Source organism: Dokdonella sp. GW821-FHT11D02 (genome assembly GCF_058808595.1).
Map to the genome: position 1 here is coordinate 2,913,999 of NZ_CM179520.1, position 57,671 is coordinate 2,971,669.

Annotated in this window: 47 protein-coding genes and 1 tRNA gene (2 of these 48 cut by a window edge); 21 read left to right on the forward strand and 27 right to left on the reverse strand. The window is 65.4% G+C overall.

Annotation, left to right across the window (positions count from 1 at the left end; all coding sequences use genetic code 11):
• Together AC3QL3_RS12260 and AC3QL3_RS12265 are read right to left on the reverse strand one after the other, a co-directional pair.
• Positions 1 to 248, reverse strand: the start of a protein-coding gene (locus AC3QL3_RS12260) for a hypothetical protein (protein WP_492893953.1). 292 nt of this gene lie to the left of the window's left edge; only the first 248 of its 540 coding nucleotides appear in the window; it begins with the start codon at positions 246 to 248; its stop codon lies off the left edge, out of view.
• Between the two features lie 88 nt (positions 249 to 336).
• The gene (locus AC3QL3_RS12265) at positions 337 to 1,059 is read right to left on the reverse strand and encodes a TetR/AcrR family transcriptional regulator (RefSeq protein WP_492893955.1); all 723 of its coding nucleotides are present in this window, start codon (positions 1,057 to 1,059) and stop codon (positions 337 to 339) included.
• Positions 1,060 to 1,204: 145 nt separating this feature from the next.
• Here AC3QL3_RS12265 and AC3QL3_RS12270 point away from each other — a divergent pair, with 145 nt between their 5' ends.
• Both AC3QL3_RS12270 and AC3QL3_RS12275 read left to right on the forward strand, forming a co-directional pair.
• Positions 1,205 to 3,592, forward strand: coding sequence for a winged helix-turn-helix domain-containing protein (locus AC3QL3_RS12270; RefSeq protein ID WP_492893957.1), 2,388 nt, complete (start codon positions 1,205 to 1,207; stop codon positions 3,590 to 3,592).
• A gap of 149 nt (positions 3,593 to 3,741) precedes the next feature.
• A complete protein-coding gene (locus tag AC3QL3_RS12275) occupies positions 3,742 to 5,772 on the forward strand; it encodes a choice-of-anchor Q domain-containing protein (RefSeq protein ID WP_492893959.1) in 2,031 nt (676 codons plus the stop codon).
• 567 nt (positions 5,773 to 6,339) lie between these two features.
• On the opposite strand, the gene AC3QL3_RS12280 is transcribed toward AC3QL3_RS12275, so the two are convergent.
• A complete protein-coding gene (locus AC3QL3_RS12280; RefSeq protein WP_492893961.1) occupies positions 6,340 to 6,537 on the reverse strand; it encodes a hypothetical protein in 198 nt (65 codons plus the stop codon).
• A 455-nt stretch (positions 6,538 to 6,992) separates the two neighbouring features.
• Between AC3QL3_RS12280 and AC3QL3_RS12285 the strand changes: the two genes are divergently transcribed.
• Complete coding sequence (locus tag AC3QL3_RS12285) at positions 6,993 to 7,190, forward strand: CsbD family protein (protein WP_492893963.1); 198 nt, start codon at positions 6,993 to 6,995, stop codon at positions 7,188 to 7,190.
• 102 nt (positions 7,191 to 7,292) lie between these two features.
• Positions 7,293 to 7,565, forward strand: coding sequence for a hypothetical protein (locus AC3QL3_RS12290; RefSeq protein WP_492893965.1), 273 nt, complete (start codon positions 7,293 to 7,295; stop codon positions 7,563 to 7,565).
• A 757-nt stretch (positions 7,566 to 8,322) separates the two neighbouring features.
• On the opposite strand, the gene AC3QL3_RS12295 is transcribed toward AC3QL3_RS12290, so the two are convergent.
• Both AC3QL3_RS12295 and AC3QL3_RS12300 read right to left on the reverse strand, forming a co-directional pair.
• Positions 8,323 to 8,679 (reverse strand): hypothetical protein, encoded by a 357-nt coding sequence (locus AC3QL3_RS12295; RefSeq protein WP_492893967.1) that lies wholly within the window; start codon positions 8,677 to 8,679, stop codon positions 8,323 to 8,325.
• A 246-nt stretch (positions 8,680 to 8,925) separates the two neighbouring features.
• The gene (locus AC3QL3_RS12300; RefSeq protein WP_492893969.1) at positions 8,926 to 11,652 is read right to left on the reverse strand and encodes a protein kinase domain-containing protein; all 2,727 of its coding nucleotides are present in this window, start codon (positions 11,650 to 11,652) and stop codon (positions 8,926 to 8,928) included.
• A gap of 655 nt (positions 11,653 to 12,307) precedes the next feature.
• Here AC3QL3_RS12300 and AC3QL3_RS12305 point away from each other — a divergent pair.
• Positions 12,308 to 12,880: an RICIN domain-containing protein gene (locus AC3QL3_RS12305; RefSeq protein WP_492893971.1), complete on the forward strand. Its 573-nt coding sequence runs from the start codon at positions 12,308 to 12,310 to the stop codon at positions 12,878 to 12,880.
• Positions 12,881 to 14,440: 1,560 nt separating this feature from the next.
• Here AC3QL3_RS12305 and AC3QL3_RS12310 read toward each other — a convergent pair.
• The 7 genes from AC3QL3_RS12310 to serC all read right to left on the reverse strand — a co-directional run bounded on the left by AC3QL3_RS12310 (position 14,441) and on the right by serC (position 22,110).
• The gene (locus AC3QL3_RS12310; protein ID WP_492893973.1) at positions 14,441 to 14,722 is read right to left on the reverse strand and encodes a 2-hydroxyacyl-CoA dehydratase; all 282 of its coding nucleotides are present in this window, start codon (positions 14,720 to 14,722) and stop codon (positions 14,441 to 14,443) included.
• A 1,131-nt stretch (positions 14,723 to 15,853) separates the two neighbouring features.
• Positions 15,854 to 15,940, reverse strand: a tRNA-Leu gene (locus AC3QL3_RS12315).
• 77 nt (positions 15,941 to 16,017) lie between these two features.
• Complete coding sequence (aroA, locus tag AC3QL3_RS12320) at positions 16,018 to 17,343, reverse strand: 3-phosphoshikimate 1-carboxyvinyltransferase (protein ID WP_492893975.1); 1,326 nt, start codon at positions 17,341 to 17,343, stop codon at positions 16,018 to 16,020.
• Entirely contained in the window at positions 17,340 to 18,473 is a 1,134-nt protein-coding gene (hisC, locus tag AC3QL3_RS12325) for a histidinol-phosphate transaminase (RefSeq protein ID WP_492893977.1), read from the reverse strand. Before hisC ends, aroA begins: the two co-directional genes overlap by 4 nt.
• Positions 18,470 to 19,597 carry a prephenate dehydratase gene (gene pheA, locus AC3QL3_RS12330; protein WP_492893979.1) on the reverse strand — a complete coding sequence of 376 codons (1,128 nt, stop codon included), beginning with the start codon at positions 19,595 to 19,597 and terminating at the stop codon, positions 18,470 to 18,472. The genes hisC and pheA overlap by 4 nt, the downstream gene beginning before the upstream one ends.
• Positions 19,598 to 19,601: 4 nt before the next feature.
• Positions 19,602 to 20,768, reverse strand: coding sequence for a phosphoglycerate dehydrogenase (locus AC3QL3_RS12335; RefSeq protein WP_492893981.1), 1,167 nt, complete (start codon positions 20,766 to 20,768; stop codon positions 19,602 to 19,604).
• 259 nt (positions 20,769 to 21,027) lie between these two features.
• Positions 21,028 to 22,110 carry a 3-phosphoserine/phosphohydroxythreonine transaminase gene (gene serC / locus AC3QL3_RS12340; protein WP_492893983.1) on the reverse strand — a complete coding sequence of 361 codons (1,083 nt, stop codon included), beginning with the start codon at positions 22,108 to 22,110 and terminating at the stop codon, positions 21,028 to 21,030.
• A gap of 209 nt (positions 22,111 to 22,319) precedes the next feature.
• On the opposite strand from serC, the gene msrP reads away from it, so the two are divergent.
• Together msrP and msrQ are read left to right on the forward strand one after the other, a co-directional pair.
• Positions 22,320 to 23,306, forward strand: a complete 987-nt coding sequence (msrP, locus tag AC3QL3_RS12345) for a protein-methionine-sulfoxide reductase catalytic subunit MsrP (RefSeq protein ID WP_492893985.1) — start codon at positions 22,320 to 22,322, stop codon at positions 23,304 to 23,306.
• Complete coding sequence (gene msrQ / locus AC3QL3_RS12350) at positions 23,306 to 23,977, forward strand: protein-methionine-sulfoxide reductase heme-binding subunit MsrQ (RefSeq protein ID WP_492893987.1); 672 nt, start codon at positions 23,306 to 23,308, stop codon at positions 23,975 to 23,977. The genes msrP and msrQ overlap by 1 nt, the downstream gene beginning before the upstream one ends.
• A 6-nt stretch (positions 23,978 to 23,983) precedes the next feature.
• Here msrQ and AC3QL3_RS12355 read toward each other — a convergent pair whose 3' ends face one another.
• The 3 genes from AC3QL3_RS12355 to AC3QL3_RS12365 form a co-directional block, all read right to left on the reverse strand.
• Positions 23,984 to 24,997, reverse strand: coding sequence for a 2-dehydropantoate 2-reductase (locus tag AC3QL3_RS12355; RefSeq protein ID WP_492893989.1), 1,014 nt, complete (start codon positions 24,995 to 24,997; stop codon positions 23,984 to 23,986).
• Positions 24,994 to 26,649 carry an FAD-binding dehydrogenase gene (locus AC3QL3_RS12360; protein ID WP_492893991.1) on the reverse strand — a complete coding sequence of 552 codons (1,656 nt, stop codon included), beginning with the start codon at positions 26,647 to 26,649 and terminating at the stop codon, positions 24,994 to 24,996. Before AC3QL3_RS12360 ends, AC3QL3_RS12355 begins: the two co-directional genes overlap by 4 nt.
• Positions 26,650 to 26,794: 145 nt before the next feature.
• Positions 26,795 to 27,607: an FHA domain-containing protein gene (locus tag AC3QL3_RS12365; RefSeq protein WP_492893993.1), complete on the reverse strand. Its 813-nt coding sequence runs from the start codon at positions 27,605 to 27,607 to the stop codon at positions 26,795 to 26,797.
• Positions 27,608 to 27,736: 129 nt separating this feature from the next.
• Between AC3QL3_RS12365 and AC3QL3_RS12370 the strand changes: the two genes are divergently transcribed.
• From AC3QL3_RS12370 to AC3QL3_RS12380, 3 genes are all read left to right on the forward strand, one after another.
• Positions 27,737 to 28,012 (forward strand): polyhydroxyalkanoic acid system family protein, encoded by a 276-nt coding sequence (locus AC3QL3_RS12370; RefSeq protein ID WP_492893995.1) that lies wholly within the window; start codon positions 27,737 to 27,739, stop codon positions 28,010 to 28,012.
• A 16-nt stretch (positions 28,013 to 28,028) separates the two neighbouring features.
• Complete coding sequence (locus AC3QL3_RS12375) at positions 28,029 to 29,288, forward strand: patatin-like phospholipase family protein (protein WP_492893997.1); 1,260 nt, start codon at positions 28,029 to 28,031, stop codon at positions 29,286 to 29,288.
• 77 nt (positions 29,289 to 29,365) lie between these two features.
• Positions 29,366 to 29,842, forward strand: coding sequence for a phasin family protein (locus AC3QL3_RS12380; RefSeq protein WP_492893999.1), 477 nt, complete (start codon positions 29,366 to 29,368; stop codon positions 29,840 to 29,842).
• A gap of 59 nt (positions 29,843 to 29,901) precedes the next feature.
• On the opposite strand, the gene phoU is transcribed toward AC3QL3_RS12380, so the two are convergent.
• The 4 genes from phoU to AC3QL3_RS12400 form a co-directional block, all read right to left on the reverse strand.
• On the reverse strand, positions 29,902 to 30,612 hold the full coding sequence (gene phoU, locus AC3QL3_RS12385; RefSeq protein ID WP_492894001.1) for a phosphate signaling complex protein PhoU: 711 nt from the start codon (positions 30,610 to 30,612) through the stop codon (positions 29,902 to 29,904).
• 144 nt (positions 30,613 to 30,756) lie between these two features.
• Entirely contained in the window at positions 30,757 to 31,572 is an 816-nt protein-coding gene (pstB, locus tag AC3QL3_RS12390; RefSeq protein WP_492894003.1) for a phosphate ABC transporter ATP-binding protein PstB, read from the reverse strand.
• Between the two features lies 1 nt (position 31,573).
• On the reverse strand, positions 31,574 to 32,818 hold the full coding sequence (locus AC3QL3_RS12395) for a PstA family ABC transporter permease (protein ID WP_492894005.1): 1,245 nt from the start codon (positions 32,816 to 32,818) through the stop codon (positions 31,574 to 31,576).
• The gene (locus tag AC3QL3_RS12400) at positions 32,815 to 33,900 is read right to left on the reverse strand and encodes an ABC transporter permease subunit (RefSeq protein WP_492894007.1); all 1,086 of its coding nucleotides are present in this window, start codon (positions 33,898 to 33,900) and stop codon (positions 32,815 to 32,817) included. The genes AC3QL3_RS12395 and AC3QL3_RS12400 overlap by 4 nt, the downstream gene beginning before the upstream one ends.
• A gap of 133 nt (positions 33,901 to 34,033) precedes the next feature.
• On the opposite strand from AC3QL3_RS12400, the gene AC3QL3_RS12405 reads away from it, so the two are divergent.
• Entirely contained in the window at positions 34,034 to 35,182 is a 1,149-nt protein-coding gene (locus AC3QL3_RS12405; RefSeq protein WP_492894009.1) for a glycosyltransferase family 4 protein, read from the forward strand.
• The gene (locus tag AC3QL3_RS12410) at positions 35,179 to 35,724 is read left to right on the forward strand and encodes a phosphatase PAP2 family protein (protein WP_492894011.1); all 546 of its coding nucleotides are present in this window, start codon (positions 35,179 to 35,181) and stop codon (positions 35,722 to 35,724) included. The genes AC3QL3_RS12405 and AC3QL3_RS12410 overlap by 4 nt, the downstream gene beginning before the upstream one ends.
• A gap of 161 nt (positions 35,725 to 35,885) precedes the next feature.
• On the opposite strand, the gene AC3QL3_RS12415 is transcribed toward AC3QL3_RS12410, so the two are convergent.
• Complete coding sequence (locus tag AC3QL3_RS12415) at positions 35,886 to 36,767, reverse strand: carbon-nitrogen hydrolase family protein (RefSeq protein WP_492898924.1); 882 nt, start codon at positions 36,765 to 36,767, stop codon at positions 35,886 to 35,888.
• 2 nt (positions 36,768 to 36,769) lie between these two features.
• Positions 36,770 to 37,366 carry a GNAT family N-acetyltransferase gene (locus AC3QL3_RS12420; RefSeq protein ID WP_492894013.1) on the reverse strand — a complete coding sequence of 199 codons (597 nt, stop codon included), beginning with the start codon at positions 37,364 to 37,366 and terminating at the stop codon, positions 36,770 to 36,772.
• Between the two features lie 118 nt (positions 37,367 to 37,484).
• Between AC3QL3_RS12420 and AC3QL3_RS12425 the strand changes: the two genes are divergently transcribed.
• Entirely contained in the window at positions 37,485 to 37,958 is a 474-nt protein-coding gene (locus tag AC3QL3_RS12425) for a GNAT family N-acetyltransferase (RefSeq protein WP_492894015.1), read from the forward strand.
• 13 nt (positions 37,959 to 37,971) lie between these two features.
• Here the strand turns inward: AC3QL3_RS12425 and AC3QL3_RS12430 are convergent, their stop codons facing one another.
• The 4 genes from AC3QL3_RS12430 to AC3QL3_RS12445 form a co-directional block, all read right to left on the reverse strand.
• Complete coding sequence (locus AC3QL3_RS12430; RefSeq protein ID WP_492894017.1) at positions 37,972 to 39,159, reverse strand: TIGR03862 family flavoprotein; 1,188 nt, start codon at positions 39,157 to 39,159, stop codon at positions 37,972 to 37,974.
• 233 nt (positions 39,160 to 39,392) lie between these two features.
• Positions 39,393 to 39,803, reverse strand: coding sequence for a ketosteroid isomerase-related protein (locus tag AC3QL3_RS12435; protein WP_492894019.1), 411 nt, complete (start codon positions 39,801 to 39,803; stop codon positions 39,393 to 39,395).
• A gap of 81 nt (positions 39,804 to 39,884) precedes the next feature.
• Positions 39,885 to 40,652: an endonuclease/exonuclease/phosphatase family protein gene (locus AC3QL3_RS12440; RefSeq protein WP_492894021.1), complete on the reverse strand. Its 768-nt coding sequence runs from the start codon at positions 40,650 to 40,652 to the stop codon at positions 39,885 to 39,887.
• Positions 40,653 to 40,832: 180 nt separating this feature from the next.
• Positions 40,833 to 42,653 carry a DUF885 domain-containing protein gene (locus AC3QL3_RS12445; protein ID WP_492894023.1) on the reverse strand — a complete coding sequence of 607 codons (1,821 nt, stop codon included), beginning with the start codon at positions 42,651 to 42,653 and terminating at the stop codon, positions 40,833 to 40,835.
• A 139-nt stretch (positions 42,654 to 42,792) separates the two neighbouring features.
• Between AC3QL3_RS12445 and AC3QL3_RS12450 the strand changes: the two genes are divergently transcribed.
• The 8 genes from AC3QL3_RS12450 (at position 42,793) to AC3QL3_RS12485 (ending at position 56,255) form a co-directional block, all read left to right on the forward strand.
• Complete coding sequence (locus AC3QL3_RS12450) at positions 42,793 to 43,638, forward strand: 23S rRNA (adenine(2030)-N(6))-methyltransferase RlmJ (protein WP_492894025.1); 846 nt, start codon at positions 42,793 to 42,795, stop codon at positions 43,636 to 43,638.
• Between the two features lie 86 nt (positions 43,639 to 43,724).
• Positions 43,725 to 44,546, forward strand: a complete 822-nt coding sequence (locus tag AC3QL3_RS12455; RefSeq protein WP_492894027.1) for a ferritin-like domain-containing protein — start codon at positions 43,725 to 43,727, stop codon at positions 44,544 to 44,546.
• Positions 44,547 to 44,724: 178 nt separating this feature from the next.
• Complete coding sequence (locus AC3QL3_RS12460) at positions 44,725 to 49,692, forward strand: alpha-2-macroglobulin family protein (RefSeq protein WP_492894029.1); 4,968 nt, start codon at positions 44,725 to 44,727, stop codon at positions 49,690 to 49,692.
• A 275-nt stretch (positions 49,693 to 49,967) separates the two neighbouring features.
• Positions 49,968 to 50,384, forward strand: coding sequence for a post-PEP-CTERM-1 domain-containing protein (locus tag AC3QL3_RS12465; protein ID WP_492894031.1), 417 nt, complete (start codon positions 49,968 to 49,970; stop codon positions 50,382 to 50,384).
• Positions 50,374 to 51,885: a PA domain-containing protein gene (locus tag AC3QL3_RS12470; protein ID WP_492894033.1), complete on the forward strand. Its 1,512-nt coding sequence runs from the start codon at positions 50,374 to 50,376 to the stop codon at positions 51,883 to 51,885. The genes AC3QL3_RS12465 and AC3QL3_RS12470 overlap by 11 nt, the downstream gene beginning before the upstream one ends.
• Before the next feature lie 251 nt (positions 51,886 to 52,136).
• Positions 52,137 to 54,482, forward strand: a complete 2,346-nt coding sequence (gene pbpC, locus AC3QL3_RS12475) for a penicillin-binding protein 1C (RefSeq protein ID WP_492894035.1) — start codon at positions 52,137 to 52,139, stop codon at positions 54,480 to 54,482.
• A 97-nt stretch (positions 54,483 to 54,579) separates the two neighbouring features.
• Positions 54,580 to 55,518: an aminotransferase class IV gene (locus tag AC3QL3_RS12480; protein ID WP_492894037.1), complete on the forward strand. Its 939-nt coding sequence runs from the start codon at positions 54,580 to 54,582 to the stop codon at positions 55,516 to 55,518.
• A complete protein-coding gene (locus tag AC3QL3_RS12485; protein WP_492894039.1) occupies positions 55,515 to 56,255 on the forward strand; it encodes a sulfotransferase-like domain-containing protein in 741 nt (246 codons plus the stop codon). Before AC3QL3_RS12480 ends, AC3QL3_RS12485 begins: the two co-directional genes overlap by 4 nt.
• Before the next feature lie 37 nt (positions 56,256 to 56,292).
• On the opposite strand, the gene folP is transcribed toward AC3QL3_RS12485, so the two are convergent.
• Both folP and AC3QL3_RS12495 read right to left on the reverse strand, forming a co-directional pair.
• Positions 56,293 to 57,186 (reverse strand): dihydropteroate synthase, encoded by an 894-nt coding sequence (folP, locus tag AC3QL3_RS12490; protein ID WP_492894041.1) that lies wholly within the window; start codon positions 57,184 to 57,186, stop codon positions 56,293 to 56,295.
• A 167-nt stretch (positions 57,187 to 57,353) separates the two neighbouring features.
• Positions 57,354 to 57,671: the final stretch of a DUF7933 domain-containing protein gene (locus AC3QL3_RS12495; protein ID WP_492894043.1), read on the reverse strand. 2,115 nt of this gene lie beyond the right edge of the window; 318 of the gene's 2,433 nt are visible here — the last part of the coding sequence; its start codon lies beyond the right edge, outside the window; the stop codon is at positions 57,354 to 57,356.

Below are 57,671 nucleotides of genomic sequence, written 5' to 3' on the forward strand. Positions count from 1 at the left end.
GAAAACCTACCGACGCCGTGACCGGCGAGCAGCAACAAGAGCGTTACCGCGCCGATGACGCCGCTAATCGGTTGCTTTGCAACCAAGAACACCGTCGATGCGCCGATCAGCATCGCGACGAAATAGACGACGCCAGGGACGGAACGCGGCACGATCCGTCCGTGACGCGCAAACATATAGATTGCGACGGGGATGGCAGGAAGACTGCCTAGAGTATGCACCCAGCCGAGTGGCGAGATTCCGAACATGTCATTCTCCAAATGCTCAAGGTTTTGCCTCTGACTACCTTCTAGTTGGTAGACAACGGAGGCGCAGAAAGAAACGGGTGTGACGGGATTACGCCCGGACAATCAGCCGGTCCAACAGCTGGCTCGTGATGACGCCGAACATGCGGGTCTCTCCGTAGGCGCGCGCAGAGAGCATCGCGCCATGGATGCTCGCCATGAACGCCTCCGCCTCCACTTCCGCGCTGCCCAGCAAACGAATCCGGTCTTGCGCGGCTGCAGCGCTCAGTACGGACGCCAACCAGCTTGCGAGTGAGCGGAAGTAGCTCCGCACCTCTTTTGCCACCGAGTCGGGCAGCGCAGGAAGCTGGCTGGCCAGAAGCGCGCACACGCAAAACGGAACCGACGTGTCGGCGATACACGTCTCCCAGTAGCCGACATAGGCGCGCAGCCTTTCCACCGGATCGGCGACATTGCGATCCAATTGGGCGATGCCGGCTTCCGCATCCTCGCGATGCCTGACCACCAAGGCCTGTACCAAGTCGGCCTTGCTGGGAAAGTAGTGATGAATGCTTGCGTTGCGGATGCCGACCACTTTGGAGATATCGGCATAGCTGAAGCCGTCGTAGCCCCCGGCGAGGATCAGCGATCGGGCGCAGGTGAGGATGTCTTCGGCTTTGGGTGGAAGTGTGGTCATGACGAGTAGTCTACATACTAGTAGGTAGATAAACAAGCCGTATGAGCATCGCACTCGTCTTTGTTTCAGCGCGCTGCCCGACGAGCTGGGCCGCTTACCCTTCAGCCAGACCAGCGGCACACTGTTGGTCGATTTCATCGGAACAGCGATTCATGGCCAGGCGCGCCATTCGCCACGAGCTGCCACCGTGTCTCTTGGCATACCATGCGTCTTGCGATACGCACTGGCGTAGCGCTGGCGCGCCCGGGATGCGACGCCGTTGCCATGGCTGTCTCCATCGAGAATGAACAAGACCGAGTATCGGTTCGGTCGCTTCCGGCTGATCCCGGCGGCGCACGAATTGTGGCGAGACGGCCGCCTGCAGCGCGTACCTCCGTTGGTGTTCGATTGCCTCGCCTATCTCGCGCGCCATCGCGACCGCCTGGTCGGGCGCGACGAACTGGTTTCCGCGATCTGGGGCAAGCTCGACGTCGCCGATGCGCAGGTGCGGCAGCTGATTGCGCGTGCGCGCCGCGCGGTCGACGACGACGCCAAGGCGCAGCAGGCGATCCGTACGGTTCCGGGCGTCGGTTATCGGTGGGTACTGCCGCTCGACGAGGTAGACGCTGCCGCCGCAGAAATCACCACGTCAGGTGCGCTCGAATCGGATGACGCGTTGCCATCATCCGCGCCGACGCACGCGCCGGTTGCCGAGATGGAGGAAGACAAGCCGGCAGCGGTGACGGCGAAACGCTCGAATCGCTTATGGCTGCTCATCGCGATTTTGCTCATAGCCGCGATTGCGGTGCCGCTGTCGCATGTACTCACGCGCAAGGGCGCCGCGCCTGCATCCACGCCGACACCTGCGCAAGGCAACGCCGTTGTCGTGGTTCCGCTCGAAGTCTCGGCGCCGATCGAAGCGAGCTGGGTCCGCCTCGGCGGCATGGATCTGGTCGCGACGCGTCTGCGCAACGCGCGCCTGCCGGTGCCGCCGGCGGACAGCATCGTCGCCGCACTGCATTCGGTCGACGATCCGCAGAGTGCGAACGGGCGGGATCGACTGCGCCAGATTCTCGGCGCCGCGATGATCGTGCAGGGCAGCGTGACGAAATCGCCGTCCGGCTGGCACGTCAGCCTGAGTACCGCCACCGCCGATGGTTTCCAGCATCGCATCGAGACCGACGATGCGGAGGTGATCACCGCCTTGCAACGCGCATCGGATCGGCTGCTGGCCGCGCTCGGCCACGCGCCGCCGCTCGATGCCGAAGGCGGTGGCGTGCCGCGTGAGCGTTTGCAGCAGGCACAGGCCGCGATGCTTGCCGGCAAGCTGGATGCAGCAAGCGCGATCCTGACCGACGAATCGGTCGTACCGCAGAACGATTCGGAAGTGCGTTTCCGTCTCGCCCAGCTGGACTTCCTCGGTGGGCGGCTCGATGCGGCCGAAGCATCGCTGAAAACCTTGCTAGACGACGCCGGCCTCCGCGCGCAACCGGTGCTGCAGTCGCGCGCGCTGAATCTGCTCGCACTGGTCGACTTCCGTCATGAAGACTGCGTCGCGATGCAGCGTGATGCGACGCGCGCAGTTTCCGTATTGCCCGAAGGTCAGTCGCCGGCGGATTCGGGCCAAGCGCTCGCCACGCGCTCGCTCGCCGGCATCTGCACGGAGCGTTGGGAAGATGCGCTGGCCGATCTCGGCCAGGCTCGCCTGCAGATGGAAGCCGCCGGCGACCGCCTCGGCGTCGCGCGCGTCGACCAGTATCGGGGCCGGCTGGAACTGCGACGCAGCCGGCCCGCAGAATCGCTGCCGTACTTCAAGGCCGCGAACGACGTGCTCGCCTCCTTCGGCGCGGTCGAACCGCTGATCAACAACCTGCTCAATCTGGTCGATGCGCAGAGCCGCCTGCTGCAATGGAGCGATGCGCTCGCGACGAGCGAGCGCCTGTGGTCGCTGCGCGATAGAATGGCCGATCCCGATCGGCGCACGTACATCGGCACGCAGCGTGCCACTGTGCTGATCGCTGTCGGGCGCTACAAGGACACCGAGGCGGTCCTGACGGAGATGCGCGATCTCGCAGCCAACTCGGGCAAGCTCGCTGCGAGTTCGTGGAACGCGTTGCTGGCGGAACTGGCTTTCCGGCGGGGCCGCTATCGGGATGCAGTCGACGCTTCGAGTCGGGCGCTTGCGAAATTTTCCGATACATCCGGTCCCGACGACGCCAGTCGCGCTTATCTCGAATTGCTGCGGCAGCGCGCGTCGATCGCTGCCGGAACGCCGGTCCGCGACGATCGCGCATGGGAGATGAGCGTGCCAAGGCCGCCTGCCCTGCTGGTCGCGCGCGCCGAATGGGCCACGCACGAACGCGACGCCGCCGAAGCGGATCGATGGTTTCGCGAGGCCTCCGCCGTGGCCGAGAAGGACGGTACGCCAGAAGTCGTCGTCATCGCGGCGGAGGCCTACGCGAAATGGCTGCTCGGCCAGGGACGAACGAAGGACGGGGGCGTCCAAGCCAGCCGGGTCGCGGTCTGGGCCGATCGCGATTTCGACTGCGCGCTGCTGCAGGTCGCCGCGTTCCACGCGCTCGGCCAACGTGACGCATGGACGCGCGCGCTGAAGCAGGCGCAGGCGCTTGCCGGCGAACGCCAGATTCCGGCTGAACTGCTGGTCGCTCCTGTTGCGATCGGCTCAGGCTGACGGCGTTCTTCGGCGGGTTTTCTACGATCACGGCGCGCTTTTTCACGCGGCGGCTACGCATTGACTACGCGTTTGGCGCCACGGTGCCGCGAGGTCGATGCATCGTCGCGGGGTTGTGCATGCAGCTTCGTGACCGAGAGGATCCTTCCGTGAAATCAGCGAATCATCCAGTGAACGTTCCGCGGCGCCAGCGGACCTTGCGTTTCCATCCGTTGGCAGCCTGCCTCGCCGTCGCACTCGTGGGTGGCGCCAGCGAACCCGCGTGGAGTTCGGCGGCACCGGACTCCTCGCCGCGCCGGACCGTGGCGCGCGACTTCCCCGAGTTCGCCGCCGCCCAGACCGAGAGCGAACGCTGGCTGCGGCAGCGTGCCGCCCACTACGCTGGCGCGCGCGAACAGGCTCGCTCTCGCGAGGCGAAAGCGCCGTCGCGGCAGGCCGCCACGATCTCGGTGACGAGCTGCGCCGACGACGCCGGCGCCAGCGGCACCTTGCGCGCGGCCGTGACCGGCGCCGTCAGCGGCGATGTCATCGACCTCAGCCAACTCCAATGCAGCACGATCAGCCTGCAGCATGGCCAGGTCGTCGCGCCGGTCGCGGATCTGACGATCAAGGGGCCGGGCGAACAGGCGCTGACGATCGACGGCGGCGACACCGACCGTGTGTTCAAGCACAGCGGAACGGGAACGATCGCGATCAGCGATCTGACCGTCGCGCACGGTCGCCATGTCGACATGACCCACGCGGGCTACTACGACGGCGGCTGCGTGTATTCGCTTGGCACCGTGACGCTGGATCGGGTCACGGTCGATTCCTGTGTCACCGGCGCAGCGCAAGGCGCCATCGGCGGCGGCATCTTCGCCTACGGCTTGCAGATGACGTCGTCGACTGTCAGCAACAGCAAGGCGGAAGGGCCGGTCGCACTCGGCGGCGGCATCGGCATTGTCCTGCCCGAGGGTGCGACAACCGCGGTCACGCTGACATCGAGCCAAGTCATCGGCAACACGGCCACCGGATCGGGCCGCTCGAGCGGTGGCGGACTGGGAGTGAACGCGGCCGACTCGAATGTCACCGTCAGCGTCGATTCGTCCCATTTCACCAACAACATCGCCTACACGAACTATGCCGACGGCGGCAATTCTTCCAACGGTGGCGCGATCTTCACGAACCTCGTCGGAATTCGCGTGAAGTCCAGCGTCATTTCCGGGAATTCGGTCAAGGCAGTCTCAACGGCAACAAGGCTGACGGCGGCAGTGGGGGCCGGAGTCAATTCATCCTTCACTTTTTTCTACGGAGAAGCGGCCCGGTTCGAAGACACCGTCGTGACTGGCAACGAAGCGACTGGGACAGGCCCCGCCGGTTGGGGTGACAGTGGTGGCCTGTATCTCTTTCAGTTGCACGGCGATACCAGCTTGGCGACGGTCGTGCTGGCGCGCACGACGGTATCCGACAATCGGGCCGAAGGCGTCTATATGGGGATTCGTGGCGGAGTTGGGCCAATCCGCGCAATGACAGCCGACATTTCCGACAGCACCTTCAGTGGAAACGTCGTGTCGGCGAGCGGCATGGCCATTTGCGGAGGAGTGGAGGTCAATGACGGTGGGCACCTGACTTCGAGCACGATCTCCGGCAACACCGTCTCCAACGCCGAGCAGGCTTCCTATGGCGGCGGACTCTGTGCGTATGGGGATATCGATGTCACCAACAGCACGATTGCGTTCAATTCGGCCGGCGGCAACGGCGGCGGCGTTTATTTCAGAGGTCGAAGCCCCAGAACCGGTGACCAATTCGTCAGCACACTCATCGCCAGCAATCAGGCTGGTGCCGGTGCAGACATGTTCGCGGGCAACTGGGGAAGCCCCGGCGGCACGGCGACCTTGCTTGGTTCCAACAACCTGATCGGTGGTGCCGATCCGGGAGTGACGGTGCCCGCCGATACCCTCACCGCCGATCCCCAGCTGCTGCCGCTGGCCGACAACGGCGGCCCGACCTGGACGCACGCACTCGCCGCGACGAGTCCCGCACTCGACATCGGCAGCAATCCGACCGGTGCGGAACACGACCAACGCGGCGGTGATTACGTGCGCACGTTCGGCGCGGGAACGGACATCGGCGCGTTCGAACTGCAGCCCGATCCGATTCCGGATGCTGTATTCGCGGATGGCTTCGACGGCGCGGAGTGAATCGACGCGCGATGGTTTCGAGGCGAGGAATGACCACCTGCCCTGGCTGCTTCGCCCGGGCAGCGACGATTCCTGCGCTCAATTGCAGGTCTGCGTCAACTCGTATCGAGTCAGGTGCGGTCTCCGAATCCAGCTCGGTTCCGCCACATCGCCACATCGAACGGTGACGCTGCTGTCAGTGCGCACACTGCGCAAACGCCGCTACGGCGGCAAGTCCGCTGCCGTTGCAACGAACCGCATCGGAACCTCGCGAGTCTCTATCAGACGATCGCCAAGTCGTTCGATCAGGTCCAGGCGCAGAGAATCGATCGTCTCGCCGGGTCGGCCGATGCACGTCGCATGTCGTGAGTAGCTCGATTGTGAGTACCGGCCGGATCGGCGGAAACCCTACTCACCATCCTACTCACATAACGCCTGGAAGACTTTCGTGGATGCGTGAAGAACTGAACGCACACGTGTATTTGTACAGCATTAAGTGAGACCACAGGCTTTCGGCAGTCGCAGCGGGAACGCGAAGCAAGCGACCGGCTCCCCGAGGAGCGAGAAGAAGTCTTCCTGGCCCTTCAACTAGCTTGTAGCTGTGCCATCGCGCGAGCGCATCCTCTCTGCAGCTCTGTTGCGAATCTTCTTCGCCAGCTGCAACTCGACTTCGTTCTGCTCAGTTTCGAGCTGCTGCTCCACTGCAGACCAATGCAGCGCGATGCTCGCGGCTTCGGGATGGGTTGACCACATCTGAGCGACAGACTCTACGACCTTGTCGAACATAGCAGGCACCGAGCTAGGGAAAGGGCATAGCTCGAAACCCTACTCCCCCAAGATGAACTACCTGCAACAGCACGGCCAGCGCTGGCCGGTCTTGGGATCGGTCTTGCGAGGACTGCCCATGCCAACAGGATCGCGTTCCGCAGTCTCAAGAAGTGCGATCTACATGGGATCACCCTCACGTAACATCCGTTGGAGTAGTGTTGGTAGGCGCTAAGACGCACGCCGTCACCCCTAGCGCCTCAGCCTTGCGGACTTCTCCGCCCCATCTCTGAGCATGCCCCTTTCACCCGAAGGGACGCGGCTTAACCCACCTCTGTTCCGCGCGACGGAACTCACTAAGGCCGATCTCGATGAGCCAGAGAAAGCCCTACCTCACATCCGTAACTACGAATCGCTTCGTCGCAAGAGCCGCCAATGATGGCGTTTCGGGCGACGACCAAACGAGGAATTCCCAAGTGAACGAAGACAAGATCAAAGGTCAGTGGAATCAACTTACCGGCAGGCTCAAGACCCAATGGGGCAAGCTGACGAACGATGACCTCAAGGTGGCCGAGGGCAGCAGTGAATACCTAGCCGGCAAGGTTCAGCAGCGCTACGGCATCGCTACAGAAGATGCGAAGAAGCAGGTCGAAGAGTTCGGTAGGAAGCTCTAGAGCTGCGGGGCGGTGTTCCTTGGGCACCGCCCCATCTACGATTCGATGCAGTCAGACAGCGACATGGCGCGCCGATCTCAGTACGCAAATGGAGAGTCTAAAATGCACGCAGCGAACAAGGAAAAATTCATTGGATCACTGTTCGGCGATATCGAGTACATGGCCGAGTACATCAACATAGCGCGGACCCATCGCGACGTGACGGTCTGGCTCAACACCCAAGCAGAATTGGTGTGCGATGACGTCAACGTAGCTCCTGACCTGCCGCCGGAGCGCTTGTTGGGGACATACGGGCTAGGAGGCGAAGCGGCCGACATTCAGCAGGATCTGATTGTGTTTCGAGGTGAGCATACGTCGAACGCGATCATTTTCTGAGTTCCTGGTTTTGGACGTGGCAGAGGCAGCAATACGTGCTCCCCCAGCCGAGAGCCCAAACAACGTAATCGGTTGGGCTGTCTACCTTGCCTCAGTGAACTTCACGGGCCACGTGAAGTACGGTGAGTCCGTCTCCGCGATGTCCCCTAGCTGCGTCGGCCGCGCGAGCATCATCGATTGCTGGATGAAGTCTTGTTGGAACGGATAGCCGCCTACGCTCGCAACCGTTGTCCCGACACGTCGTGCGTGTAGCCGCAGACTGCGCAGAGTCGTGACGTCGCCAGGAGTCCACGCAGTCGACGAACGGCAATGGGCGTGTCTGGATTGCTTCCAGACTTGATGGCGCCTCCAACGTATACGTCCTTCCGATTGAAGATCCCGAGCGTCTCGGCCATCGTCTCGCTCGCCTTCCTCATCAGTGGATAGGCTTGCCTCCGCGAGTCGTGTCCCAACCCGTAGGATCGATCAGCCCCGTTGCCGGCGATGACTTGCGAAGCGTAGGAAGAAACGTCAGGCGTCCCACGAAGATTTCACCGACTGCAAATGCCGTCTCGGCCGGCGCCGACGATGCAGCACCACTGTACGGAACCCGGCGCATCGATCGACTCATGGTTGGTGGAGCCGACCTGCAACTTGACGGAATGACAACGTGCTGCTGAAAGGGCCCAGCGATGAGGGCCCGAATACCGAACATTTGAGCGCTTGATCTCAAAGCATCTGAAAACCTTCGAAGTGCGGCAGCCGATCGTCTGAAAAACTAGTTAGACATCCCAATCGACTGGAGCCTCACGTCGGAAACTTTATCGCCAAGCTGAATGATCTCCTCCGCTGTCAGGCCGCTGACTTTGTCTTTGATGCGCGCAATTCCCATTGACTTAAGATCGGGATTGCGTACGACTTCGTAAACGTTCTTGGAGCCAGTGAGGTTGAGCTTCGTTACTGCAACAGCCAGTGACTTCTGGCGCCCTTTTCCGAGCTGTTCCATCATCTGTCGGAAACTTCCTTGAGCCGCCTCATCCGACGAAGCATCTATGCGCACCGCCTCCTTGGCCTGCGCAAAACCAATTCCCAGAAGACCAACTAAGACAACTCCGGCATAGCGCAACTTCCACATTTTTATTCCCCTTCTCTACCCGCTTCCGAGAGAATGCGCTCTCGGGATTGTTTGGATTGGCCCATGGCATCTTAGGATCGTCTTAAGCGCCGCCTCGTAGGTACCAAGCACTGGAAAGCCTGTCAAGCAGTTACTTCGATTGCCTATCTCGGGCTTGAGCTCTGAATCTATGCGGGATGGCATTCGCTACGCCTCAGTCTCCGCATAATTCCCAGGCTCTTCCCTGGCCTAGCTTTCGATCAACGTCTACTTCCCTTTCTGTCTAGCAATCAACGCTTCCTTGACCTTGATGCAGAGCGGTTCTGTACACGGCGATTTTTTTTTCATCGCCTCGATTGCTCCGCTCAGCAACGGCGTAGCAGCAAGTAAGTCGCCACGTTTGAAGAACAACAGACCGCGTAGCGCCATCAAACGTGGCGCCCACGCCCCATTGGAATGCTCCGCGATCTCTAGGTTTTTCTCGTCGATCTTCTCGAGCAATGCACTGGCTTCGTCCAATTTTTCGCGATCGATCTCAACCTCTGCCAGATAGAATCCGGATAGCTGTCCCCTAGGATTCAGCTGCGCTTGCCCGGCTGACAACTTCTCGTGGGCAACACGCAGCTGCACCTCCGCTTCAGGGGCGTTTCCTGTCATATAGAGAGCCCTCCCTAGCCGCATTCTCGATATGTTGGTCATCGCGTGGTTTTCCCCGAATTTTCCCAGTAGACCGCTATGAGCGGATCTGGCGTACGTCAACGCCTCTTGCCACTTGCCGTCCTGCGCTTCCACAGCAAATAGATCGCCATCTATATAGAGGCATATCCAATGGTCAGATCCGAGCTTCTGCGTTGCGGTCTGCCGTGCCTCGATCAGTAGAGATCTGGCGCGAGCCAAGTCACCACCGGCTACAAAAGCCTGCGCTGTTACGTATCTGGCGTAAGCAACTGCGACCTCGTTGTCACCCCCGCGCGCGGCAATCTCACTAATTAGGCGCTCCCCCTCTTGCGTCGCAATTACCGGCTTACCAATCGCTGCCAAACTGCTGATCAAATCCGCTCGCATCGAATCGCGCACAAAGTAGTTCGCTGGATCCGCCTCAGCGATTGCGGCGATCGCGATTTCGTACTCAGGGATGGCCTTGGCGGGATCGTCTTGGTTCGAATAGAAGGTGGCTTTCGGCGAGGAGACGAAGAATCTGGACCACGCGTCGGTTGCACCCGCTGTCAGCTCTTCCAGCTTGTTCAGCTCAGTCTGGGCCTCATCGTATCGAGACATTCGCGACAGCATGCGTACGAGAAGGGCACGCGCGCGCAACCCATCTCGACTTGCCTCAAGATTCTCGTGCTCATACAGCCTTAAGGCCAGCCTGGCCTCGGATGTTGCCTGCGGCAGCATATCGAGCATGTTGAGCGGCGCGACAAGACTTCCTCGGATGGCCGCTTCAGCCAACGGTTGCAAAGCGACTCGCTTGCCAATGCGGTCACGCGCCGCGAGAAGAGCCTCTTTCAAGGTTGCTTCCTTTCCTTTCGACGAGACGAACGGGTTGATGTAGCCGATAACTTCCTCACCAAAGAATTGGTTCAGCGAGTTCGCCCTCTCCAATTCACGTTGCGCCACATCACGCGCCTTCGTTGCGGCGCGATACAGCCCGAGCGTGGCAATCACGCCGACCAAAAGTACGACGACCAGGGCGTACATATACGGCCGGCGAGCTCGGCTGCGAGCAAGTGCTTCCTGCGACCTTTGCACTTGCGTCTGTGTCTCACGCAAGCGTGCAGCCTGTTCGCGGCGGGATTCCAGCTGACGCAGACGCTGGGCGAACTCAGCGACGCTGGCGAGCCTGCGCGCGGGGCTGCCGTCGGTTGCCGCACGAATGTCTTCGCAAAGCAATTCGTCCTCAACGTCGTGCTCCCAGCCGGGTGCAAGCGGACGTTTTAGGTCACCGCTAAGGAGCTGATACAAAACTATTCCCAGTGCGTACAGATCGCTTTGCACGGTAGGTGCTTGCCCCGCAACCACCTCAGGAGCGATATAGAGCGGGGTCCCGGCAGCTGAATCACCGAGCAAGCTTTGTGTAGAAGTCAGTCCGATGCCTGTGATCCCGAGCTCTTCCAATCGATCGAGTTCGAGCAGGCGGCCGCTTCCGAAATCAGTCACGCGCAGGAGCCAACCTGTCTCGTCCGGCGCGACAAGCAGGTTGGAGGGCTTCAAATCCTTGTGTAGGACACCAACACTGTGCGCGGCCGCGATTGCATCGGCAGCCTGAAGGAACAAACGTAGTCTTGACGTAAGGTTGAGAGCAGCTAGGTGAGTCTTACTCCACTCCTCCAGCGACTCTCCGGCGTATTCGCACTCAATAAAGTACGGCTCCTCCTCGAAATTCCAGTCGATGACAGGCACGAAGTTCGTGGCCGTGCCAAGACTGTCGGCGAGAACACGCGAGAGCGTTACCTCGCGCTTGAGAGAGCGCAGATGAGCTTCGTCGACTCCAAACTTGTACACGCGCTTCTCGCGTGTCTTCTTGTGCTCCGCCAACCACACTTCGCTCGAACGGCTCGCGTCGAGCTGATGCTTCAGAGCGAAGCTCGGGCGTAGTGGAACGATCTGATTTGGCGTGAAGTTGAGCCGGCTTGATAGGACGCGGCCTACTACGGTGCGTTCAACGGGACCATCGAGGCGATAGCCGAGCCTTCCTTGCGTGACTATGAATTGCGCATTGCCATCTCCGAGCGCTCGCCGCAGCTTGCCTATGGTGTTCGGCAAGACCTTGTCGACCGTGATGCGCCCGAACCACACCTCTCGCAGCAGCTCTTCTTTGGTTGCTACCTCGCCCGCATGGCGCAGCAGGTAGGCAAGAAGCTCCAATGCGCGCCACTCAGCCTCGACCAAGAGACCTGCGATGCGCAGTTCATAACGTGACTCATCAAACTCAGCGGTGCCGAAGCGATAGAGGTACGAGGTACGGGAGCCGATATCGTGCGTTGAGGGCATGTAGCTGAGGGGTTCGGCCTGAGCGAAGGGGCTCGGACCTTCATGATCCCATACGTCAGCGAGACGCCGAGATCAGAACTCTCGAGCCTGAGGCAAAGAATTGCTTCCTTTGCCACGCGCGGAGTAGCAAGGGGCCGAAAGGTTCCGAGTTCGCAGCGGAAACCGCAATGCAAGGCAACCCCATGACTTTACGAGCATTTTCGTAATTTCTTCTGGCTATCCGCACCTCTGTGCCAAATCCGATGACGAACCGTTGACGAACCGATGACCAACTCAGTGCCTTACGCCTGGACATGGATCGAAGCGAGTCCAAGCATAGGCATCAATGGACGCAGGGAGCCGACGAGTCAGCCAGCCGTCGAAACTCGGTGACCAGAGCAACCCGCTCAGACGGCGTTGAAGGCAGGAAGTCAGTGGGGCGGTCACGGGATCCCTTGTGGCAAATCTAGCTGTCGCCAGCGCAATTGGGGCGAGCCGTCAGTTGCTTGCTGTCGTAGGCATCCCATCGGTGGGGCAAGCATGAACTGACCGTCAGAATCACTCGGGCAACAACGAGATCTACGGCAGAGCCATTGTTTCACTTGGATTTTTCCTCTATCGAACTCTTCCCGACAACCAGACGTGAACCCCTGTTTATAAATTCATTGGAGAACTCATGAACATTAGAATTCGTCCGGCACTAATAATTGCTCCGCTTCTGCTCGCCTCCTCCTCAGTTTTTGCGCAATCCAGCGTATTTCATGCTTACGCCATAATTAACAATTGGGCGGGAAAGTGTGTTGATGTTCCACAAACAATCCCGACGCCCACTTATTTCTACGCCCAGCTATGGACATGCGCTTATAATCCACAGAGCGGCTATCCACCGAACCAAGCTTGGCGTCCAGTCGGAATCGGAAAAGATGGAGAAGGAGACTGGGATACGTTCATCTTCAAAGATCCGTTTTATTACCGATGCTTGTCAGTCGAAAACAACTCGACCGCGAATGCGGCAAAAGTCATTGTCACGGAATGCGAAGACTCAAATCCAAGCCAAGCATGGATTCGCACAAAGAAGATGGACTACCATCTATATTTTGAAACCACAACAAAATGGGTGAATGTTAGAAGCGGCAAGTGCTTAGACGCATATGCGACTTTCAACGGCGTCCAATTGCAGCAATACGATTGCGCAGGCGGGCGTTGGGGACCCCAAGATTTCTCCGCGGCCAACGCCGGCAACTATTAACTTCCAGGGCTTTCCGCCCCTCTAGAATGGCCGATCGCCTGGGCACTCCGCGCGTTGCGAAGACCCAGGCGATCGGCGACGAAGGCCAGATGCGTCCCGGCCCCGGAATGCGGTCCCGCGCGGCCCTCCAGGGTTAGCTATGCCGCGCGCCTTATGCCTAGCTCGCGGTGCCACAGCGCCGACTGGAACTCATGGCTTTCGGCAGGGCTGACGAAGCCAAGAATGGCGTTACCATTCTGAGCACATCTGCGCATGTGTACGCTTCCCTCAAGAGTGAGCAGTGGCTGACCCTCAGCGACCCACCAAGTTCATATCAGCGTCCGAGTCGCGCAACTTTCGGCTGGCTCGCTGGGCTTTGGTCATAGCCTTGGTCGCGCTCTTCGTTCTTTCCATAGAGCCGACCAAAGGCAACGCGATCGCCCTAGGGACGAGCCTCGCATTCATCCTCTCGCTGATTACATACGTCACGTTCTGGCGCTGCCCCAGGTGTGGGAAAAAGTTCTCAATACTTTCCGAGGAGTTCAGAACCTACTGGCCCTTCCCGGGTCTAAGCAGGTGCATGCATTGCAACAGCGTTCTCTTGCCGTCCAAAAGAAAGGCTCCGCCTTGAGCGGAGCCCAACAAGTCACGAGTGCTAAGTTTTCGGCTTTGCTCGATCTCAGTTATTGAGGACTTGTGCACCTAATGTGAGAGCCGATGGTATTGCACTGACCGGCATAAACTCGGGTCCTAGGTCCGTTGAAATACTGTGGGCGCTCAACTGTCCCTTGAACTTCACACGAGAATGGCGTTTCGCCGGTTGCAATCGCATCACCGTTCATATCGTACGCCGTGACGTAGATAGTCCAGTAGCCGCGACCACAGTTGATGCTGCACGGAGAGGAGTCGTCACAGCCAATGATTTCGCCCCATGTGCTGGGTTGCGCGACCTTCTGGATGGCCCATGTAATCGATGTAGTGCCGGTAGGCACGTAAGAGACCTGACAGCGATTCATCGGGGTGTGCGGTGTTACGGCGCAGTCAACATAGACTTCGTTTGCAAGCACTTCGTCGCCTACAGCAGTCTGTTCAGTTTCCGCCGCCTGCGAAACAGGAACGATGGCAAACATAGAACAAGCAAATGCTGCGATTGACAGCGAAAGTGCATTCGTCACAGATTTCATAGTTACTCCCTAAAACCCATCAGCAGAGAATGACACGCGCACAGCGTTCCTTGGATCGCATCGCGCGATACCGCTCTCGCAGCTGATTTCGTATGTCTTACGGAATTGTTACTGCGAATGCGGAAACTGGGGCCGGAGTGATTTCTCGCCGACTCCTTTCGGAGCATGCGCCGCTTAGACCGACTGCTTGTGTGGAAGCGGTCTCAGTATCGGCCATTCAGGCGCCGAGGATTGTTCCGCTGATGAGCGCGGCGCATCGTCGGCTGTCGGTCATCCCGACGGAATCATTGATCTCGCGTGACGGTGCGATGTTTTCGACGCATGGGTTCGAACGCTGCCGCAAGTTTCGCTGGGGCGCCCCTAACGCTCGCTGGCGCGACATCCCATGAGAACGCGTTTATGCTCGTTTCGCCCGCCGCTTCGGCTTCCCTTCCAGCTCGTTCAAGAGCTTCTGCAGGTAGGCAACGCCCTCCTCTTCCGGGGAGAACGCGATCACGTGCGCGACGGTCAGTCTGTAGCGCTTCCGCAGCTCGAGGAACTCGGCGCGCGCCTGCCGCATGCGGCTTTCCGAGGAACCATGGTTGGGAGCTAGAACTTCAACCGAAACTTCGTCCTTCTTGCGGTCTAAGGCAGCTAGCTCCTGCTGAAATTGGCGGAAGTCGTAGATGTTCTGAGTCATGCGACGGGCTCGGGAGGTCGAGCGGCAGGCGGCGCCAATCGGACTACTGACAATATCAACGAGGCCGCAAGGAAAAAGAAAGCCCCGTTTGTCGCGGAGCTTTCTCCAGGAATATCCTCAACATCGTGCCTGCCACTACTCAATAGAGAAACTCTGCAGCTCAACAGGAAATTGGGTAACTGTCAGAGTGTACTGACCACAGGCGGTATTCGGCTGCCCCGCACCAGGATCTGTCGTTACCACAATGTAGTAGGTCGTATTCGCGGCAAGATTGTCGACGCTTCCAGTCGCAGTCCCTCCATTGTTGGAACCCGACCCAACAATATTTGCATGCACTGGATCGCAGGCATCGAGTACGACCCATCCTGGGGCAGCAAGTGATGCTGATCCTTCCAGGGTGATCATTATGTATGGGACCCCACCTGTCCAAAAACTATAGACAACATCATTCTGCGGGCTTGGAATTCCGCCGGGATATGCAGGAAATGGGTTTCCGCCCGAGCAAGTGTCAAATTTTATAGGGTAGTTAGCGCGCGCTGGAAATGGGGATACACAGGTTTGAGCGCTTGCACTGACTGAGAGCAAAGAAGCAACGAGGACAATTAGCACTAGGATCTTGTTAAACACCACATCGTCTCCCGGCATGAACTAGAGTCCGCAGATGATAAATACAAAAAATATTGAAGACCTTTTGAGCTAATCACGTAAAAAAAGTCCCGCGCTGGGCGGGGTTTAACTGGACGACGCTCAACTCCTCTTGATTCCGCGCGGCTGACGAAGCCGGCGTCGAGATTGGCTCGACGATTGGATCACCGCGGCCTTCAGAGAAGGCGATGCGGCGTGAGCCGCTGGCGCTTCATACCGGATGCAACTTTCCACGCGAAACTGCCTTGTTCCTAAGGCGTCTCCGGGCTTCGCGTTCTTGATGGCGACTGCAGTCAGCGTTCCCGTGTGCGTCGCCATGTCGATACCCCCAAATTCCTATAGAGGCTGAAGAATACCCCCTCTGATACCTCCAGGACACTCCGGATGCAGGCGGATGACATCGGACGATCGCGCACAAAAAACCCGCCTATGAGGCGGGTTTCTGAGGGATTCCCAGACTTCTTCGGACATCCCCGGACGCTACTTTGGTGCCCGGACCCGGAATCGAACCGGGATGACCTTGCGGTCGAGAGATTTTAAGTCTCTTGCGTCTACCAGTTTCGCCATCCGGGCGGCGTGTTGCGGCAGCTGCGGCGCATGGTAGCCGCTGACGCACGTGCCGACCAAGACCCGACCGCGCGCCGAGGTGATCAGATTCCTTGCGTCACTTCGCCGATGTCGAGGCCGCTGCGTCGCGCGAGGTCGAGGAAGTCGGGGAACGAGGTCGCGACGTTGGCGCAGTCGCCGACGCGCACGGGCGCCGCAGCGATCGCGCCCGCAACGGCGAAGCTCATGGCGCAGCGATGGTCGCCGGCGCTGTCGACTTCGCCGCCGCGCAGGGTTCCGCCGTGGATGACCGCGCCGTCCGGCGTTTCCTCGATCGCGATGCCGAGTTCACGCAGCCCCTTCGCCATTACCGCGATGCGGTCGGATTCTTTCACGCGCAGCTCGGCCGCGCCGCGGATCGTGGTCACGCCTGTCGCTGCGGCAGCAGCGACGAACAGGATCGGGAATTCGTCGATCATGTCCGGCACCAGCGCGGTCGGCACTTCGATGCCGTGCAAACGCGCATGGCGCACTTCGAGATCGGCGACGCGTTCGCCGCCCTGCTCGCGTGCGGCGTGTTCGCGGATGTCGGCGCCCATCAGGCGCAAGGCGTCGAGCAAGCCGGTGCGGCGCGGGTTGAGGCCGACCGCACGCAACAGCAGACGCGATCCCGGGATCAGGGTCGCGGCAACCAGGAAGAACGCGGCCGAGGAAAAATCCGCCGGCACCACGACTGCGGTTGCGCGTAGGCGATGGCCGCCCGAAAGGCGCGCCCAACCCGGCGCGAATTCGATCGGCCAGCCGAATGCGGCCAGCATGCGCTCGGTGTAGTCACGCGTCGGATGCGCCTCGCGCACGACCGTCTCGCTGCGCGCATACAAGCCGGCCAGCAACACCGCCGACTTCACTTGCGCGCTGGCGACCGGCAGTGCGTAGTCGATACCGCGCAGTGCAGAATCGCCGCGGATACGCAGCGGCGGCAGTTCGCCGGGTTCGGACTCGATGTGCGCGCCCATCGCGAGCAGCGGTTCGATCACGCGCCGCATCGGCCGCCTCGACAGCGACGCGTCGCCGACGAGGGTCGAATCGAAGCGCTGCCCGGCCAGGAGACCGGTCAGAAGACGCATGCCGGTGCCGGCATTGCCGCAATCAAGCGCGCCATCCGGCGCCGCCAGACCGTGCAAGCCGGCGCCGTGCACGACGCGGCGCGACGCCGACGGCGTTTCGATGCGCACGCCCAAGCGCGCGAAGATCGCCGCCGTCGCACGCGTGTCTTCGCCCTCCAGAAAACCTTCGATCTGCGAGGTGCCTTCGGCCAGCGCGGCCAGCATGATCGCGCGATGGGAGACCGACTTGTCGCCCGGCACGGTCAACTCGCCGCGCAACGACGCGGCGGGAGCGCTGTTCCAATCCACGCGCGCGGCGTTCACGGCAGCGCATCCAGCAAACGCTGATTCTCAGCGCGGCTGCCAACGCTGATGCGCACAGTCTGCGGTAGGCCGTAACCGCCCATCGGACGCACGATGACACCGCGTTCGAACAGATGGCGTTCGAATTCGGCGGCGTCGCGACCGAGGTCGACCAGCACGAAATTGGTCTGCGACGGCAGGCACAGATAACCGCGCGCGGCCAGCTCGCCGACCAGCCAGGCGCGCTCGCTCGCGTTGAAGGCGCGCGAGCGTTCGAGGTACTCGTAATCGGCCAGCGCGGCTTCGGCGCCGGCCAAGGCGACGTTGTTGAGATTGAACGACTCGCGCAGGCGCTCGATCACGGCGACCACGCTGGGATCGGCGATCAGATAACCGACGCGCAAGCCGGCCAGCGCATACGCTTTGGAAAACGTGCGCGTGACGATCAGGTTCGGATAACGCGCCGCCAGCGACAGCGCAGTGCCGAGGCCCGGCGCGTCGGCGAATTCGTGATACGCCTCGTCCAGCACGACCAGCACCTCGCGCGGTACGCGCGCAAGGAACGCGGCCAGCGCCGCGTCGTCGAACCAGGTGCCGGTCGGATTGTTCGGGTTGGCCAGATAGATCAGGCGCGTGTCCTCACGCACGGCCGCAGCGAGCGCGTCGAGGTCGTGCCCCAGCGGCGCGGTGGCGTGGTCGCGTGGCAGCGCCGGAACGCGAATCGGCTGCGCGCCGGCCGCTGCGGTCGCGATCGGGAACACGGCGAAGCCGTACTGCGAAAAAACCACCGAATGCGCCGGGTCGGCGAAGCATTGCGCCAACAGCATCAGAAGTTCGTGCGAGCCGTTGCCGAGCGCGATGCGCTCCGCGCCGACATCGAGCTGCTGCGACAACGCGGCTTTCAGCGCCGCGCCGCGCGGGTCCGGATAGCGATAGCTTTCGCTCAGCGCCGCGCGCATCGCTTCGAGCGCGCGCGGACTCGGTCCCAGCGTGTTCTCGTTCGAACCGAGTTCGGCGATCGCCGCGCCGAAGCGCTGGCGCAGCGCCGGCAGGTCGTGACCGGGATCATAGGCGCGCAAGGCCGCCGTGGCCGGATTGGCCAGGCGGGCGGCGTCGAACGGCTGCTCGCTCCGCTGCGGCTGCGCGTTCACGGCACCGCGACCGGGTAGGAGCCGAGCAGCTTGATCTGCGCGGCGTGGGCTTCGAGTTCGGCCAACGCGCGCTTCATCGCATCGTCTTCGACGTGACCGGCGAGGTCGATGAAGAAGCCGTATTCCCACTTCGCCTGGTGCGAGGGACGCGATTCGATCCGGTTCATGCTGATGCCGTGGCGTGCGAACGGGCTCAGCACATTGAACAGCGCGCCCGGCTGATCCTTGATGAAGACCAGCACCGACGTGCGATCGTGACCGGACGGCGGGAAGATCTGCCGGCCGAGCACGAGGAAGCGCGTCGTGTTGTCGGCATGGTCCTCGATCGACTTCATGATGACTTTCTTGAGGCCGTAGACATGGCCGGCCGATTCGCCGCCGATCGCCGCGGCGTCGTCGGCGTTGCGCGCGCGGCGTGCGCCTTCGGCGTTGCTCGAAACCGGAATCTTCTCGACCTTCGGCAAGTTGCCGCGCAACCACGCCTGCGTCTGCGCGAACGACTGCGGATGCGCATAGATGCGCTCGATGTCCTCGATGCGTCCCGAGCGCGACAAGAGATACTGATGCACGCGCAGCTCGACTTCGCCGCAGATCTTCAAGTTCGATGTCAGGAACATGTCCAGCGTGACCTGGATCGTGCCCTGCCCCGAGTTCTCCACCGGCACCACGCCGAAATCCGCGTTGCCGGCCTCGACCTCCTGGAACACTTCCTCGATGCTCGCCATCGGCAAGCCGTGCGCGGAGCGGCCGAAATGCTTCAGCACGGCTTGCTGGCTGAAGGTGCCTTCGGGGCCGAGATAGCCGATCTTGAGCGGTTCCTGCTGCGCCAGGCAGGCGGACATGATTTCGCGGAACACGTGCACCAGCACTTCGTCGGCGAGCGGCCCCTCGTTGCGGTCGACCACCATGCGCAGCACCTGCGCCTCGCGCTCGGGCCGGTAGTAGTCGACGGCGGCGGCGAGCTTGCCCTTGGCCTTGCCGACCTGCAGCGCGAAGCCGGCGCGCTCGGCGATCAGCGCCTGGATCTGGCGATCGATGCCGTCGATGCGCGCGCGCACTTCGCTCAGTGCAGGCGCCGGTGCCGGAGTCTCGATCTTGCTCTTGGATTTGGATTTGGCAGCCATCGGATCAGCCTGTGATGACACGAACGGAAAGAATGCCGTCGATCGCCGCGATCGCCGTGACGAGGGTGTCAGGCACCGGAGAATCGGCGTCGATCAAACTGTAGGCGAGATCGCCGCGCGAGGCGTTGTGCATCTGCGCGATGTTGACGCCGGCCTCGCCCAGCACGTGCGAAAGCTGGCCGATCATGTTCGGACGGTTGCTGTTGGCGATGCAGATGCGCGCGATGCCGGCGCGCGCCATGCGCGTCTCGGGAAAGTTGACCGAGTTGCGCACGTTGCCGTGCTCGAGGAAGTCGCGCAGCTGGTCGACCACCATCAGCGCGCAGTTTTCTTCCGCCTCGGCGGTCGAAGCGCCCAGGTGCGGCAGCGCGATCACGCGCGGATCGGCGAGCAGGTCGCCGTCCGGGAAGTCGGACACGTAACGGCCGATGCGGCCGTCAGCGAGTCCCTTGCGCAGCGCTGCCGCGTCGACGATCGCCTCGCGTGCGAAGTTGAGCAGCACCACACCCGGCCGCACGATTTCGAGCGTCGGCAGGCCGAACACGCCGCGCGTCTTGTCGTTCAACGGTACGTGGAAACTCAAGTAATCGGCGCCGGCGAACAGCTCGTTGAGCGAACCGGCCTTGACCACGTCGGAAGACAACTGCCAGGCGCCGTCCACGGTCATGTGCGGATCGAAACCGACCACGCGCATGCCGAGCGCGTGCGCCGCGTTGGCCACCTTGACGCCGATCGCGCCGAGGCCGACCACGCCGAGCGTCTTGCCGGCCAGCTCGCTGCCGACGAAGCGCTTTTTCTCCGCCTCGACCTTCTCGTGCAAGTGCTCGCCCGCTTCCAACCCGCGCACGAAGCCGAGCGCGTCGGCGATGTTGCGCGCCGCCAGCAGCATGCCGGCGACGACCAACTCCTTCACCGCGTTCGCGTTCGCGCCGGGCGCGTTGAACACCGGCACGCCGCGCGCGGACAGTTCCGCCACCGGAATGTTGTTGGTGCCGGCACCGGCACGCGCGACCGCCTTCACGCTGGCTGCAATCGGCGTCTGGTGCATGTCGGCCGAGCGCACCAGCACCGCATCCGGATCGGCGACCTGGTTGGCCGTGCTGTACAGCGGCGCCGGCAGGCGATCGAGACCGTTGCGTGAGATGTTGTTGAGGGTCTGGATTTTGAACACGGAGTGGCCTGGAGTCGTGAGTGGAAAGGTGGAATTGCGAAGAATTCGAAGAGTGCCGATCAAAATCCGAAAATGAGCAGATTCTTCCCTTCTCCCGCTTGCGGGAGAGGTCGTGCCGTAGGCGCGGGCGAAAGAGATCGGAGCGCAACGCTTCGCTCGCCCTCACCCCACCCCTCTCCCGCAAGCGGGAGAGGAGGAATAACCGAACCGCGGCGAGCTTCCCCGCTCACGTTTCGCCTTCCTAGGTCCAGCTCACGCCTCAGCTGTTTCGCTTGGCGAAATCACGCATGAAGTCGACCAAGGCCTGAACGCCCTCGATCGGCAGCGCGTTGTAGATCGACGCACGCATGCCGCCGACCGCGCGATGCCCCTTCAATGCGAGCAAGCCGGCCTGCTCGGCCTGTTTCAGGAACGGCGCGTCAAGTTCTTCGCGCGGCAGCGTGAAAGGCACGTTCATCCACGAACGCGCACTCGGCTCGACCGGGTTCTTGTAGTAGCCCGAACCGTCGATGTAGCCGTACAGCAGATCCGCCTTGGCGCGATTGCGCTCGCCCATCGCCGCCACGCCGCCCTGCGCCTTGACCCACTTGAACACCAGTCCCGCCAGGTACCAGCCCCAGGTGTTGGGTGTATTGAGCATCGAGCCCTGCGCGGCGTGTTCGGCGTAGTTGAGGATCTTCGGAATGCTTTTCGGACAGCGCTCGAGCAAGTCGTCGCGCACGATCACTACGACCAGGCCGGACGGGCCGATGTTCTTCTGCGCGCCGGCGTAGAGCAGCGCGTACTTGGACAGGTCGAACGGGCGCGACAGGATGGTCGAGGAAACGTCGCCGATCAGCGGCACCGCGCCGACATCGGGAATCTGATGGAACTCGACGCCGCGAATCGTCTCGTTCGGCGTCACGTGCACGTAGGCGGCGTTAGGATCGAGCGTCCATTCCGCACGCGGCGGAATGCGGTCGTAATTGGTCGCGGCGGAACTCGCGGCGATGCGTACGTCGACGTAAGGCTTGGCTTCCTTGGCCGCCTTTTCGCTCCAATCGCCGGTCAGCACGTAATCGGCACTCTGCCCGGCTTGCGCGAAGTTGAGCGGAATCTGCGCGAAATGCTGGGTCGCCCCGCCCTGCAGGAAAAGCACCTTGTAATTCGCCGGCACCGCGAGCAGTTCGCGCAGATCGCGTTCGGCCTCTTCGGCCAAGGCGATGAATTCCTTGCCGCGATGGCTGATCTCCATCACCGAGGCGCGCGCGCCGTTCCATTCCAGCATTTCGGCTTGCGCCTGACGCAACACCTCTTCCGGCAGCGCGGCCGGGCCGGCGCTGAAATTGTATTCGCGACTCACTCGACACTCCCTGGGGATCAGAATGGGGAACCGACGTTTCACCCCCATTATGCCGCGCCGCAACAAACTGGCAACTGCCGTGATTCGGGCAGCTGCGGCACATCGTTGCGGCTATTGCGGAAACGCCCGACGGTAGATCATCGACGCGTCGCGGCGAAATCATTTCGCCGCATATGCGGTCTACTGCTCGTATCGTTCGAGGAATCGCCATGTTGCTGCGCCGCCCCGCCGACATCCGCCCATCCGAAATCACCTCCGAAAGCGTGTATCGGCGCCGGCGCGAGCTGCTCAAAGGCTTCGCCGTGGCGATGCCGGCCCTGCTCGTGGGCTGCGGCAAGAACCGCGACGCCGGCGCAGCCTCGCCGCCCGAAGCGCTGCCGCCGGAGCTGACGGTGGCCAAGCGCGGCGAGTTCACCACGCCCGATGCGCAAACCAGCTGGCAGGACGCGACCCACTACAACAACTACTACGAATTCGGCACCGACAAGGGCGATCCGGCGAAGAACTCCGGCCGCTTCCAGCCGCAGCCGTGGACGGTCGAGATCGCCGGCGAAGCCGAAGTCACCGGCAAATTCGCGCTCGAAGACCTGCTCAAGCCGCATCCGCTGGAAGAACGCATCTATCGCATGCGCTGCGTTGAGGCCTGGTCGATGGTGATTCCGTGGGTCGGCATTCCGCTCGGCGAGGTGCTCAAGCGCTTCAAGCCGACCGCGGACGCGAAGTACGTCGCTTTCACGACCGTGCGGCGACCGATGCAGATGCCCGGCCTGGCTTATCCGGTGCTCGATTGGCCGTATCGCGAGGGCCTGCGCATCGACGAAGCGATGCATCCTCTGGCCCTGCTCGCAGTCGGCATGTACGGACGCACTCTGCCGAACCAGAACGGCGCACCGCTGCGCCTGGTGGTGCCGTGGAAGTACGGCTTCAAAGGAATCAAGTCGATCGTGCGCATCGAATTCACCTCGCATCAGCCGAGGACCTCGTGGAATCTCTCCGCGCCGAAGGAGTACGGCTTCTACTCCAACGTGAATCCCGCGGTCAGCCATCCGCGCTGGAGCCAGGCGACCGAGCGCCGCATCGCCGGCAGCGGCGGCTTCAACCTGCTCGGCAACCGGCTCCAGACCTTGCCGTTCAACGGCTACGCGGAACAAGTCGCGTCGCTGTACCAAGGCATGGACCTGCAGCGGAATTTCTGATGCCAGCCTCCGCCACCGTGCGCGCCGCGCCGCCGCGCAAACGCTTCGACCGCATCGCCGCGAGCAAGCCCTTCGTCTTCGCCTTGTGTCTGCTGCCGCTGGCCTGGCTGGTCTGGGACACGTTGTACGGCCAGCTCGGCACCGATCCCGTCGCGCAGCTCGAGCATCGCAGCGGCATCTGGGCGCTGCGCCTCTTGCTCGCGACGCTGGCGATCACGCCGCTGCGCTTGCTCACGCATTGGCATTGGTTGACACGCTATCGGCGCATGCTCGGCCTGTTCGCGTTCTTCTACGTCAGCGTGCATCTGACCATCTACGTAGCGGTCGATCTCGGCGGCTTCTGGTCGCAGCTGTTCGAGGAGATCGCGAAGAAGCCCTACATCACGGTCGGCTTCGCCGCATGGCTGCTGATGATCCCGCTCGCCGTGACCTCGACCAAGGCGATGATGCGCCGGCTCGGCCCGAACTGGCTGCGTCTGCATCGGCTGGTGTATCTGATCGGCCTCTGCGGCGTGCTGCATTTCATGTGGCTGGTCAAATCCGGCAACACGATCGCGGTGCGCGAACCCTTGATCTATCTGGCGATCCTGCTGCTTCTGCTGGCCGCGCGCGTGCCCGGCTGGTTGCGCCGCTGGCGCAGCGCACCGACGCGGCGCCCGGTGCGCGGATGACGCCGTTCAGTGCAGCTCGCGCAGCTCTCGCAGCAGCGCATTCCCGTCCCACTGCACATACGACGATTCGGCCTGCCGGATCAGCTCGACCACGCGCACGTTCGCCGGCGCGCGCAAGCCATGGCGTGCGGCGAGCGCGACGACCTCGCCGTTGATGTAGTCCACTTCGGTACGCCGCCCGCTTTGCAGGTCGTCCCAGGTCGAGGAACGCGCGAGCGGATCGATCGCCAGGAGACGCGGCGCAAGCCGCCGAAAAACACCGTCCGGCAACGACAGCGCAGCCGGCAGCCAACGCGCCGGCAGCGCGGTCACGCGCGCCGGCTGGATGCCGGCGGCGCGCAACCCCGCAAGACCTTCTCGCTGCAATAAAGCGAGACAGCGGCGCCACGCACGCTGCGCCAACTCCTCGCGCAGCGGCAATCCGCTCAGCGCGTTGAGCGGATTGTTGAGATTGAGCAAGAGCTTCGCCCACAGCACCGCCGCCATGTCCGTGCGCAGCGACAACGGCAGGCCGCTCGCCGCGAACACCGCCAGCAAGGGCTCCAGCCCCGGCGCACGCTCCATCATCAATTCGCCGGAAGACGCCTGATGGAAGCGCATCGGTTCGGGCTGCATCACATTGAACGGCACCATCCCGGCCAGCACCGGGAAACCCGGCAGCGCCGCGCGCAGCACCTCGGCATTGCGCACGCCATTTTGGAAACTGATGACCGGCGTGCCCGGCACTAGCCGCCCGGCGAGTTCGCGCGCCGCTTCTTCGGTCGCGGCGGACTTCACCGTCAGCAGCACCGCATCGACGTCGCACAAGGGATCGCCCGCGACATCGATGTCGAGATCTTGCGCTGCGATGTGTCGGTGAAACCCGTTCAAGTCGCTGACGCCGAGCCCGCGTTCGCGCAGCTGCGCCGCGACGCGCGGGCGCGCTAGGAAGCGCACCGGCGTCTGCGCGTGCAAACGACCGCCGAGATAGCTGCCGATCAGGCCGGCACCGCAAATCGCGATGCGCGGCGGCGTCTTCATGCGAGCGCGGCCGCAGCGCTGCGACCGGCGACGCGACCGGAGTACAGGCAACCACCGAGAAAGCTGCCTTCGAGCGCGCGATAGCCGTGCAGGCCACCGCCGCCGAAACCGGCCGCTTCGCCCGCCGCATAGAGTCCTTGCACGATTTCGCCATCGCTGCCGAGCACGCGCGCCTGCAAATCTGTTTCGAGGCCGCCCAAGGATTTGCGCGTGAGGACGTTCAAGCGCACCGCGATCAGCGGACCGTGCGCGGGATCGAGCAGCCGATGCGGCTTGGCCACGCGCACGAGGCGATCACCTCGATAGCGGCGCGCATTGTGGATCGCCATCACCTGGCCGTCCTTGGCGAACGGGTTGTCGAACTGCCGATCGCGCGCCTCGATCTCGGCGCGAATCGCCGCAGCGTCCAACAAGGCCGAGCCGGCCAGCGCGTTCATGCCGGTGACCAAAGCGTCGAGATCATCGCGCACGATGAAATCGCGGCCGTGGCGCTTGAACGCCTCGACCGGTGCCGGCGCTTGCTTTCCGATCGCGCGCCGCAGCACTTGGCGCCAGCTCTTGCCGGTCAGATCGGGATTCTGCTCCGAGCCCGACAGCGCGAACTCGCGCCGGATGATCGATTGATTCAACACGAACCAGCTGTAGTCGAAACCGGTTCCGCGCAGATGTTCCAACGTACCCAAAGTATCGAAGCCCGGCCACAACGGAACGGGCAGCCGCCGGCCGCGTGCGTCGAGCCAGAGCGAGGAAGGACCGGGCAGGATGCGGATCGCATGCCGCGGCCAGATCGGATTCCAATTCTCGATGCCTTCCACGTAATGCCACATGCGGTCGCGATTGATCAGATGCGCACCGGCCGCCTCGGCGATGCCGAGCATGCGGCCATCGACGTGCGCCGGCACGCCGCACAGCATCTGCGCCGGCGGCGTACCGAGCCGCTGCGGCCAGTTCGCGCGCACCAACTCGTGGTTGCCGCCGATGCCGCCCGAGGCGACGATCACCGCCTGCGCGCGTAATTCGAACTCGCCTGCGGCCTCGCGCGAACTCGGCTTGCCGCGCTCCACGCCGTCATCGATCAGCCGCGTGCCGCGCACGCCGGCGACCACGCCGTTGTCGAGCAGAAGCGCATCGACGCGATGGCGGAACGCGAAGCTGAGCAAGCCTTTTTGTTCCGCCTCGCGCGCGTGGCGCAGAAACGGTTCCAGCACGCCGGGACCGGTGCCCCAGGTCACATGAAAGCGCGGCACCGAATTGCCGTGTCCGATCGCCCCGTAACCGCCGCGCTCGGCCCAACCCACCACCGGAAACCAGCGCATGCCCAAGCCATGCAGCCAAGCGCGCTTCTCGCGCGTGGCGAAGTCGACGTAGGCTTCGGTCCACTGCCGCGGCCAGTGGTCTTCGGCGCGGTTGAACGCGGCCGTGCCCATCCAGTCGGCCAGCGCCAGCGCGTGCGAATCGCGCACGCCCATGCGGCGCTGCTCGGGCGAGTCGACGAAGAACAATCCGCCGAACGACCAGTGCGCCTGACCGCCGAGACTTTGCGCCGGCTCTTGCTCAAGCAGCAGCACACGCCGGCCGCGCTCGGTCAATTCGGTCGCGGCGACCAGACCGGCAAGGCCGGCGCCGACCACGATCACATCGGTGGATTGCATCTTCGCTCCCGCAGAACGATGCCGCCGGCGACGTTAGCGCGGAATGCGCGGCCTGCCTATGGGCGAAGCGTCGGAAGCGCGACCTGTTCGATGCAACCCGATTCGATGCAGCCCGATTCGATGCAGTGAGAAACGAACGCGGCTCTCAAGCTCCGGCGCCGCGCCAGATCATCAGCGCGATCACGGCTGCGATCGCCGCGGCGACGCCGATCAGCCACCAGATGCCGCCTTGCGAATCGGATACCGCGCCGTCGCTGCCGCGATTGGTCGCCGCGGCAGCGTCGCCGCTTGCCTGCAGCGCGGCGGCTTCGGCGTCGCGCAGCGGCAGCCCCGGTGCTTCGATCACGAAATGGCTGCGCTCGAAGGCGATCTGATCGCCCGGATGCACCACCGCGTCGCGCACACGCACGCCGTTGACGAAGGCGTGTTTGCCGGCGATCGAGCGCAGATAGATCGCATTGCCGGCTTGTTCGATCGTCGCCTGGCGCGAGGCGATGCGCGCCTCGTCGAGCACCAGACCGCAGTCCGCGCCGCTGCCGATGGTGAGACGTTGTCCGACTGCGATGGTCTTGCCGAAATGACTGCCGGAAACACCGCGCAAGATCACGCGCGGCGGATGCGGTGTCGGCGCGTTCGATTCCAGCGGCGGCGGCAGCACGGTTTCGATCGTGTCGTCGCGATCGGCCTTGAGCAGGATCGTGACCTGCCCCAGGCACAGCACGTCGCCGCTGCGCAGCAGCGCTTTCTCGCGCACCGGGCGCGCGTTCACGTGTGTGCGTGCGTGCGGATCGAGCACTTCGAGCACGGCGCCGCGCGCATCGACGGTCAAGCGCGCGTGATGCGGAGCGACGTCGCGCGCGGCCAGCGCGAAGGTGTTGCCCTCGGCCTGACCGAAACTGACGCTGCCCTCCTCCACGACGAAATCGGCGTGCTCGCCGTTGCCAAAACTGAGTCGCATCGCCTTGATTTGCTTGGAGGAATGCGCAGCTTATCACAGCAACGGCGCGCACCTTCGCCGCGCCCGCTTCGCGCGCAGCCGCGGCTCGGGCATCATGGCGACCCAGTACCAGCGCCGGGCGAGAAAATCATGGCCGTGATCGACATCCAACGCTCGCATTCGAGCAGCCTGAAAGCGGCCAAGGCCGCCGTCGAGAAAGTCGCCAAGGCGATCGCGAAGGAATACGGCATCGAACATCACTGGGACGGCAACGAACTGCACTTCGATCGCAGCGGCGTCAAAGGCCGCATCACGGTGGCGAAGAACGACGTGCGCGTGCGCGCCGAACTCGGTTTCCTGATGGGCGCGCTGAAGCCGGTGATCGAACGCGAGATCGAACGCCAGCTCGACCAGCACATCGCCTGAGCGCGGCGCGACTCGCATGCTCGTCGTCCAGAGCGCGCGGCGCCGCCGCACATCACGGCGGCCTTCGCGCATCGGTCTGGCCGTCGCCGGCGGCGGACCGATCGGCGGCATGTACGAGCTGGGCGCCTTGCGCGCGTTGGAACAAGCGGTCGAAGGCCTCGATCTGCGCGCGCTCGACGTCTACGTCGGCATCAGCTCAGGCGCCTTCCTCGCGGCAGGACTGGCCAATCGCATCGACACCGCCGAACTCTGCCGCATCTTCATCAGCGGCGATTCCGATCAGGCGCGCTTCCGCCCCGACGACTTCCTGCGTCCGGCCTACGCCGAATATCTGCGCCGTGCCGGCGGCTTGCCGCGCGCCGTGCTCGGCTGGCTCGGCGATCTCGCGCGCGATCCGTTCGCGCTCGGCGCTACCGATACGCTGCTGCGACTGGGCAGCCTGCTGCCGACCGGTTTGTTCGACAACGGCCCGATCCGCCGCTTTCTCGCCGAGCTGTTCGCAGCGAACGGCCGCAGCGACGATTTCCGCACCCTCGGCCGCCGCCTCTACGTGATCGCGACCGAACTCGACAGCGGCGAGGCGGTGCGCTTCGGCGCGCCCGGTCTCGATATGGTGCCGATCTCGCTGGCGATCGAAGCGAGCGCCGCGCTGCCGGGCATGTACCCGCCGGTGCGCATCGGCGAGCGCTACTACGTCGACGGCGCGTTGCGTCACACCTTGCACGCCTCGGTCGCGCTCGACGCCGGCGCCGATCTGGTGCTCGGGGTGAACCCGCTGGTGCCGATCGACACGGCGCGCGCGCAAGCCAGCGGCAAACGCGCGCCGGCGACCCTGCTCGACGGCGGCTTGCCGGCGGTGCTGTCGCAGACCTTCCGCGCGTTGCTGCAATCGCGCGCGCGTGCCGGTGCCTCGCGTTATCCGCAGCGCTACGCCGGCGCCGATCTGGCTTTGTTCGAGCCGAACGCCGACGACGTCGAAATGTTCTTCACCAATCTTTTCAGCTTCGCCCATCGCCGCCGCGTCGCCGAACACGCCTATCGCAGCACCCTCGCCGACCTCGGCGCACGGCGCGACGAACTCGGCACGTTGTTCGCGCACCACGGCCTGCGCCTGCGCGAAGAAATGCTCGACGCCGCGCCGCACGGCCTACTCGACGGCGTGCGTAAGCCAGCCGGCCGCACGCGCACGACACGCCGGCTCGATCGCGTGCTCGACGAACTGCGCGACACCCTGCATGCGGCACCCACGCAAACGGCGAGGCGCGGCAGAAGCTAGTGTGTCTGCTCTAGCGCGAGGCCGCACATTCGCAGCCACTCGCGGCAACCGCCGCGTTCCCGCATCGGAGCCCGCTCATGGCCAAGCCCAAGTTGAAGAATCGCACCACCTCCAACGCCAATGCCAACGCCGGCGGCGACACGCGCCGCATCGGCAAAACCGTGATGGATTCCGCGCAGCAGATCTGGCTGGCCGGCCTCGGCGCGTTCGCCAAGGCGCAGTCGGAAGGCACCAAGCTGTTCGAGTCGCTGGTGCAGGAAGGCGCCGCGCTCGACGCGAAGACGCGCAAGTTCACCGAAGCCAAGGTCGGCGAGGCGCGCGGCAACATCGAGCAGACCATCGGCCAGGTGCGCGAGCGCAGCCAGGAAACCTGGGACAAGCTCGAGAAGGTGTTCGAGGACCGCGTTTCGCGCGCGCTCGGCCGCCTCGGCATCCCGAGCCACGAAGAATTGTCGACTCTGACCAAGCGCGTCGAGGAACTCGCACGCGAAGTGCGCAAGCTCGGCGATAAACCGGCTCCGGCCAAGAAGGCGCCGGCGAAGCGCGCGAAGTAAGCCGTGCTTCCCTCGCATCCGCCGCGCGGCGGCGGATGCGGGACTGCCGTTGCCCGCAATCAGAACGGCGGCGAGTCGCCCTTGGCCAGACCCGAGTGGCGCACGTCCTTGCCGCGCACCAGATACAGCACGAACTCGCACAGATTCTTGCAGCGATCGCCGATGCGTTCGAGCGAACGCGCACACCACAGGCGGTCCAGCTCGACCGGAATCTGCTCCGGCTGACGCTGCATGCGCGCGACCAACGTGGTGAACAGGGTGCGGTAGGTTTCGTCGATGCGGCGGTCGCGCCGCATCACTTCGAGAGCGAGATGCTCGTCGAAACGCGCGAACGCGTCGAGCGCGCCGCGCAACATGCCGCGCGCGAGCACGCCCAGCTCGCTCAGCGCACCGGTCACTTCGGTGCCGCCCTCCTCACCGACCAGCTTCTCCGCCATCTTCGCGATGCGCTTGGCCTCGTCGCCGATGCGTTCCAGATCGGCCAGCATCTTCATCACCGCCAGCACCAGGCGCAGGTCCGACGCCGCCGGCTGCCGCCGCGCCAGGATGAACGCGCAGCGTTCGTCGATCGCCAGCTCCGCCGCGTTGATGCGCTGTTCGCGCTCGCGGATCGCCATGCTCGCCGCCGCGTCGCGCTCGACCAGGACGTGCAGCGCGGCCAAGATCTGTTCCTCGACCAACCCGCCCATCGCCAACACCTGGCGGCGCACGTCCTCGATCTCGCTGTTGAATTGGCGGGAGATGTGCTGGCTTAGATGGAGGCGGTCCATGAAGTGGTAAGGCCGGGATTCGGTTTCAGGATTCGATAGCTGGCTTGCACTATCGCATTTTCTTCGAACGAGGTTGCAGCAATTCAATCGCTCGCTAAGGAGATTGGGTGACGAATCCCGAATCCCAAATCTCCAATCCCGGCCTCATCCATACCGCCCCGTGATGAAATCCTCGGTTTGGCGTTCGCGCGGATTGGTGAACAACGCGTCGGTCTCGCCGAATTCGATCAAGCGTCCCTCGTGCAGGAACGCGGTGTAGTTGGAGACGCGTGCCGCCTGCTGCATGTTGTGCGTGACCAAGAGCAGGGTGTAACGGCGCGCGAGTTCGTGCAGGAGTTCCTCGAAGCGCAGCGTGGCGGCCGGGTCGAGCGCCGACGCCGGCTCGTCGAGCAACAGGATCTCCGGTTCGACCGCGATCGCGCGCGCGATCACCAGACGCTGCTGCTGGCCGAGCGAGAGTTCGAGCGCGCTGTCGTCCAGGCGCGCGGCGACTTCGTCCCACAACGCGGCCACCTTCAATGCGGCTTCGACTCTCTCCTCCAGCTCGCGCCGGCGCCGGATGCCGAGCAGACGCAAGCCGTAGGCGACGTTGTCGTGCACCGACAACGGAAACGGGTTCGGCTTCTGGAACACCATGCCGACGCGCCGGCGCAGGTCGTGCACCAGGGTGTCTTTCGCATACGCCTCGGTGGCGCCGATCCAAACGTTGCCGGTCACGCGCGCCTCGCCGATCTCGTCGTTGAGGCGGTTGAGGCAGCGCAGCAGGCTCGACTTGCCGCAGCCGCTCGGTCCGATCAAGGCGGTGATGCGGCGCGCCGGCACTTCCAGGTCGACTTCGCTCAACGCGCAGCGTGCGCCGTAGCACAGCGACAGCGCCTGCGTGCGTACGGCGATCTCGGTTTCCTCGACGGCGGAGATCGGCGCCGCGGCAGGCGGCACGGCTTGGGGCACGGCGTTCAAATCAACTCTCCAACGTGCGGTAGCGGTCGCGCAGACGATTGCGCAACAAGATCGCCGACAGGTTCAGCGCGACCACCACGCCGAGCAGCAATCCGGCACAAGCATACGCTCGCGGCACGCCGCGGATGGCGTCCGTGCTCGCCAATGCGGCGTCGTACACGGCGAAGCCCAGATGCATGAATTGCTGCGACGGATGCAGATACGGAAAGCTGCCGTCGAGCGGCAACGCCGGCGCCAGTTTGACCACGCCGACCAGCATCAGCGGCGCCACCGCGCCGGCCGCGCGCGCGATGGCGAGGATCAGGCCGGTCAACAGCGCCGGCCGCGCCGCCGGCAACAACAACTTCCACAAGGTCTCATCGCGCGTCGCACCCAGCGCGAGCGAACCTTCGCGCAACGCGGCCGGAATGCGCGCCAGCCCCTCCTCGACGCTGACCACCACCACCGGCAAGGTCAGCAAGGCCAGAGTCAGCGCGGCCCACAGCAAACCGCCGCTGCCGAAGGTCGGCACCGGCAGCCGCTCGGCGAAGAACCAGCGATCGATGCCGGCGCCGATGCCGTGCACGAACAAGCCGAGCCCGAGCACGCCGTAGACGATCGAGGGCACGCCGGCGAGCTGGTTGATCGCGCCGCGCACGAAGCGCGCGCCGAAGCCGCGCCGCTGATGCAGATAGATCGCGGTGGCGATGCCGAGCGGCATCGCCACCAGGCTCATCAAGAGCACCAAGGTGACCGTGCCGATCAAGGCCGGCAGCACGCCGCCTTCGAGGTTGGATCCGGCCGGCGCGCTGCCGAGGAAATGGCCGAGCGAGCGCGCGAACGCGGCCAAGCGCGCGAAAAGCCCGAGCGCGTTGGGTTGCAGCTGCATCTGTATGACGTCATCGGCTGCGGCGAGCGTGGCGGTCGCGCCGTGCTGATACAGGCGGCGGCCGTCGGCGAGTATCAGCACGGTCGCATCGGCCGGCTGCGAGCGTGCGGCGATGTCGTCACGCGCGATGCGCTGATAGGCGCCGCCGATGCGTTCGGTTTCGCTGCCGCGCACGGCCAGCGCCTCGGCGTCGGCGCCGACGATTTCGCCGAGCACGACGCGGCCGTCGCGTAGTTGAATTTCTTCGATCGGCGCCGGCCAGAACGGCCGCAGGCCGGTCGCGAGCAACAGGCCGAGCAAGCCGAATGCAACGGCCAGACTGAGCGCGGCGAGTCCCGCGATCAGCCAACTGCCGGCGCCGCCGTAGCTTCGCCTCACGAGACCGACCCGCCGCGCAACCGCCGACGCAGGCGCTCGCGCACCGCATCGGCGGCGAGACTGAGCAGCATGGTCAGCACGAGCAGTGCCAGCGCCGCCAGCAGCAGGCCGCGATAAGCCGGGCTGTGCGCCGCGGCTTCGGGCAAGCCGAGCGCGAGTTCCGCGCTGATCGAACGCAGGCCGGCGAGCGGATCGAAGCCGTCGATCGGCGTGTTGCCGCTCGCCATCAACACGATCATCGTCTCGCCCAGGCAGCGCGACAGTCCGAGCACGGCGGCGGCGGCGAGACCGGAGCCGGCCGCCGGCAACAGCACCGAGGTCAGCGCCTGCCAACGCGTCGCGCCGAGTGCGAAGGCGGCCTGCGTATGCGCGCGCGGCACCAGGAACAAGGCGTCCTCAGCGACTGAGAACACGGTCGGCAGCGCCGCCACGCCGAGTGCGAGACCGACCAGCAGCGCATTCCACGGCGTCGCCGGCGTGATCGTCGGCCCCTCGCTGCGTGCCGCCAGCGCGATCACCGCGGCGATGACGGCAACCAGCAACGGCAGCAGCCACAACGCCAGCCAGCCTTCGTGCCGCGCGCGCCGGCCGAACGCCATGCCGGCGGCGAGCAGGACGGTGGGCACGATCACGATCAGCGCCAGCACGCTCGCCACGTGTTCTTTCAACCACGGCGCCAGCGTGGCGGTCGCGATCAGACCGAGCACCACGGTCGGTACCGCATCCAGCGTCTCCAACGCCGGCTTGATCCAGGCGCGCAGCCGCGGCGCGGCGTAGTGCGCGGTGAACATCGCGGTAGCCAGACCGAGCGGCAAGGCCACCGCGATCGCGCAGGCCGCCGCGCGCAGACTGCCGCTGAACAACACGCGCAGGCGCGTCCAGGCGTCGGCCGGCAATTCCGACCACGGCAGCAAGGCACCGATCAAATACAGCGGAATCGCCAGCAATCCGGTCAGCACGATCACCGTGCCGGCCAGCGCGAGGCCACCGCGCCAGCGCTCCTGGCGTGCGCGCCGGCGCGCCGCGGCCAGAACGAGGCCGCGACTCAGGAAACCGTCGCAAGTAGCTGGATTGCTGGGCATTCGCGCACGCTAGGACGCTATTGTGACAGTCACGTTACAGAGGCGGCGAGCACTGTCATCGAATCGCCACGCCGACGCAATACGCGCTTCAAGCACGGAGCCCAGCCTTGGCAAAACTCCCGTCCCTATGCCCATGCGCGTCGCGATCGTCACCGAAACCTGGCCGCCCGAGATCAACGGTGTCGCGTTGACGGTGCAGGCGCTTGCGCGCGGATTGGGCGGGCTCGGCCACACGGTGGAACTGGTGCGCCCGCGCCAGCCCGAGGAAGCGCCGGCCGAGGACGGTTTCGAACAGATCCTGCTGCCTGGCGCTTCGCTGCCGCGCTACCCCGGCCTGCGCTTCGGCCTGCCGGCGCATCGCTCGCTGCATCGGCGCTGGTCCGAACATCGGCCGGACGTGCTCTACATCGCGACCGAAGGCCCGCTCGGACTGACCGCGCTCGGCGCCGCGCGCCGGCTCGGCGTGCCGGTCTGCACCGGCTTCCACACGCGCTTCGACGATTTTGCCACTCACTACGGCCTCGGCTTCTTGACGCCGGTGGTGTTCGCCTATCTGCGCCGCTTCCACAACCGCGCCGCGGCGACCCTGGTGCCGACCAACGAACTGGTCACCTTCCTCGGCCAGCACGGCTTCCACAATGTGCGCCTGCTGCGCCGCGCGGTCGATACCGTCGCGTTCGATCCGGCGCGGCGCGACGAATCCTTGCGCGCCGCTTGGGGCGCGGCGCCGGAAGATCCGGTCGTCATGCACGTCGGACGCATCGCGCCGGAGAAGAATCTCGACCTCGCCGTGCGCGCATTCCGCGCGATCCAGCAGCGCCACCCGCGCGCGCGTTTCGTCGTAGTCGGCGACGGCCCGGCGCGCGCCGGGCTGGCGGCGCAGCATCCGGACATCGTTTTCGCCGGTGTGCGCCGCGGCGAAGAGCTCGGCCGCCACTACGCCTGCGGCGATCTGTTTCTGTTCCCGAGCCTGACCGAGACCTTCGGCAACGTCACCCTCGAAGCGCTCGCCAGCGGCGTGCCGGTGATCGCGTTCGACTACGGCGCGGCGCACGAGCACATTCACGATGCGGCGGCCGGCCGCTGCGTCGCGCTCGGCGACGAGTCGGCCTTCATCAATGCGGCGAGCGAACTCGCCGACCGCGTCGCGCAACAGGCGTCGGAGCCGGTCTCGCCGCTGCGGCGCGCCGCGCGCGCGGCCGTGGTGACGCTCAGCCCGGCCAGCGTGGCGAACCATTTTGCGCAACTGCTCGGCGAACTTTCGATGCGGAGGGCGGCATGACCACCTGGCAACGCCTGGAAATCGGCAGCGGCGAACGCCGCCTGTGTCTGGCCATGAATCGATGGGGCGCACGCCGCGCGCTGACGCGCTTCTTCCGCGTCATCAGCCGGCTCGGCGACGGCGTGTTGTGGTACTGGCTGATGGCCCTGCTCGCCGTCTTCGGCGGCACGCGTGGACAACGCGCGGCGCTGCACATGGCCTTGGTCGGGCTGGTCGCGGCGACGCTGTACCGCGTGCTCAAGCGCTGGACGCGCCGGCCGCGGCCGTTCCGCTCGCACGCCGACATCACGCCCTACGTGGCGCCGCTGGACGAATTCAGCTTCCCGTCCGGACACACCTTGCACGCGGTCAGCTTCACCTTGATCGCGATCGCCTACGTGCCGCTGTTGGCGCCGCTGTTGATCGGCTTCACCCTGCTGGTGGCGATGTCGCGCGTCGTGCTCGGCATGCATTATCCGAGCGACGTGCTGGCGGCGACGCTGATCGGTTGTCTGCTGGCGGAAGTGTCGCTGTGGCTGACGCCGGCGGGCTTCATCGCGTAAACCGCGGAAGAAAAAAGCAGCGCGGGTCGCCTGCCGACGCCGCGCTGTCGCAAAAACTACCCGGTTCAGGCTACGCCGTGCTCAGCACGCTTCAAACCCGGACAAACCCGATCTAGGGTTTGTTCTGGGGTCGCTCGGCGTTTGCGGAATACGGACGAGAGTCAGAGCGTCTGCACGCGCGCGCGCGCAATCGCCGGCCGCGATTGCGCGAACCAGTCGTCGGCATTGGCGACCTGCGCCTCGCGCTGGAGCGCGTCGAGGCGATCGAAGTCGAGTTCGGCATAGGCCCAATCGGCGTCGACATCCGCGCGCGCTCCGATCCCATCCGCCGGAAAACCGCGATCGATCGGCGTATAGACGGCGGCGGCGCCGCTGTTGAAGTCGAGCGCCGGACTCCACTCCGCAGTACCGGCGGTGACCGCGCAAGCGACGTAGACCTGGTTCTCCAGCGCGCGCGCCTGGCAACCGATGCGCACGCGCGTCGCGCCCGCTTCGGTATCGGTGCAGCTCGGCACCAGGATCAGACGCGCGCCGGCTTCGACCTGGGCGCGTGCGTAGAGCGGAAATTCGACGTCGTAGCAGATGTCGATGCCGACCCGGCCCAACGCGGTGTCGAACACGCTCAATTGACCGCCCGCCTCGATCACGCCGGCCGCGCGCTCGAAACCGGTCAAGGTCAGTTTGTCCTGCCACACCAGCTTGCCTTCCGGTGAGGCGAAGTAGCTGCGGTTGCGGTAACGGCCGTGGCCTGTGTCGAGCAGGAAGCTGCCGGCGAGCAGGTGGATCGAATGGCGGCGCGCGAGTTCGCGCGCGAGTGCGAGAAAGTCTTCGTGCCGCGCCTGCAGACCGGCCAGCGAGCGGCGGAAGTCCGCGCGCGTTTCGGCGTCCAGCGCAGCGGCCGCCTCCAGCGCGAGATATTCGGGCAGCACCAGCAGCTGCGCGCCGGCACGCGCGGCGTCGGCGACGCGCGCGGAGACGCGTTCGGCGAAGGCGGCGAAGTCGCGCGGCTCGCCGATGCGGTATTGCGCCGTCGCGATCTTCAGCTTCAAGCGGCGTCCAGCGCGCGCAGCCAGAAGCGCAGACGGTGGCAGCTGACGTCGTCGCGTCCGATCTCCTGCCATTCGAGGCGGCAGAACATGTCGTCCTGGCGGCGATAGCCGCGCTTGCTCCAGAACGCGTCGTTGGCGCGCGCGTCGTGCGGGCGGCGCGGATCGTCGGCGTCGCGCTCGACCGCGCAGAACGCGGTCAGCGCGAAGCGGCCGAGCCCATGCGCATAGGCTTCGCGTTCGTCGAAAAAGCGATGACCCAGGCCGCGACCGCGATACTCGGGCAGCAACACCGATTCGCCGAAATAGAAAACATCGTCCAAAGTCATGCCGCGATCGAGAAACGGCTGCTGGAAGGCCGCCGTTTCATCGATTAGCGGAATGCCGGTGGAGACGCCGACCACGCGCCCACCGTCGACGGCGAGCACGAACAGGCTCTGCGGCGATTGCGCATAGGTGGCGAGGTAGTTCTTCTCGTAGTCGCGGTCGCCGGCGTAGAGGTAGGGCCAGTCTCGGAACACCGCGATGCGCAATTCCGCCAGCGCGTCGAGATACGGCGCGACCTCGGCGCCGCTGTAGGTACGCACGTCGATCATCCGTCTACGTTATCCGTTCGGCACCGGGCGCGCAAAGCCGTGCGACACCATATCGCGTTGCGCCGGCTGCTGGCGCCGTGGTTGAAAGCCGCCCCGCCGCTACCATCGTGACAGGGCGATGCTTTCCGAACCGATCATCGAGCTGGCCCAGGCGAGCGACGCGCAGGCGATTGCGCTGCTGTCGCGCGATTTCATCGAGCACGGCATCGGCTGGCGCTGGACGCCGCCGCGTGTGCGCGAGTTGATCGCGGCGCGGGAAGTCAACGTCGCGGTCGCGCGCCGGCTCGGATCGCTGCTCGGCTTCGGCATCATGCGTTATCAGGACGAAGAAGCGCATTTGATGCTGCTCTGCGTCGCACCGGAACAGCAACGCAAGGGCATCGGCAAAGCCTTGATGCGCTGGCTCGAAACCGTCGCGCTGAACGTCGGCGTCGGCTGCATCTACCTCGAAGCGCGCGCCAGCAATACCGCGGCGCGCGCGTTCTACGGCCGCCTCGGCTATCGCGAAATCCAGCACGAGGCGCACATGTACGCGCGCCGCGAGGCGGGCGTGCGCATCGCCAAGGATCTGTGGGACGTGCCGGCGCGCTAGCGCGCGATTGCCCTTACACCGGAGCGGCGCGCAGCCAGCGCGCCGCGCCTGTGCCGGCGATGCGGCCGCTGGCGAAACAGGCGGTCAGCAGATAGCCGCCGGTCGGTGCCTCCCAATCGACCATTTCGCCGGCGACGAACAGGCCCGGACGCGCGCGCACCATCAGGTTTTCGTCCAGCGCATCGAAGCGCACGCCGCCGGCCGTGCTGATCGCCTCGTCCAGCGGACGCGGACGCAGCAAGTTCAGCGGCAGCGATTTCAATATGCTCGCGACGCGTTCGGGATCGCCCCGCTCCTGCGCCGGCAACGCTTCATACAGCAGCCCGGCTTTGACGCCTTCGATGCCGGCGCGCCGGCGCAGATGTTCGCCGAACGAGCGGTCCCCACGCGGCTGCGCGAGGTCGCGCGCGAGGCGTGCCGCGTCGCGCCCGGGCACCAGATCGAGGCGAATCGCGGTCGAGCCCTCGCGCGCGATCGCGTCGCGCAAGCGCGCACCGAACGCGTAGATCAAGCTGCCTTCGACGCCGTTCGCGCTGACCACCAGCTCACCTTGGCGGCGGATCGTCGCGCCAGTGGAATCGCGATGTTCGAGCACCACCGGCTTGACCGGCGCGCCGGCATGGCGCGCGGCGAAATGCGTGCTCCAGGCGATGTCGAAACCGCAGTTGGCCGGTTGCAGCGGCGCGACGCCGATGCCGCGCTCGGACAACACACCAGCCCAGCTTCCGTCCGAGCCGAGCACCGGCCAGCTACCGCCGCCGAGCGCGAGCACGGTCGCGTCGGCGTGCACGCGCTCTTCGCCGTCCGCGCCGGCGAAACGCAAGGCGCCCGCCTCGTCCCAGCCGAGCCACTGCCGGTTGACGTGGAAACGCACGCCACTCGCACGCAAGCGGCGCAACCAGCCGCGCAACAGCGGCGCGGCTTTGAGATCGCTCGGAAACACGCGCCCGGAACTGCCGACGAAGGTGTCGACGCCCAGGCCGCGCGCCCACTCGCGCAGCGCTTCGGCATCGAATCCTTCGAGCCAGCGCGCGACCTCGTCGCGGCGTTCGCCGTAGCGTTCGACGAAGGTCGCGAACGCGTCGGAATGGGTCAGATTCAAGCCGCCCTTGCCGGCGATCAGGAACTTGCGTCCGACCGAACCCATGCGGTCGTAGAGATCGACTTCGAGGCCGGCGGCGCGGGCGGTTTCGGCGGCCATGAGGCCGGCCGGACCTCCGCCGATGACTATTGCGTTCGTCCTTGAACGCGGCTTCGAGAGATTGTTCGCGAGATTGGAGTTCGGTTGCATCGGCTAGTCCAGAGCGGCCAGGTTTACTTGTGCGATCCATCCGGGATCGCCGCAATCTGGATGTTTAGCGTATGTCTTTGAGGCATTGCTTTCGGATGGTCCAACCGCGGCCACCCATGGCCGCACTTTTCAGAAAAAAGATCTCAGCCACTGACCTGAGCGATCCAGTCTTGCAGGTTGTAGTAGTTCGTCACGCGCGCGATGCGGCCGTCGCGAATCTCGAAGAACGCGCCGCCGGGCAGCACGTATTGTTGGCCGCGTGCGGGCGGTAGGCCTTCGTCGCTGGTCTTGTAAGTGCCGTGCACGACGTACTCGGCTGCGGCGCGCGAGCCGTCGGGGTTGCTCAAGACGACGATGTGTTCCAGCCGCTCGGCGTAGCTACGGTCCATGCGCGCGAGAAAGGCGCGGAACGCCTCGCGCCCGCTCTCGCGCGGGCCTTGATTGAGATCGTGCGCGACGTCGTCGCCGAGCAGCTCCAGCATGCCTTCCCAGTCGCCGCGGTTGAATGCGGCGTAGTAACGCTCGATCAAGGCGATCGTGTCGGCAGTGGACATGCAAGAGGCTCGGCGTAGGGAATCCGCCGCTATGGTAGCAATCACCGCAGCGAACCGGGCTGCGCCGGCGCGGCCGTGGCGTCAGCGGAACTCGAGCAGCAAGGCGCGATGATCGGAGACTTCCGGTTGCGCCACGACCTCAAAATCCATCACCTCGACCTCCGCAGTGACCAAAAGATAGTCGGCGTAGCGTTCGGCCTTGGGGTAGTGTGAGGTGCGCGTGTCGGTGAATCCGCGCGTGGTCACCAGATCGACCAGCCCGCAGCTCGCGAGCGCGTCGAACGTCTCGCTTTCCGGCAGCAGGTTGAGATCGCCGCAGACGATCAGGGCCTCGTCCGGCCGCCGCACGCGTCCGATCAGGTCGAGCAAGGCGCGCGCCTGCGCTGCGCGTGCGGGAGTGTCGTGCTTGCCGTCGGTTCCGCGCAGGCCGTGCACGTGCGCCAGCGTCACGCTCGCCGCTTGCTCGAAGCGGAACAGGCGCAGCACGTGCGCATTGCGCGGCCGCGGATGCGGCCCCCAACCGTCGTGCAAAAAATCGCCGTGAACGAAGTCCATCGCCTGGCCGATCACCGCGTAGGAGCGGCGCACCAGGGTGGCCAAGCCGAACTCGGCCCAGACCGGGGTTTCGCCGTCGAGCAATTGGCCGCGCATCGAGGAACAGAAATACGCGTCGTGATCGGGAAACGCCTGGCGCAGATCGTCGAACAGATTCGCGCGCTGCCGGTATTCGACGTCATGGTCGCGATACCAGAGCCACTCCGCCGTGCTGTCGCGGCTGCGCAAGACTTCCTGCAGGCAGATCACGTCGGCATCGACGCGGCGCAGATAGTCGAGGAGTTCGGGATACAACCGTCCCGCCCATGCGTTCAGGGAAAGTACGCGCAAACCGTCCGTCCTCGGGAATGAAAGCCGCTCGCGAGGCGAGCGTGGTGTCGCTGACGCCGGCCACTTTAACGAACGCGCACGACGCGGAAAACCCTCGCCGTGCGGCCGGCGCCGCACGGCGATCGAATCGAGACGAAGCGGATCTCAGCCGCCCGCGGGCGCCTTCGAATACTCGTCGATCACGCGTTCGAGCAGGGCCAGCGGCAGCGCGCCGTGCGTCAGCACCTGATCGTGGAACGCGGCGAGCGTGAAGCGCGGTCCCAGTGCCTGCTTCGCCTTCTCGCGCAGATCGAGAATCTTCAGCATGCCGGCCTTGTAGGCGAGCGCCTGGCCCGGATCGACGAAGTAGCGTTCGATCTCGGCGGTGACGTCGGACTCGGCCATGCCGGTGTTGTCCATCATGTATTGGATCGACTGCTCGCGCGTCCAGCGCTTGTAGTGGATGCCCGAGTCCACCACCAGGCGCACCGCGCGCATCATTTCGTCGCGCAGGCGGCCGAGGTTGTCGAGCGGATCCTTCTCGAAGCCGAGTTCCCACGCCAAGCGCTCGGCGTACAGCGCCCAACCTTCGGTGTAGGCGGTGAACGGCAGCACGCGGCGGAAGAACGGCACGCCCTCGAGTTCCTGCTGGATCGCGATCTGGAAGTGATGGCCCGGAATGCCTTCGTGGTAGGCCAGCGTGCGCATCGCGAACTTCGGCGTCTCGCGCACGTCGCGCAGGTTGGCGAAGAACACGCCACGACGCGAACCGTCGAACGCGCCCGGTTCGTAGTAGGCACCGGGCGCGGTCTTCTCGGCGAACGCCGGCACCGCCTTGACCTCGACGCCAAGCTTGGGCCGCACGTGGAAGGCATCGCCGAGGCCGGCGTTCACCTCGTCGAGGATCGCCTGATACTGCTTCAACATCGCCGCCTTGCCTTCCGGCGTGTTGGTGTAGGTCGCATCGAGCGCGCCGGCGAGTTGCTGCACGCGCGCGCCGATGGTGCCTTCGGCGAGGCCGCGTCCGCGCAGGATGGCGTCCATCTCGGCCGCGATGCGTGCGACTTCGGCCAGGCCCAGCGTGTGCACCTGTTCGGGCGTCATGTCGGTGGTCGTGTGCATGCGCACGCACCAGGCGTAGTAGGCGTCGCCGTCGGGCAGACTCCAGGCGCCCTCGTTCTTCTGCGCTTTCGGCTGCAGCGCGGTGAAGTACGCGATCAGCGTGCGGTAGGCCGGATAAACCTGGTTCTCGATCGCGCTTTGGACGCGTCCGAGCAGCGCATCGCGGGTCGCTTGCGGCATCGCTTCCGGCGCGATCTTGTCGAGCTTCTCCTTGAACGTCGCATACAGCATGTTCTGCTGCGCCGGCACGCCGATGAAGCTGCTCATCTGCGCCAGCACGCCTTCGACGGTGAACTTCGGCGGAATCACGCCGCCCGCCTCGCGCAGCTTCAAGCCTTCGATCACCTGCGCGAACTGAGTCGGGAACAGGTTCAGACGCGCGATATAGGCCTGCGCTTCCGACTCGTCGGTGACCTGGTGCGTCTCGGCCATGAAACTCGGCAGGCTCGACTGCACGCCTTCCATCTGGTTGACCGGAAAATCGTGACGGCGGAAGCGCTCGCCTTCGAGCTGGATGGTCAAGGAATAGTCGAGCACGTCGTAGGACAGCCGGCCTTCGCGGTCGAGCGCCTCGCGGTCGTAGCGATGCAGGGTGTCGATGTCTGCGTGCAGTTGCCGGAACAGTTCGTCTTCCTGCGCCGGCGAGAGGTCGTCGAGTTTGCTGCTGTAGAAATCGGCCCAAGCGGGCAGGATGCGCATGCTGCTCAGTCCTTCCGGACTTTGCAGCGCGAGCTGGGCGTACATGCGCGCGTAGAACCAGTCGATCCGGTACGGCTTGAAGTACCAGACGTGCACGAACAGCAGCACGGCGAGCGCCGCCAGCAGCAGAATCAGCCGCAACAGCCATTTCACTACGCCGCGCATGCCCGCCCCTTTCCGCTCAAAGGGCGCAGCCTAGCGGCCCGCCGGAACGCCGGCCAAGCGGCGGAAGTCATAGCCGGGCGGCATGAGCGGAAGCCACGGGCTTTACGCGGCGCGCCATCGGCCCCAAGCTGCGCGCCCCATGAACTACCGCCACGCCTTCCACGCCGGCAATTTCGCCGACGTGTTCAAGCACACCCTCTTGATCGGCCTGCTCGACGCGCTGCGCAGCAAGCCGGCGCCGTTCTGCTACGTCGACACCCATGCCGGGCGCGGTCTGTACGATCTCACCGGCACGGAAGCCGCGCGCACCGGCGAAGCGGCCGACGGCGTGCAGCGCTTGCTCAAGGCCGACGCGCTGCCGGCGGCGCTGCGCGACTACCTCGACAGCGTGCGCGCGGTCGACCCCGATGCCGGCGAGAAGATCGTGCGCTACCCCGGCTCGCCGCTGCTGGCGCGCGCACTGCTGCGCGAACAGGACCGCGCAATCCTGTGCGAGCTGCGCGAAGAAGAAGCGGCGGCCTTGCGCGCGCTGCTGCGCGGAGACGCGCGCTGCGCGGTGCATCAGCGCGACGGCTACGCCGCCTTGAAGGCGCTGCTGCCGCCGGCGCAAAAGCGCGGCCTGGTCTTGATCGACCCGCCGTTCGAGGCGCAGGGCGGCGAATACGCCGCGATCCAGGACGCGCTCGAGGCGGCGTTGAAGCGCTGGCCGAACGCGATCTACGCGATCTGGTATCCGATCAAGCAGCGCGAGGTGATCGCCCCGTTCCACCGCTGGCTGCACAAGAACACGAGCGAGGCGCTGGCGGTCGAGCTGCTGCTCCATCCCGAGCACTCGCCGCTGCGCCTGAACGGCTGCGGCGCCGCGATCGTCAACCCGCCCTGGCAGTTCGAGCGCTCGATCAAGGACTGGCTGCCGGCCGCGCAACGCCTGCTGGCCGGCGACGGCGCCGGCGAGGCGCGCCTGGAATGGCTGCGCCGGAGCTGAGGTTTCGCGTCCGGAACGGGGCTTCCGGCATAGGTTTTTTGTTGCATTTCGGTCATATTTGGCGGCTGAAACTTTCAGGTGGATCGATGAGCTACCCGCACCCCCTGCCCTGGACGCTGGACAGCATCGGCTTGGACCGCATCGAGGTCGAGCGCATCCGGCCGAACGAGGATCTGTTCTTTCTGTTGACCAGCTCGTCCTTCGTGGAGAGCGGATCGGATCTGTACACGCGCAATCTGATCGACCACTTCGACGGCGACGCCGAGCTGCAAGGCTGGCTCGCCGATCATTGGGAACAGGAGGAGCTGCAGCACGGCCGCGCGCTCGCCGCTTATGTGCGTACGGTATGGCCCGAGTTCGACTGGGACGGTGCGTTCAAGGCGTTCTGGGACGAATACGGCGCGGTCTGCACCGCCGCGCAGCTGGAAAGCAGCCGCGGTCTCGAACTGGCCGCGCGCTGCGTGGTCGAGACCGGCACCGCCAGCCTCTATCGCGCGCTCAACGCGATCGCCGAGGAGCCCGTGCTGCAAACCTTGACCGACCACATCCGCCGCGACGAAGTGCGCCACTACAAGCACTTCTACCAGCACTTCAACCGCTACCGCGAGCGCGAATCGATCGGCCGCTTCCGCGTGTTCCGCGCCGTGCTCAAGCGCGTCTTGGAAATCCGCGACGAAGACAGCGACATCGCCCTGCGGCACGTGTTCGTCGCGCGCTATCCCGAACGTGCGCACGACAAGGCCGAGTGCAAGCGCGTGACCGGCCGCGCGCTCGATCTTCTGCGCCGGAACATTCCGGCCGACATGACGGTGAAGATGCTGCTCAAGCCGCTCGACCTGCCGGCACGGCTGTTGCGCACGCTGGAAACGCCGCTGACGCGACTGACCGAGAAACTGTTCCTCAACTGAGCGCCGCTCTCGAAGGCCTCACGCCGGGATCACGTAGGCGCGGCCTCGCGATGCGGCCGTAACACCGCAGCCGCCGCCGATCGGCAAGCGCCGCTGCCGCGGCGCGCCTCGCTTTGCCTGCGGGTCGCCACAATCGTGCAGGTATACTTTCGCCCGCCAAATCCCTGGGGAGTACTCAATGGAACTGCGTTCGCCCGCTGGCTTGCTGCGGCATGCCGGCTTCGTCTTGCTCGTCGGACTGTCGCTGCAGATGTCCGCCTGCCATCGCCAGAAAGACGGTGTGCCGGAGGTGCAAGGCAAGGCGCCGATCGCCGCGGAGGCGGCCAAGAAGAACGAGGAGGCGCAAGGCTTCGCCTTGGCCTCGGCGCGGCCCGAGCAGAATCAGGCCGGAGTGGCGATCCTGCTGGAATTCTCGCAGCGGCTCGTCGGCACGCAGGCGTTCGACACCCTCATCACCGTCAACGACGCCAAGGGCGCCGCGGTACAAGGCGGCTGGGGACTGATGGAGGACGGCAAGACGCTGCGCTTCCCCTACGCCCAGGCGGACCAGAACTACAGCGTGCGCATCAAGGGCGAGCTCGCCGCCATCGACGGCAAGACGCTCGGCAGCGAAGTGAGCAAGGAGATCTACACCGGCCCGATGCAGCCGGCGGTCGGCTTCGCCTCGCAGGGCAGCGTGCTGCCGGCGCGCGAGACGCGCGGCCTGCCGGTGGTCTCGGTCAACGTGAAGGAAATCGACGTCGAATTCCTGCGCGTGCGCGACAAGGAAGTACCGAACTTCTTCGCCGCCTACCAGAAGAACGGCAAGCGCGGCAGCTACGAGCTCGACGCCAGCTACTGGTACAACCGCAGCGGCAAGCCGGTGGCGCAGATTTCCGATTCGGTCTACGCCAATCGCTTCGCGCTGACCGGCAAGGAGAACGAGCGCACGCTCAACTATCTGCCGATCCAGAACATCACCGAGCTGGGGCAGCCGGGCCTGTACTTCGCCGTGATGAAGCGCGCCGGTACGTTCGACCCCGAGTACGAAACCAGCTTCTTCTTCGTCAGCGACATCGGCCTGCACACGCGCGCCTACAAGGACACGCTGTTCGTGCACACCGCCTCGCTCAAGACCGGCGCGCCGCTGGCCGGCGTCGAACTGAGCGTGCTCGACGCCAAGGGCGAGAGCGTGGTGACCGGCAAGACCGACGCCGACGGCAACGCGCAAATCGCCTACACGCTGAAATCCGAGCAGGTGCTGATCGCCAAGAGCGGCAAGGACGTTTCCCTGCTGCCGTTCAACCAGCCGGCCTTGGATCTGTCCGACTTCGCGGTCGGCGGACGCAAGCAGACCTGGTTCGACGTGTTCGCCTGGTCCGGCCGCGATCTGTATCGCCCCGGCGAGACGATCCGCCTGTCCGCCCTTCTGCGCGACTACGACGCCAATGCGATCAAGCCGCAGCCGCTCTTCGTGACGTTGAAGCAACCCGACGGACGGCCGTTCGCCGAAGCGCAGCTCGATCCGAAGGAACTGAACTATTTCGAGTGGTCGAAGGAAATCCCGGCCGATGCGCCGACCGGCCGCTGGCAGGTCGAATTCCGCACCGATCCGAAGTCCAAAGAAGCCGCGCAAGGGCTCACGTTCCGCATCGAAGAATTCCTGCCCGAACGCCTCAAGCTCGACCTGGCGACGACGCAGGAAACGCTCAAGCCCGCCGAGGCGCTCAAGCTCGCCGTGCAAGGCGACTATCTGTACGGCGCACCGGCTTCGGGCAACCGCTTCACCGCGCGCCTGACCCTCGCCGCCGATCAGCACCCGGTCGCCGCGCACAAGGACTTCTACTTCGGCGACCCCGGCGTCGAACTGAGCAAGCAAGCCAAGGACGTCGCCGACGACAAGCTCGACGAACACGGCAAACTCGATCTCGAGGTCGATCTGGCCGATGCCGCCAAGGTCGGCGCGCCGGTCGCGGCGATTCTCTCGGGCAGCGTGTACGAAAGCGGCGGTCGCACCGTCACGCGCAGCGTGAAGCGCACCGTATGGCCGGCCGAGGCCTTGGTCGGCGTGCGTCCGCTGTTCGATCTCCCGGGCGGTTCGGATGCGCGCGCGCGGGTCGGTTTCGAAGTGATCCGCAGCAACGCCAAAGGCGATCTGCTGGCCGGGCAGAAGCTCAAGCTGACCCTGGTGCGCGAGCACCGCGACTATCGCTGGACGTTCGAAAACGGCAGCGGCTGGCGCTTCGAATACACCGACCGCTTCGAGAACACCGAATCGCGCGAACTCGACGTCGAAGCGGGCAAGGCACTGAAGTTCGACGTGCCGGTCGAATGGGGCAACTACCGCATCGAGATCCTCGATCCGGCCAGCGGCCTGACCACGCGCCTGCCGTTCTTCGCCGGCTGGAGCTGGAACGACGACAACCGCGGCGGCGAAGCGCGCCCGGACAAGATCAAGCTCGCACTGGACAAGCCGAGCTACCGCGCCGGCGACACGCTCAAGGTCACGGTGACGCCGCCGCAGGCGGGCGCCGGTCTGCTGATCGTCGAATCCGATCATCTGCTCTATTCGCGCAACATCGACGCCAAGCCCGGCGCGACGTTCGAGATCCCGGTGACCAAGGACTGGGAGCGTCACGACGTCTACGTCACCGCGCTGGTGTTCCGCGGCGGCTCGGCGGTGGAGAAGATCACCCCTGCGCGTGCGGTCGGCGAGGCCTTCGTGCCGATCGACCGCAGCGAACGCCAGATCGAAGTCGCGATCGAAGCGCCGCCGCAGATGAAGCCGGAAACCGATCTGCCGGTCACCGTGAAGGCGCCGGCGCTGGCCGGCAAGAAAGCCTACGTGACGGTGTCGGCGGTGGACGTCGGCATCCTCAACATCACGCGCTTCGCGCGGCCCGACGCGATCGCCTGGTTCTTCGCCCAGCGCGCGCTCGGCGTCGACGCCTACGATCTGTACGGCCGCGTCATCGAGAGCTTCGACGGCTACGCCGCCAAGCTGCGCTACGGCGGCGACATGGCGCTGGCGGCGATGCCGCAGGCGCGCCGGCCGACCGCCAAGGTGCTGACGGTGGATCTGTTCTCCGGCGTGGTCGCGCTCGATGCGAAAGGCGAGGCGCAGGTCGCCTTGAAGATGCCCGACTTCAACGGCACCGTGCGCGTGACCGCACAAGTGTTCGGCGAGAACCAGTACGGCGGCACCGACACCGAAACGATCGTGCGCGCGCCGCTGGTGGCCGAGATCTCGACTCCGCGCGTGCTCGCGCCGGGCGATCAGAGCGTCCTGACCATGGATCTGCAGAACTTCTCCGGCAGCGAACGCGAGTTCGCGGTGAAGGTGTCTGCCGACAAGCCGCTGGCGGTCGCGCAGGCCGAACGCAAGGTCAAGCTCGCCGACGGCGCCAAGACGACGCTGAACTTCACGCTGACGGCGCTGGAAGGCTACGGCGTCGGCAAGATCGGCGTCAGCGCCAGCGGCGGCGACGTCAAGATCGAGCGCCACTTCGAAATGGTCGTGCGCGCGGCCTGGCCGAGCGTGTTGCGTTCGTCCGCGCGTGCGCTGGACAAGCTCGAGCCGGTCGCGCTCGGCGGCGAGGCGACCGAGGGGCTGTTGGCCGATTCGATCAACGCGCGCCTGACCGTGTCGAGCCTGCCGCCGCTGCCGTTCGCGACGGTGGTGAAGGATCTGCTCAAGTATCCCTACGGCTGCATCGAGCAGACCACCAGCAAGGGCTTCGGCGCGCTGCTGCTCGACGAGCAGACCGCGCAGAACCTGCACGTCGACGGGCTGCCGCCGGAGCAGCGCAAGGATCGCGTCGACGGCGCGATCGGACGCATCGCGTCGATGCAGATTCCGACCGGGCATTTCTCGATGTGGGGCGGCGACAGTTACGTCAACGAGTACATCACGCCCTACGTGGTCGAGTTCCTGCAGGACGCGCGCGAAGACGGCTTCGCGGTGCCGGAAGAGATGCTGCAGCGATCGCTCAAGCGCCTCAACGACGATCTGCTCTCGGGCGGCCACCCCTACTACGGCTACGAGCACAGCGATCACCTGCGCTTCGCCGACCAGGCCTATTCCAGCTATGCGCTCGCCCGCGTCAACCGCGCGCCGCTCGGTACCTTGCGCGCGCTGTTCGACAACGAGCGCAGCAAGTCGATCACCGCCCTGCCCCTGGTCCATCTCGGCGTCGCGCTGAAGCTGATGGGTGACCAGCCGCGCGCGGAAAAGGCGATCGAGGAAGCGTTCGCGAAGAAGGTCGAGCGTCCCTGGTATCTGGGCGACTACGGCTCGGACTTGCGCGATACCGCGATGATGATCGCGCTGGTGCATCGCTACGGCCTGTCCAAGCCGGAGTACGACGGCCGCGTGTTCGAACTCGCGCGTTCGCTCAACGGCGAGCAGCGCGAGGCGGCCGACAGCCAGCGCCGCTACGGCTGGCGCTCGCTCTACTTCAGCACGCAGGAGCAGATCGCGATCGCGCGGCTGGGCAAGACCCTGATCAAGGACGGCGACAAGGTCGTCGCCGGCTCGCTCGCGATCGGCGCGAACTCGACCGAGATCAGTCCGGAGCGCCTGTGGAGCCGCTCGTTCGGCGGCGCGGAAATCGGCGCCGGCGTGCGCTTCACGCCGCAGGGCGACCTGCCGCTCTACGTCAGCACCGACGTCGCCGGCATCCCGAAGACGGCGCCGGCGGCGAACGACCACTACGTCGCGATCCAGCGCCGCTATTACTCGCTCGACGGCAAGCCGTGGGAACCGCAGCCGCTGAAGGAAGGCGACAGTCTGATCGTCGGCCTCCAGCTCGAAGCGCGCGAGACGATGGCGGACGCGTTGTTGGTCGACCTTCTGCCGGGCGGACTGGAGATCGAGAACTTCAACCTGACCGACGCCAAGCAATGGGCCGACGTCGTCGTCAACGGCATCACCATCACCGATCGCGCGCAAGCCGCCGACGTGCGCCATGAAGAGTTCCGCGACGACCGCTACGTCGCCGCGCTGCACCTGGACAAAGGCCAGAAAGCGAACGTGTTCTATCTGGTGCGCGCGGTCTCGCCCGGCACGTTCCAGGTGCCGCCGCCGCTGGTCGAGGACATGTACAAGCCGGAAGTGCGCGGCATCGGCAAGAGCGTGCCGGAGTCGGTCAAGGTGATCGAACCGTAGGACGCGCAAACGGATGCCTTCGCAGATGCGCGTCGACGCCGCATCTGCGAAGGCGCGGTCGAAACGACCAGGACGCCCGGCCTTGGAGCGCTTTCTTCGCTACGCGAATCGTCACGCGCGATCGAAAATAACTGGACAAAAACGGCAATTCGACCAGGCCGTCGCATCGATTGGCGCGATTTCGGATGCGCTAGCATCGATGCGTTGCCGATGAGACGCGCGCAGAGCGCGTAGTCGGCGCAACGTTGCTGGGATCGATTTCTTGGGAGGTACTCATGTTCACGTTGAAGCATCTGAGCGCGGCCGCGCTCGGGACGATGTTGGTCGCATCCGCCTTCGCGGATACGAACGTCGCCTCGGACAAGGCGAAAAAGAGCGCGCCGCAACCCGCCGCCGCGCAATCGGCGATGCGTGCCTACATCGATCCGGAAACCGGAAAGCTGGTCGATCGGCCCGTGACGCAGGAACAGAAGCGTGCCGCCGCGCAGACCGCGCCGGCGCAGGACGCCAGCAAGGTCACCATGACCCAGCATGCGAACGGCATGCGCGAGTACGAATTCAACGGCCAGGCCGACGAAACGATGATCGCGACGGTCCGTCCAGACGGCTCGATCGAATACCGCTGCGCCGAACACGGCATTGCGCTCGGCACGCCGCACGATCAGGCAACGGAGGCGCGCAATGACCGCTAAGTTCTTGCATCGCACCCTGCTCGGCGTGCTCGCCGGCGCGGCTTGCGCCGCGGCGCCGACGGCATTCGCCACCGCGACGATCACCATCGTCAATGCCGACGGTGCCGGCGAAGGCTTCAACGATCCGGCCGCGCCGAACCCGAACGCCGGCTGCGCCAGCGGCGAAACGCTCGGCCAATGCCGCCTGCGCGTGTTCAATGTCGCCGCCGCGCAGTGGGGTCAGTTGCTCAATTCGAGCGTCACCATCGTGGTCAGCGCGGCGATGGACCCGCAGGACTGCGCCGGCACCACCGCCGTGCTCGGCTCGGCCGGACCGCGCGGCGCGTTCGCCGACTTCCCCAACGCGCCGAAGTCCGGCACGGCTTATCACGTCGCATTGGCCAACTCGCTCGCCGGCGAAGATCTCGCGCCGACCACGCCCGACATCGGCGCGACCTTCAACATCCGCATGGACGACGGCGACTGCCTCAACGGCACCGCCGGCTGGTGGTACGACACCAATCCGGCCACGCCGCGCCCGGCCGACCGCACGCCGCTGCTGCCGGTGGTGTTCCACGAACTGGGCCATGGCCTCGGCTTCACCTCGCAGTACAGCAACTCCAACGGCGCGCCGCTGACCGGCACCGACGTGCCGATCTGGGGCTACTACCTGTACGACGACCAGAAGCAGAAGTACTGGAAAGACATGACCAACGCGGAGCGCAACGCGTCCAAGACCAACGATCCGCATCTGGTCTGGACCGGCACGCGCACCAACAAGCAGACGCCGAAGTACGTCGGTCCGCCGGCCAAGCTGATCGTCAATTCGCCCGCCGCAATCGTCGGCAACTACGACGCGCAGCCGGCCGAGTTCGGCCCCAGCATCGCGACCAATCCGGTCACCAACGATGTCGTCTATGTCGACGACGGCGTGGTCGGCGTGGTCGATCCGGATCATCCGGCCGCCGGCAACGTCAACGACGGCTGCGAAACGCCGTTCGTCAACGCCGCCGCCGTCGCCGGCAAGATCGCCCTGATCGACCGCGGCTACTGCACGTTCGCGATCAAGGTGAAGAACGCGCAACTGGCCGGCGCGGTCGGCGTGATCATCGCCAACAACGCCGCCAGCGGCTTGCCGGGAATGGGCGGCAGCGACGCCACCATCACGATTCCGTCGGTCGGCACGACGCAGGCGGCCGGCACCGCGATCAAGGCGAACCTGCCGAGCCCCGGCGTCAACGCGACGCTCGGCACCCTCACCGGCGCGCCGCTGGCCGGTACGCAGCAAGGCTGCATCCGCCTGAACGCGCCGAACCCGGTCGTGCTCGGCTCGTCGGTGTCGCACTTCACCGCCGACGCGTTCCCGAACCTGCTGATGGAGCCGGCCTTGAACACGACCATTTTCGACAAGGTCGATCTGACCCTGCCCTTGTTCCAGGACATCGGCTGGAGCACCGGCGTCGAGAACATTCTGTTCCTCGACGGCTTCGATGCGAATCCGTGTCCGTTCGTGCAGCCGTAGTAGAAAACAGCCTCCCCTGATTCGCCGCGGTTGAAGCGGCGCGTCAGGGGATTGCGCAATCGTCGCAACGCATCGAACGACGGGCCCGAGCTCACACGCTCGGGCCCGTCGCGCAAAGAAACCCGCACAGCGCGCCAGCAATCGTCCATCGACGGCGCCGACACGGCATCATGGCCGTCCCGATCACCGCGCCATCCTCCCTTGCAAAAGATTGACCGCGCGCTCCCGCCGCGCCCTCGCCCCCGACAACGATGAGCAGCCGCCTGCGCCGCTGGTTCAAACGAATCGCCCTCGCGACGCTCGCGCTGCTCGCGCTCGCGCTGCTGCTCGACCTCGTGTTTCCGCTGCCGCTGCCCGACAGCAACGGCGGCAGCACGGTGGTGCTCGCGCGCGACGGCTCGCCGCTGCGCGCGTTTCCCGACCGCGACGGCGTCTGGCGTTATCCGGTGCGCATCGAAGAGGTTTCGCCGCTCTATCTCCAAGCGCTGCTGACCTACGAAGATCGCTGGTTCTACCGCCACCCCGGCGTCAATCCGCTCGCGCTGGCGCGCGCGTTCGGCCAGTGGATCGTGCATCGGCGACTGGTCTCGGGCGGTTCGACCCTGACCATGCAGGTCGCGCGCATCCTCGACGGCACGCCGCACAGCGCCGCCGGCAAATTGCGCCAGATCCTGCGCGCCTTGCAGCTCGAAGCGCATCTGTCCAAGCGCGAAATCCTCAGTCTCTATCTCGAACGCGCGCCGTTCGGCGGCACCATCGAAGGCGTCGAAGCGGCCTCGTGGGCGTACTTGGGCAAGTCGGCGGCGCAGCTGTCGCGCGCCGAAGCGGCCCTGCTCGCGGTGCTGCCGCAGGCGCCGAGCCGGTTGCGGCCCGATCGCCAAGCCGCCGCGGCGAAGAGCGCGCGCGACAAGGTGCTCGCGCGCATGGCCGAACTCGGCGTGTGGACGCCGGCCGAGGTGTACGACGCGCAGATCGAATCGGTCGCCGCGCGCTCGCTGCAGCCGCCGCTGTCGGCGGCACTGTTGGCCGAACGGCTGCGCAACGAACGGCCGGCGCAGCGGCGCATCGCCACCACCATCGACGCCGCTCTGCAGCGCGCGCTGGAAACGCGCGTCAGCGACTACCTCATGCGTCTGCCCGAACGCACCTCGGCGGCGCTGCTGGTGATCGACAACGCGACGCTGGAAGCGCGCGCCTACGTCGGCTCGGCCATCTTCGGCGACGAGCAGCGTCTCGGCCACGTCGACATGGTGCGCGCCTGGCGCTCGCCGGGCTCGACCTTGAAGCCGTTCCTGTACGCGCTCGCGCTCGACGACGGCTTGATCGATTCGGAGAGCCTGCTGATCGACGCGCCGCAGTCGTTCGGCAACTATCGGCCGGGCAATTTCGATCTCGCCTACAACGGCCCGATCGGCGCCGCCGAGGCCTTGCGCTTGTCTTTGAACGTGCCGGCGGTCGACCTGCTCGATCGCATCGGCGCGGCGCGCTTCGCCGCGCGCTTGGCCAACGCCGGACTCAAGCTGCGCCTGCCCTACGGCGCCGAACCGAATCTGTCGCTGATCCTCGGCGGCGTCGGCGTGCGCATGGAAGACCTGGTCGGCGCGTTCGCCGCCTTCAATCGCGGCGGCATCGGCGGGCGCGTGCGCTACGTCGCCGACGACACTGCGATCGAACGCCGCCTGCTCTCCGACGGCGCCGCCTGGATCGTGCGCGACATCCTCGAAGCCAATCCGCGTCCCGGCTACGCACCGGGCACCTTCGACCTCGGCGCGCGCCCGCGCGTGGCCTGGAAGACCGGCACCAGCTACGGTTTTCGCGACGCCTGGGCGATCGGTGCCACGCGCGGCTACACCGTCGCGGTCTGGATCGGCCGACCGGACGGCACGCCACTGCCGGGCCAATACGGTGCGGTCACCGCGTTGCCGCTGCTGTTCCAGATCGTCGACAGCCTGCCGCGCAGCGCCGTCTCGGCGACGCCGCAGCCGCCGCCCGCGAGCGTGACCCAAGCCGACATCTGCTGGCCGCTCGGACTCGCCTTCGACCCGGCCAAACCGGATCTGTGTCATCAAAAACACAGCGCTTGGATCTTGAACGGCGTGATCCCACCGACCCTGCCCGAACGCGACGCGCGCAGCTGGAGCGCGGGGCTCTTGCACTTGCGCGTCGACGCCGACAGCGGCGCACGCCTCGGCGCCACCTGCGTGAAGGGAAACGTGCGCGAAGTGGACATCGCGCGCTGGCCTTCGCTGGCCTATCCGTGGCTGCCGAGCGAGCTGCGCCGGCGCGCCAGCCTGCCGCCGCTCGCCGCCGGTTGCGCCGACGACGGCCTCGATGCGAGCCAGTCGATGCGCATCGACGGCATCGCCGACGGCGCCGCGATCGCGCGCGCGCCCAACAGCGACAAACCGGCCAGCGTGCGCCTGCGCGCACTCGGCGTCGGCGGCGAGGTGCTGTGGCTGATCAACGGCAAACTCGAAGGCAGCACGCACGGCGCGCAGCCGTTCGAGTACGCGTTCGCCGACACCGGCGCGCAGACCGTGACCGCGCTGACTACGGCCGGCGGCTACGCACAGCTGCGCTTGCGCGTCTTGCGCTGACGGCTGCGCGCTCTCGCGCGATGCGCGCGCCAGCTGCCCCTAGCCCACGCCGATCGCCTATTCTCGGCGCTTGGATTCCGCTGCCGAGGTGGTGCCGATGGCCCAGAGCATTCACGAGTTCGCCGACGATCCGCGCAATCGCGACATCCTGATCTACGTCAACGGCGAGATGAAGCGCCGCGAGGAAGCGGTCGTGTCGGTGTTCGACTCCGGTTTCGTGCTCGGCGACGGAGTGTGGGAAGGCTTGCGCGTGGTCGACGGCCAGCCGGCCTTTCTCGATGCGCATCTCGATCGCCTCTACGAAGGCGCCAAGGCGATCGCACTCGACATCGGCCTCGACCGCGCCGCGCTGACGCGCGCTATCTACGCCACCCTGGCCGCGAACAACATGCGCGAGGGCGTGCACCTGCGCCTGATGGTCACGCGCGGCATCAAGCGCACGCCCTACCAGGACCCGCGCGTGGTGATCGGCCCGGCCACCATCGTGATCATTCCCGAATTCAAGAATCCGCTGCCGGCCACGCTCGAACGCGGCCTCAAGCTGTTCACCGTGCACGTGCGCCGCGGCTATCCCGACGTGCAGGACAACAAGCTCAACAGCCACAGCAAGCTCAACTGCATCACCGCCTGCATCCAGGCCTACACGGCCGGCGCCGACGAAGGCCTGATGCTCGACCCGCACGGCTTCGTCGCGACCTGCAATTCGACCCATTTCTTCATCGTGCGCAAAGGCCAGGTGTGGACCTCGACCGGCCAGTACTGCCTCGGCGGCATCACGCGCGCGAACGTGCTGGCGGTATGCCGCGAAGCGGGCATCGAGGCACACGAGAAATCCTTCAGCCTGACCGACGTCTACGGCGCCGACGAAGCGTTCTGCACCGGCACCTTCGCCGGTGTGGTGCCGGTGCGCGAGATCGACGGCCGCCTCGTCGGCGAGGGCCGGCGCGGACCGATGGTGGAACGCCTGCAAACGCTCTATCGCGCCTACGTCGCACGCGACGTCGCCGCACGCGCGGCGCAAGGCGGCAGCGCATGAACGCGCCGCTGCGCATCGCGATGTGGTCCGGCCCGCGCAACATCTCGACCGCGATGATGCGCGCCTGGGAGAACCGCGGCGATTGCGCGGTCGCCGACGAACCCTTGTACGCGCACTACCTCGACCACACCGGCATCGATCATCCGATGCGCGAAGAAGTCGTCGCCAGCGGCGAAACCGACTGGCGCAAGGTCACCGCGGCGCTGAGCGGGCCGATTCCACAGCAGCAGCCGGTCTGGTACCAGAAGCACATGAGCCACCATCTGCTGCCGCACATCGAGCACGATTGGATTCATGCGCTGAGCAACGCGTTCCTGATCCGCGATCCGGCCCAGGTGGTGCATTCCTACGTGAAGGCGCGCGCCGACGTCTGCGCCGACGACATCGGTTTACCGCAAGAGGCGCGCCTGTTCGACGAGCTGGCCGAACGCAGCGGCGCGGCGCCGCCGGTGCTCGACGCCGACGATTTCCTGCGTGCGCCCGAGGCGCATCTGCGCGCGCTGTGCGCGCACTTCGGCATCGCGTTCACCGAACGCATGCTGCACTGGCCGGCCGGGCCGCGCGGCAGCGACGGCGTATGGGCGCCGCATTGGTACGCGCAAGTGTGGCGTTCGACCGGCTTCGAAGCACCGCGCGAGCGGCCGCTGCGTTTGCAGGACCAGGCCGCGCGCGTGGCCGACCAATGCCGGCCGCCGTACGAACATCTGTATCGGTTCCGGCTACGCGTTGCGGAGTGAGCGTTCCGGCTCGAACGGCGCCGGTGTCGCGGACGCGCTAGTCGTCATCCCAGAGCGAAGTCTTCTTCGCGACAGCAGCCGGCTTACTCGGCGCATCGCCTTGAGCCACCGCCTGCCACACCGCCAACGCATCGCGCGTGACCGCGACATCGTGCACGCGCACGATCGCCGCACCGCGCTGCACCGCGATCAGCGCCGCCGCCGCGGAACCGGCAGCGCGCTCGGCCGGCTGCTGGCGTGAGGTCAAACGGCCGATCATCGACTTGCGCGACAACCCGACCATCACCGGCGCCAGTTCCGGGAAGCGCGCCAGCGCGCGCAGCAAGGCAAGGTTGTACTCCAGCGTCTTGCCGAAGCCGAAACCCGGATCGACCAGGATCTTCTTCTTGTCGATGCCGGCCATCTGACAAGCGAACAGACGCTCGGCGAGGAAGCGATGCACGTCGCCGACGACGTCGTCGTATTGCGGATCGTCCTGCATCGTGCTCGGCGCGCCGAGCATGTGCATCAGGCAGACCGGCACGCCGAGTTCGGCCACGGCGTCGATCGCGCCGTCTTCGCGCAGAGCGCGCACGTCGTTGATCAGGCCGGCGCCGGCGGCGACCGCGGCACGCATGACCTCGGGCTTGCTGGTGTCGATCGAGATCGGCACCTCGGTGCGGCGCGCCAGTGCGGCGATCACCGGCACCACGCGCGCGATCTCGTCTTCGGCCGATACCTCCGCAGCGCCCGGCCGAGTCGACTCGCCGCCGACATCGAGCAGATCAGCACCCTCTTCGATCAGCTTCAAGCCGTGCTCGACCGCAGAGTCGGGATCGAGAAAATCGCCGCCGTCGGAAAACGAATCCGGCGTCACGTTGACGATGCCGCACAAACGCGGCCGATCGAGCGCGAGCGGGCGGCCGTTGCAGTCGAGCACGGTCACGAACACGGCCGCACCGCCCGGTTTTCGATAGCCGCGTCACCGTGCGAAGGAATTCGCGCGCGCATCCGCCGCATGCCTGCTCTCCGTCGTCTTCGAGCGCGCATGGTACACAACGCGACCCTTACCGCGGTTCGCGCTCGCGTCGAAGGTGCCGTGACGCGGCGCGAACCGGGTCAGAGCGCGTCGAAGCCGTTCTTGAAGATCGCATCGTTCACTCGTTCGGTCACCGCGATCGTGACTTCGGCGATCTCCGAATCCGCTTGCCCATCGTTGGCGCGGTAGCGGAAGCCGTCGGCGCCGACGAAACCGCTCGCCGGTACGTAGGTGAAGCTGCCGTCCGCGTTCAAGCTCAGCGCACCGTGCTCGGGACCTGCGACCAGCACCGCGGTGAGCGCATCGGCCTCGGCGTCCGCATCGTTGGCGAGCACGCCCGGCGCGCTCTGCGTCAAGCTCGTGTCTTGCTCGACTGTGTAGTGATCGCCGGTCGCGAC

Coding starts and splice junctions, on each gene's coding strand:
- AC3QL3_RS12435 (WP_492894019.1), bottom strand. CDS start 39,803: ATGTCCACTGCCGACACGATCGCCTTGATCGAGCGTTACTACGCCGCA.
- AC3QL3_RS12295 (WP_492893967.1), bottom strand. CDS start 8,679: ATGTGGAAGTTGCGCTATGCCGGAGTTGTCTTAGTTGGTCTTCTGGGA.
- AC3QL3_RS12310 (WP_492893973.1), bottom strand. CDS start 14,722: ATGACTCAGAACATCTACGACTTCCGCCAATTTCAGCAGGAGCTAGCT.
- msrP (WP_492893985.1), top strand. CDS start 22,320: ATGTTGCTGCGCCGCCCCGCCGACATCCGCCCATCCGAAATCACCTCC.
- AC3QL3_RS12370 (WP_492893995.1), top strand. CDS start 27,737: ATGGCCGTGATCGACATCCAACGCTCGCATTCGAGCAGCCTGAAAGCG.
- AC3QL3_RS12485 (WP_492894039.1), top strand. CDS start 55,515: ATGAACGCGCCGCTGCGCATCGCGATGTGGTCCGGCCCGCGCAACATC.
- AC3QL3_RS12375 (WP_492893997.1), top strand. CDS start 28,029: ATGCTCGTCGTCCAGAGCGCGCGGCGCCGCCGCACATCACGGCGGCCT.
- AC3QL3_RS12425 (WP_492894015.1), top strand. CDS start 37,485: ATGCTTTCCGAACCGATCATCGAGCTGGCCCAGGCGAGCGACGCGCAG.
- AC3QL3_RS12470 (WP_492894033.1), top strand. CDS start 50,374: ATGACCGCTAAGTTCTTGCATCGCACCCTGCTCGGCGTGCTCGCCGGC.
- AC3QL3_RS12280 (WP_492893961.1), bottom strand. CDS start 6,537: ATGTTCGACAAGGTCGTAGAGTCTGTCGCTCAGATGTGGTCAACCCAT.
- AC3QL3_RS12305 (WP_492893971.1), top strand. CDS start 12,308: ATGAACATTAGAATTCGTCCGGCACTAATAATTGCTCCGCTTCTGCTC.
- AC3QL3_RS12410 (WP_492894011.1), top strand. CDS start 35,179: ATGACCACCTGGCAACGCCTGGAAATCGGCAGCGGCGAACGCCGCCTG.
- pbpC (WP_492894035.1), top strand. CDS start 52,137: ATGAGCAGCCGCCTGCGCCGCTGGTTCAAACGAATCGCCCTCGCGACG.
- AC3QL3_RS12265 (WP_492893955.1), bottom strand. CDS start 1,059: ATGAAATCGACCAACAGTGTGCCGCTGGTCTGGCTGAAGGGTAAGCGG.
- AC3QL3_RS12430 (WP_492894017.1), bottom strand. CDS start 39,159: ATGGCCGCCGAAACCGCCCGCGCCGCCGGCCTCGAAGTCGATCTCTAC.
- AC3QL3_RS12460 (WP_492894029.1), top strand. CDS start 44,725: ATGGAACTGCGTTCGCCCGCTGGCTTGCTGCGGCATGCCGGCTTCGTC.
- AC3QL3_RS12455 (WP_492894027.1), top strand. CDS start 43,725: ATGAGCTACCCGCACCCCCTGCCCTGGACGCTGGACAGCATCGGCTTG.
- AC3QL3_RS12290 (WP_492893965.1), top strand. CDS start 7,293: ATGCACGCAGCGAACAAGGAAAAATTCATTGGATCACTGTTCGGCGAT.
- AC3QL3_RS12400 (WP_492894007.1), bottom strand. CDS start 33,900: ATGCCCAGCAATCCAGCTACTTGCGACGGTTTCCTGAGTCGCGGCCTC.
- AC3QL3_RS12465 (WP_492894031.1), top strand. CDS start 49,968: ATGTTCACGTTGAAGCATCTGAGCGCGGCCGCGCTCGGGACGATGTTG.
- pheA (WP_492893979.1), bottom strand. CDS start 19,597: ATGGCTGCCAAATCCAAATCCAAGAGCAAGATCGAGACTCCGGCACCG.
- phoU (WP_492894001.1), bottom strand. CDS start 30,612: ATGGACCGCCTCCATCTAAGCCAGCACATCTCCCGCCAATTCAACAGC.
- AC3QL3_RS12450 (WP_492894025.1), top strand. CDS start 42,793: ATGAACTACCGCCACGCCTTCCACGCCGGCAATTTCGCCGACGTGTTC.
- msrQ (WP_492893987.1), top strand. CDS start 23,306: ATGCCAGCCTCCGCCACCGTGCGCGCCGCGCCGCCGCGCAAACGCTTC.
- AC3QL3_RS12420 (WP_492894013.1), bottom strand. CDS start 37,366: ATGATCGACGTGCGTACCTACAGCGGCGCCGAGGTCGCGCCGTATCTC.
- AC3QL3_RS12360 (WP_492893991.1), bottom strand. CDS start 26,649: ATGCAATCCACCGATGTGATCGTGGTCGGCGCCGGCCTTGCCGGTCTG.
- AC3QL3_RS12365 (WP_492893993.1), bottom strand. CDS start 27,607: ATGCGACTCAGTTTTGGCAACGGCGAGCACGCCGATTTCGTCGTGGAG.
- AC3QL3_RS12355 (WP_492893989.1), bottom strand. CDS start 24,997: ATGAAGACGCCGCCGCGCATCGCGATTTGCGGTGCCGGCCTGATCGGC.
- AC3QL3_RS12445 (WP_492894023.1), bottom strand. CDS start 42,653: ATGCGCGGCGTAGTGAAATGGCTGTTGCGGCTGATTCTGCTGCTGGCG.
- AC3QL3_RS12380 (WP_492893999.1), top strand. CDS start 29,366: ATGGCCAAGCCCAAGTTGAAGAATCGCACCACCTCCAACGCCAATGCC.
- AC3QL3_RS12300 (WP_492893969.1), bottom strand. CDS start 11,652: ATGCCCTCAACGCACGATATCGGCTCCCGTACCTCGTACCTCTATCGC.
- AC3QL3_RS12480 (WP_492894037.1), top strand. CDS start 54,580: ATGGCCCAGAGCATTCACGAGTTCGCCGACGATCCGCGCAATCGCGAC.
- AC3QL3_RS12270 (WP_492893957.1), top strand. CDS start 1,205: ATGAACAAGACCGAGTATCGGTTCGGTCGCTTCCGGCTGATCCCGGCG.
- AC3QL3_RS12405 (WP_492894009.1), top strand. CDS start 34,034: ATGCGCGTCGCGATCGTCACCGAAACCTGGCCGCCCGAGATCAACGGT.